The sequence below is a fragment of the Bradyrhizobium sp. CER78 genome (assembly GCF_029846235.1).
Classification (GTDB): Bacteria; Pseudomonadota; Alphaproteobacteria; order Rhizobiales; family Xanthobacteraceae; genus Bradyrhizobium.
Genome location: NZ_JARVWP010000018.1, coordinates 115,344 through 161,031, shown reverse-complemented (window position 1 = coordinate 161,031; position 45,688 = coordinate 115,344). Strand labels below are relative to the sequence as shown.

The following is a 45,688-nucleotide window of genomic DNA, read 5'->3' as shown; positions in this document are numbered from 1 at the left end:
GTGAGGAGAGATCAGGGCTTTCCGTTCAACCGCTGCAAGAACCCGGTCAGATCATCCGTGACATGGTCGACATAGGCGGCGTCGCGGCCTTCGAGCTCCCAGGTCTCGCGTACCACCTCCTGGCTGCCGTCGGGCACGACCAGCACGGTGGTCATGCCGAGCTCATGCGGCACCACCAGGTTGCGCGCGAGGTCCTCGAACATCGCGGCTTTCGTTGGATCGACGTCGTGCAGCTTGAGGAACTTCTGGTAGGTCTGCGGCGCCGGCTTCGGCTCGAGATCGGCGGCGATGATGTCGAACACGCCATCGAAATGATGGCCGATGCCGAGCCGGCCCAGCACCGCGTCGACATGATCGACCGAGCCGTTGGTCAGGATCAGCTTGCGCCCCGGCAGTTTTGCGATCGCAGCGCCCATTGCCGGGTTCGGCTGCAACGGCGAGTGGTCGATCTTGTGCACATAGGCGAGATAGTCGTCGGCCTGCACGCCGTGCTCGGTCATCATGCCGCGCATCGTGGTGCCGTAGCGCAGGTAATAGTCCTTCTGCAGCCGCCGCGCCTCCTCAGGCGAGATCTTCAGCCAATTGCCGACGAACTCGCCGATCCGCGCATCGACCTGCTGCCACAGATTGACGTGATGCGGGTACAGCGTGTTGTCGAGGTCGAACACCCAGGTCTCGACATGGCCGAAGCCGCGGGGAGTTTTAGTCATGGGTTTCTCCACCCGTCAGCGCGCTCGTCGCCGAGCCCTCCGCCGTCGTCCTGGCCTAGTGCGCAATTGCGCACGGGAGCCAGGACCCATACCGCGGAATCGATCAATAAGGCACGATGCTCGTCGTTCTTCGCCAAACGCAGTCTTGTGGTTATGGGTCCTGGCTTTCGCCAGGACGACAGTGATGTAAGTGGCGCCAGCGTCTCCATCACGGCATCGCAAAGCGCAGCGTCTTGCCACCGCTGGTCATGTCGACGGTGGTGAAGCCGAGCGCGGTGAGGCCGCGGGTGGCGCAGTCGCCTTGCTCGTTGACCTCGAACTTGCTGTCGCGGGTGCAGAGCTGCACCGCGCCGCCCCAGTTCAGCGGCTTGTCCTTGATGCGGATGGCGCGGTTGTCGCCATCGACCGCTTCCGCGAAGGAATAGATCTGCTTCGGCGTGCCGGTGACGTCCGGATGCAGGCACTTGCCGGGATCGATCCGATACCAGCCGCGGCTGGTCACGGCCTTGCCGTCGTCGGTCGCAACCGAGGCCATCACCTTGTACTGCGTGTCGTTGCACCAGGTCAGTCCCGTCGGCGACGGCTTCTGCACGGCATCGACCATGGTGGTGAAGAAGGTCGGCGACTGCACGATGTCACCGGCGAGCCCGCGGCTCTTGAGGAAGGCCGACAGCGCGCTCTGGGTCTTCGGCCCGTCGACGCCGTCGATCGGTGCCGCATCGTAGCCTGCGATCACCAGCAGGCGCTGGATGCCGGCGAGCCGCGCCTGCTCGTCGTCATACTCACTGTCCTCGGCGAGGTAGGCGACGAGGTTGCCGTCATCGGCCTGCGTCGGCGTGATCTCGGTGAATTGCGCCGGTGTCTGGCCGGAGCGGCATTGCCGCGCGGCGGCGATCACGAAATTGTCCTGCGCGACGCAGAGCGTATCAGTCCCGTTCTGCGGGATCGGCGAGGCGCCGTAGACGCCGAGCGCGCGGGCGTTGAGCAGCACGCGGTCGGCGCTCAGCGCGCCCTGCACGACGACGCGGCAGGTCGCGGGATCGATGCGGAACCAGCCGCGCGTCGCGGTCGCGGCCTTGTCGTCGATGCCGATCGCGGCCTCGATCACATAGCTCATGCGGTTGCAGAGCTTGAGATCGGCATGCACCGGCGCCGCCGAGAACAGGAATGACACCAGCGCGGCCGGCAGCGACATTGCGAGCCGCGTCGCCGGCGCACGGCGAGGGATCCTCGCCGTGAGTCCCGCGATGGTGGCCTTCATGCGCGCTGCCGCGTCTGCCATTACTTATGGATCAGCGTGCCGGTGCCCTGGTTGGTGAAGAGCTCGAGCAGCACGGCGTGCTGGGTCTTGCCGTCGATGATCACGACGCCCTGCACGCCCTGTTCGAGCGCGTAGATGCAGGTCTCGACCTTCGGGATCATGCCTCCGGAAATCGTGCCGTCGGCGATCAGCTTGCGTGCTTCCTTGATCGACAGGTCCGGAATCAGCTTCTTCGACTTGTCGAGCACGCCGGGCACGTCGGTCAGCAGCAGCAGGCGCTTGGCCTTCAGCGCGCCCGCGATCGCGCCGGCAAAGGTGTCGGCGTTGATGTTCAGGGTCTGGCCGTCCTGCGAGGTCGCCAGCGGCGCCAGCACCGGGATCAGCTCATAGCCGATCAGCTGATTGAGCAGCGTAAGGTCGACCTTTTCGGGATCGCCGACGAAGCCGAGATCGACGGCCTTCTCGATATTGGAATCGGGATCGACCATGGTGCGGGTCGTCTTCGACGCCTTCACCATGTTGCCGTCCTTGCCGGACAGGCCAACGGCCTTGCCGCCGGCCTCGTTGATGTAGCCGACGATCTGCTTGTTGACCGAGCCGGCCAGCACCATCTCGACGATCTCGATGGTGGCAGCATCGGTGATGCGCAGGCCGGCGGCGAATTCCGACTGGATGCCGAGGCGCTTCAGCATGGTCGCGATCTGCGGGCCGCCGCCATGCACGACCACCGGATTGATCGCGGTCTGTTCGAGCAGCACGATGTCGCGCGCGAACGCCTTGGCGGTGTCCTCGGCGCCCATGGCATGGCCGCCGTATTTAATGACGATGGTTTCCTCGTCATACTCCTGCATATGCGGGAGCGCCTCGGACAGGATGCGGGCCTGATCGAGCGGGCTGATGTGCTGGTCGGTCATGGGGCTGGTCTCATCGTCAGCGGAGGGACGGGCGCGGTTCTATCTGATTGCCGGGCAGGGCGCAAAGCGGGAGAGGTATTCGTCGTATCTGTAGCCCGGATGAAGCGAAGCGCAATCCGGGATCTCCGCCCGCGGCACGATTCCCGGATTTCGCGGAGCCTGTCGTCGGGCGCGCGTCCGCGCGACCCGTTGGCTCCATCCGGGCTACGGTTCAACGCCTCGGCCACATGACCGAAACCGCCAGCACCAGCCAGCTCAGGATCAGCAATGTTCCGCCGGTCGGCGCGGCCATCGGAAATAGTCCGTGGCCCGCATATTGGCGCAGCACCAGGTCGCCCGCGAACAATGACGCCGCGATGACGAAGCCGGCCGCCGCCACTAATCCGAGCCTGGCATGAACGATCGCGCGGTCCGCGACCGCGATGGTCGCGATGGCGGTAGGTGCATGGAACAGCAGCATCGAGGACGCCGCCGCCAGCCGCGTGGCGTCGGGCAGATGGGCTGCGGCCGCCGCCAGCATCACGCCGCAGGCGCCCATGACGGCGGCACAGACGATCAGAAGGCGGGATGCGCCGTTGTTCATCGTGTTCATCGGCGCCGTTCCTCGATCAGGCGCACCATGGCCGCGCGCAGCTCCGGCATGCCGTCGCCGGTGCGCGACGAGGTCACCAGCACGTCGGGGAATGCGGCGGGATGTTTTGCCAGCGTCGCGATGGTCTCGGCGATCGTGGTCTTCAGTTCGCCGGCCTTGACCTGGTCGGCCTTGGTCAGCACGACCTGATAGCTGACCGCGGACTTGTCCAGCGTCTTCAGCACGTCGAGATCGACGTCCTTGATGCCGTGGCGTGCGTCGATCAGCACATAGACCCGCGCCAGTGTCGCGCGCCCGAGCAGGAATTTGTGGATCAGCGCCGTCCATGACGCCACCTTGGTCTTCGGCGCCGAGGCGTAGCCGTAGCCCGGCATGTCGACCAGGCGGAAGTTCGCGTTCTCCGGGCCCTCGAAGAAGATCAGTTCCTGGGTGCGGCCCGGCGTATGCGAGGTACGCGCGAGTGCACTGCGGCCGGTCAGCGCGTTGATCAGGCTCGACTTGCCGACATTGGAGCGGCCGGCAAAGGCGACCTCGAGGCCGGCCATCGGCGGCAGCGTCTCGATCGAGGGCGAGGCCCAGATGAAGCGCCAGTCGCCGGCGAACAGCTTGCGTCCCTGCTCGATCAGCTCCGCATCGGGTTCGGTGGTCATGTGATGGTTCTCACGTCATTCCGGGGCGATGCGAAAGCATCGGAACCCGGAATCTCGAGATTCCGGGTTCAACGCTGCGCGTTGCCCCGGAATGACGGCGCGCGTTATGTCGGCTTCTTGGCGAACGTCGACTTCAGATTGTCGAACAGCTCCACCTTCACGCCGTTCTTGCGCATGATGAAGCTCTGCTGCAGCACCGAGAGCGTGTTGTTCCAGGCCCAGTAGATCACGAGACCCGCCGGGAAGCCGGCCAGCATAAAGGTGAAGATCAGCGGCATCCAGTCGAAGATGATCTTCTGGGTCGGATCCGGCGGTGCCGGGTTGAGCTTCATCTGCACCCACATCGTGATGCCCATGATGATCGGCCAGATGCCCATCACCAGATAGGCGCCGAAATGCGGTCCGAGCAGCGCGATCGGATCGAACGGGATCAGCCCGAACAGGTTGAACAGGTTGGTCGGATCGGGCGCAGAGAGGTCCTTGATCCAGCCGAAGAACGGCGCGTGCCGCATCTCGATGGTGATGAACAGCACCTTGTAGAGCGAGAAGAACACCGGGATCTGCAAGGCGACGGGAAGACAACCGGCGATCGGGTTGATCTTCTCCTTCTTGTAGATCTCCATCATCTCCTGCTGCTGCTTCACGCGGTCGTCAGGATAGCGTTCCTTCAGCGCCTGCAGCTGCGGCTGCACCGACTTCATCTTCGCCATCGAGGCGTAGGACTTGTTGGCGAGCGGGAAGAACAACAGCTTCACGATCACGGTCACCAACAGGATCGCGATGCCGAAATTGCCGACCAGGCGGTAGAACCAGTCGAGCGCCAGGAACATCGGCTTGGTGATGAAGTAGAAGTGGCCCCAGTCGATCAACAGATCGAAATGGTTGAGGCCGAGCTGCTTGTTGTAGCCGCCGAAACCGACCAGCGGGAAGTTGAGGCCGACGGTCGCGGCTTCCTTCGCGCCGGCGAACAGCCGCGCATTGGCAACGCCGGTGCCGCCGATCGGAATGGTCTGCGCGCCGAGCATGTAATCGGCCCGATAGCGTTTGGCGCGCGGATCGGAAGCCGAGTCGTTGGTAAGACGGGCCGTTTGCAGCGTGGCGTTGGTGTCGGGCAGAAGGGCTGTCGCCCAGTATTTGTCGGTAATGCCCAGCCAGGCGTTGGTCACGTTGTCAAACTTGACGCCACGCGAGTCCTCGCCGGTCGGGATCTTGCTGTCGTCGATGTTCTTGTAGGTGTATTCCTGCAAGCCATGTTCGCCGAGATAGCCGATCAGGCCTTCGTGCAGGATCGCGTAGCCCGAGACCGGCGGCTTGCCGCCGCGCGAGATCAGCCCGAACGGATACAGCGTCACCGGCGCGCTGCCTTGATTGATGACCTCGTCCTTGATGCTGAAGAGGTAGCGATCGTCAATCGAGATGGTGCGGCGGAAGGTCAGGCCCTGGCCGTTCTCATACTTCAGAACCACCGGGGTGCTCGGCGACAGGTCGTTCGACCCCTCCTGCTGCCAGACAGTTTCGGCGTCCGGCGTCTTCACCGACGCGCCGTTGGCGGTCAGCCACAGGAACTCGGCATAATATGGCTCGGCCGTGCCCGACGGCGACAGCAGCACGATGGCCGGTGATTTCGGGTCGACCGTCTCGCGGAACTGGACCAGTGACAGATCGTCGATCCGGGCGCCCTTCAGGGCGATGCTGCCGATCACGCGCGGGGTGTCGATCTTGATGCGCGGGCCGGCTGCAAGCACGGTCTCGCGGCTTGCCACCGGGGCGTCAGCAGCAGGCTTGCCCGGTGCCGGGGAGGGCGTGGTCGAAGCACCCGGAGCTGCGCCGGGAGCGGCACCCGGGGTCGCCTGCGGCGACGGCTTCAGCAATTCGGCCTGCTTCTGCGCCTCGCGCTGCTTCTCCATCTGCGGCACGTTGTAGAAATATTGCCAGGCGATCAGGACGAGGCCGGACAGAATGACGGCAAGGATCGTGTTGCGGTTGTCGGACATCTCTTAGGGTCTCGTCATTCCATTCGGATTGGGCGCGCGTTTGTTGCCTGCCTTGTCGTTACCCGTCTTGTGCGCAGCAGGCCGGTCGAGGCGGCGCAGCGCCGACCGCAGGTCGTCAATCATGGTCGCAAAGTCGCGGGTCAGCGCGTCACGACGGCCGACTAGCACATAATCATGGTGCGGCCGCATGAATACGGCATCGACCCGTCTCATCACTTCGCGAAGCCGGCGGCGAATGCGGTTGCGCTCGGTCGCGGTGCCATTCTTCTTGGTGACGGTATAGCCGACGCGGATCGGGCCCTGATCGTCGCGCCGGCGGCCCTGCAGCACAAAAGCTGCGGTATTCGCCCGTGCGCCATTGGCAACGGCGAGGAAATCCGCCCGCTGCCTCAGCCGATCCATAATGGGTATCTCCGGGGAGGAGACGTCCGGGCTCAGGCGCTCAGGCGCTTGCGGCCACGTGCGCGACGCGCGGCGAGGACCTTGCGGCCGCCGGCCGTGGCGAGACGGGCGCGGAAGCCGTGACGGCGCTTGCGCACCAGTTTGCTGGGTTGATAAGTCCGCTTCACGGGTAATTCTCCGCTGACCGGGCAATTTGCCGTTGTATTGAGATGGAGTCCGGTGATGCTGGCAGGCCCAAACGAGCCGGTTACGGCCCCAAAGAGCCGCCCCCGGTCGAGACCGGGCCATCGCGGACAGTTGGCGCGGCTTATAAGGGAGCGCCCTGTTTTCGTCAATGTCGCAGGGCGTCGCAAAAAGGCTTCTTTGAAACGTCGCAATTTGGGCGAATATAACTGTTTTCGCGGGGTTTTTGACGGCAAGGGAGCGCAATGGGGCGTCCGGGGAACCGCCGACATTAGCGATCCGTAATTTGACCGGCTTGGGGGCCGGCCGCATCTTCCGACCCCTAAGCCCAACAAGGCCTTATCTTGTGGCTCTAACTGACGATCAGGCGACCGCGCAGACGCAGCGGCCCAAGCCGTCCCTTCGGCTCGGGCTGTCGGGCAAGCTGTTACTGCTGACGATTCCCCTGGTGATGATCGCCGGGCTCCTGATCTACGTGCCTGCGATCGCCAACTTCCGGATGAACCGGCTCAACGACCGCCTCGCCGCCGCCAATACCGCGGCGCTGGTGCTCGATGCCGCCCCCTCCGGCCTGGTGCCGGATTCGCTGGCCCGGCAGATCCTGACCAGCATCGGCGCCCGCGCGGTTGCCATCAAGCTCGGCCAGCAGCGCCGCCTGCTCGCCAGCGCCGACCTGCCGGCCTCGATCGATCATGATGTCGACATGCGGGCCGTGACGGTGTGGTCGGCAATCGTCGATGCCTTCGAGATCATGCTGGAGCACGGCGACCAGACCATCCGCGTGGTCGGACCGGCGCCGGGCCAGGCGCAATTCATTGAAGTCGTGATCGACGAGAAACCGCTGCGGCAGGCGATGTACCGCTTCTCGCGCAACGTCCTGGTGGTCGCACTCCTCATTGCCGGCCTGACTGCGGGCCTGGTCTACCTGGCGCTGCATTATCTGTTCGTGCGGCCGATGCGGCGGCTGACCGCGAGCCTGGTCGGCTTCCACGAGAATCCCGAGAGTTCGGCGCGAATCATTGTGCCCAGCCAGCGCGGCGACGAGATCGGCGTGGCCGAGCGCGAGCTGTCGGACATGCAGCGCGATCTCGTCTCGATGCTGCATCAGAAGAGCCGGCTGGCCGCGCTCGGGCTCGCCGTCTCCAAGATCAATCACGATTTGCGCAACCTCCTGGCATCCTCGCAATTGCTGTCGGACCAGCTTGCCAGCGTGCCCGACCCGCGGGTGCAGCGCTTTGCGCCGAAGCTGCTGCGCTCGCTGGAGCGTGCGATCGCGTTCTGCCAGTCGACATTGTCCTATGGCCGCGCGCAGGAAGCGGCGCCCGACCGCCGCGTGATCATGGTGGAGCCTGCGGTTGCCGAGGTGCGGGAATCGGCCGGGCTCGCGACCGATGTCTCGATCACCTGGATCAGCGCGATCGAGCGCGGCCTCACCATCGACGCCGATCCGGACCAGCTGTTCCGGGTGCTGCTCAACCTGGTGCGCAACGCGACGCAGGCGCTGGAAAGCCGGCAGGACAGCGATGGCGGCGCCCAGCAGATCCGCATCACCGGCCGCCGCGAGGGGACGGTTGCGATCATCGAGGTCTCCGACACCGGCCCCGGCGTGCCGGCCAAGGCGCGCGAGCACCTGTTCGAGGCGTTCCAGACCTCCGGCCGCCCCGGCGGCAGCGGGCTCGGCCTTGCGATCGCCGCCGAGCTGATTCGTGCCCATGGCGGCCATATCCACCTGGTCGAGGGCACCATCGGCGCCACCTTCCGGATCTCGATCCCGGATCGCCCGGTGGAACTGCTGTCGGTCCGCAGCGAGCGGGCGAGGGCCTGAGATCGCCCCGGTATTCCAGGGCGGCGAAAACGGCGGCCGAAATTGGCGTTTCCAGACCTTGCCAACCGGACCGGGAGCCTGTAGCTAGAGCGCTCTTTCGCGACGTTCCGGGGCTCCCGGAGTCATCCGGGCTTCAAGCCTGACCCGCGAAAATGCGCCCGTAGCTCAGCTGGATAGAGCATCAGACTACGAATCTGAGGGTCGGACGTTCGAATCGTTCCGGGCGCGCCATTCATCTTTTTTGTTTTCATCGGCTTTTTAAGGCATGTGCCCAGGGGCGAGACCGCTGTGCTCTGACCCCTTGTGCGGGGGCGCGGTCAAATACTTGTGCAGTGCAGTATATGTTATTGCATTGCAACAAAATTGGCCTATGTCGGCTTCCCAAGTTCGATTGAGGAGCCTTCACGTGACCAAGATTTCCCTCTCCATCATTGCCGCCGCCCTCGCGATCGCGAGTGCAACGGCCGCATCCGCCGCAGAGCTTCCGACTTACGAAGCCGCGGGCCTGCCGATCTCGCCGGTACAGGCTGGCGCGCTTGGCGCCGCCAACGTCCACGAGCAGGCGCCGGTCGCCGCGACGTCGGCGACGCCGCATCAACTCAGCGTTCTGACACCGCGAAACAAGATCACGACCGCGCGGGCTTCCGCCCGGACCGACCACTCGCTGCACTGACTGGCATAGCCGGTCCATCCACGAGACCCGCGACGCCGCGGGTCTCTTCGTCCCACCGGATCGCGGTGGTCTGGAAGAAAACGTGCCGCTTGTTTGCGGGCCGCCGCGTCCGGTGAGGGTCCCGACTGGGTGGACGAAGCACTCTCAGGCCTTGACCAGGTCCCCCAGTAGGTTCGCTGCCACCGCAAGCTTGGCGAGCGTCAAGCCGCTGGCCGCAATTTCCTCGACCGACCGGCGAATCCGCGTCGCTTCGGGATGCGCGGCGAGCCAGGTCTCGACGGCCTCCTGGCCCGACTGGCCGGTCGCCAGCATATCCGCGGTCAGCCTTCTTTCAGCGGCTGCGATCTGGTCGATCGCGCGGTCGATGGCGAGACGTTCGAAATAATCGTTTGCCGGCACGCCACGTGCAGCAGCGATGATGAGGTCGAGACGGAAATTGGCTTCCGCAGCAAAGAAGGTCGCAGCCGCATCGCCGATGGCGCGCGTGGTGCGCTCCGCAACCGTCACGATATCCGGGGCCGAGACCAGAGCATCGAGATCAGCGAGTTCGCCGGCTATGCCGGCCGGGACGCCGGCATCGGTTAGGTCCTGCCGTCGCTTGCTGCGCGCGGCTTGCAAGTCCGGCGGAAGGGTATTGTCGAGCCCTGCAACAATCTCGCGGATAGCCGGGCCGAAGCGCGCGATGACCGCCTCCAGGCCGTCCTTGAAATCAACGTTGCGCACGTACCAGACCATACGGGAGAGCAAGAGATCCTGGATCGAAGCATAAAGGGAAAGCTGCAACTGTCCGTCGATGCAGGTGTCGAGTGCGTCGATCGCATCATTGAGCCACTTCAGTCCGTAGGATTCATCCACCGCCACATAGGCCATGACGATGGTTGCGACATCGGCATCGGTCTCATCGGTCAGGCGCACAACACAGGCCGGGCCGCCGCGGTTGATCACGGCATTGACGAGACTGGTCGCGATGATCTCCCGTCGCAGCCGATGGGACTCGACCGCCGCCGGGAATCTGTCTTGAACCTCGCGCGGGAAATACTGCGATAGTTCGCGAGCAAGATAGGGGTCGTCAGGCACGTGGGTGCCGAGCAGGTCATCGTAGAGCGTCAGCTTGGCGTAGGCGAGCAACACGGCAAGTTCAGGCCGTGTCAGGGACTGACCGCGCCTCGTGCGTTCGGTGAGCGCCGCGTCATCGGGCAGGAATTCCACGGCGCGGCTGAGCAGACCCCGCTGCTCCAGCGACTGCATCAGGCGGGTGAGGAAGCCGGTCTCGGCCATGCCCTTGCGTTCGGAGAGCGATAGCGAGAGCGTCTGCAGGTAGTTGTTGCGGAGCACCAGCGTGCCGACCTCGTCGGTCATGACGGCGAGCAGGCTGTTGCGGTCAGCGAGGCTGAGGTGTCCCTCGCGCTCGGGACGCGCCAGCGCGATCTTGATGTTGACCTCGACGTCGGAGGTGTTCACGCCGGCCGAATTGTCGATCGCGTCGGTGTTGAGCTTGACGCCCTTCTGCGCCGCTTCGATGCGGCCGCGCTGGGTGACGCCGAGATTGGCACCTTCGCCGATCACGCGTGCGCGCACGTCGCCGCCGGTGATGCGGATCGGATCGTTGGCGCGGTCGCCGACCTGATCGTCGCTTTCTCCCGAGGCGCGGACATAGGTGCCGATGCCGCCGAACCACAGGAGGTCGGCGCGCGATTTCAGGATCGCTGTCATCACCTCCGAGGGCGTGGCTTGCGGCTTGTCGAGATCGAGCAGGGTGCGCACTTCCGGTGCGAGCGGGATCGCCTTGAGCAGGCGCGAGAATACGCCGCCGCCTTGCGAGATCAGTGACTTGTTGTAGTCCTGCCAACTCGATCGCGGCAGGTCGAACAGGCGCTTGCGCTCGGCAAAACTGATCGCCTGATCCGGCGACGGATCGATGAAGATGTCGCGATGATCGAAGGCAGCCACGAGGTTCGTCGCCGGTGACAGCAGCATGCCGTTGCCGAAGACGTCGCCTGACATGTCGCCGACGCCGACCGCGGTGAACGGCATGGTCTGAATGTCGGTGCCGAGTTCGCGGAAGTGGCGCTTGACCGCCTCCCAGGCGCCGCGCGCCGTGATCCCCATCTTCTTGTGGTCGTAGCCCTGGCTGCCGCCGGAGGCGAAAGCGTCGCCGAGCCAGTGGTTCTTCTCGGCCGAGATCGAGTTGGCAACGTCGGAGAAGGTGGCCGTGCCCTTGTCGGCGGCGACGACGAGGTAGGGGTCATCGCCGTCATGGCGCACGGTCGAGTCGGGCTGCACGACGGTGTCGCCGTCGAGATTGTCGGTAAGCTCGAGCAGCGAACGCACGAAAATGCGATAGGCTTCGGTGCCTTCCGCGAGCCAGGCGTCGCGATTCGAAGGCGGCGGCAGGCGTTTGGGCACGAAGCCGCCCTTGGCGCCGACCGGCACGATCACGGCATTCTTGACCTGCTGCGCCTTCACGAGGCCGAGGATCTCGGTACGGAAATCCTGCGGTCGGTCGGACCAGCGCAAGCCACCGCGCGCAACCTTTCCGAACCGCAGATGAATGCCTTCGACACGGGGCGAGTAGACGAAGATTTCGTAGAGAGGTCGCGGCGCGGGCAGGTCGTCGATCCGGTGCGCGTCGAACTTGAAGGAGATCACCGGACGCGGATGTCCGTCCTCGCCGACCTGCCACAAATTGGTGCGGATGGTGGCCTGCACCAGATTGGTGAAGCGGCGCAGGATGCGGTCCTCATCGAGCGAGGCGACGGATTGAAGCTGCTCCTCGATTTCGGCGAGCAGCGCCGTCTCGCGTGCCGAACGCTCGGCATCGGTGCAGGCGAGGCGTGGATCGAGGCGGGTCTGGAACAGCGTGACAAGGCTGGCGGTGATCGCGGCGTTCTTGCGCAGGGTCGCCCACATATAGTCTTGGGTGAACGGCGCGCGAATCTGGTGCAGGTAGCGGGACAGGGCGCGGATGGTCGAAATTTCCCGCCAGCCCAGGGCCGTTCGCAGGATCAGGGCGTTGTAGCCGTCGGATTCGGCGCGATCGCCGACCACTGCCATGATCGAGGCTTCCAGGCGGCGGTTGAATTCCGGGCCGATCCTGATCGGCTGGCCGTCGCTGGTCTCGATCGTCATGTCGTGCAGCCAGACCGGTGGCGGGGCCGGCATGGCGTGCGGTGCGATCTGATAGGTGCGTTCGTTGACCACGCGCAAGCCGTGATTCTCGATCACCGGCACGCGATAGGACAGCGACAGCGGGGCGCCGTGCGAGAACACCTTCAAGCCGAAATGCGTCGGATCGTTCTCACCCTCGGTGCGGTGAACCGTGATCGCCACGGGGCGCGCGGGCGTGAGTTTTTCGATCGTGGCGATATCGGCGATCGCCTGGTCGGCGCCGAACACCTCGGTGTAGCCGCCGCTAAAGGCCCGGGCGTAACGGCTGGCGAGCATGCGCGCACGCATGCCGTCAGTCGACGCTGTGAGCGCGGCCTTCAGCTTGTCGGCCCAGGTCGCGGCGATGGCGGCGATTCCGGCTTCGAGCGTGCCACGCTCGATGACGGGCGTTTTGGCTTCATAGCGCCCGATGATGTAGTGGACGCGCGCAAGCGCCCCTTCGGGGAAAGACACGTAGGAGGCCGACAACGTCCCCTTGTAGACCTGCGCCAGGAAGGCACCGACGCGCGTGCGCACGTCGGTGTCGTATTTATCGCGCGGAATGAAGGCGAGGATGGAGACGAAGCGATCGAACTTGTCGATCCGTGCCAGCGCCCGGACGCGGGGACGCTCATAGAGGATCAGGATCTCCATGACGAAATTGTACAGGGTGTCCACGTCGATCTGGAACAGTTCGTCACGCGGATAGTCTTCAAGAATGTGCGTCAGCGCTTTGCCCGAATGACTGTTCGGGTCGAAGCCGGCGCGCTGCAGCACCTGTGAAACCTTGTGGCGGACATAGGGGATCTGTCGCGCAGAGCGGGTGTAGGCGCCCGAGGTGAACAGGCCGACGAGGCGCAATTCGCCCTCGAGCCGGCCGTCGGGCGTATAGAGCTTGATGCCGACATAATCCATCCGGATACGGCGATGCACGCGGCTACTGACATTGGCCTTGATCACGATCAGCAGGGTCGGCTCGCGCATGAACTCGCGGATTTCCGACGTCATCACCACCATTTCGTTTCCGCGGCGCAGGACCTTCACGTCGGGATCGCGCAGGATGCCGAGACCATCGCCGGTCGTGATGTCGTCCGACACATCGTTGTCGGGCGAGAAGCGATATTCGCGCACGCCGAGAAAGGTGAAATTGTCCGCACACAGCCATTGCAGGAACTGGTTGGCCTCGGCGACCTCGTCGATCGGCAACGGCGGCGGATTGGAGGAGAACGTCTTGATTGCTTCCTCCACGCGCTCGCGCATGACTCGCCAGTCAGCGACGCAAGCGCGCACCTCGCTCAATGTCCTGGTGAGGCCGTCGATCAGCTTTTGGCGGTCGGCGTCGGCGTCAAGGCGAGCGATGTGAAAATGAATCAGGCTCTCGCGTGCACCCTTTGCGCCTTCCGGCAGTGCTTCGCCATAGAAGCGCAGCAGCTTGCCCTGGTGATCGCGCTCCACCGCGATGATCGGATGCGCAACCAGGGTGACCTCGATGCCTTGCTCGGCAAGCTCGGCCATGGTGGAATCGAACAGGAAGGGCATGTTGTCGTTCAGAATCTCGAGCACCGAAATCTCGCGCCCGTCCGGCATCACCGGATTGACAACGCGGATATCTGCGCTGCCCGCTGTGCGGCGCTGCACATGCTCCCAGGTCTGCTCGGCCAGAAGGGCAAGCGATGAGGCATCGTGGTTGGCGAGGTCCTCGATGTTGGTGTGGCCGAACAGAAGTTCGGCAAAGGTCCGGGGTGTCTTGCCCGGCTGCACGATTCCCGCGGCATCACGAATCAGGGTTGCGCGGGCCTTGTCGTCACGCCACGCTTCCATAACGTCCTCCCTTTCTCGCAACATCCAACCGCAGTCGCGATCATCAGGTCGATCCTGGAGCGCACTTCTTCGAGTGCCATTATCCAGGTTGCGCGAAATCTCTGGTCCCGCAGCTTTGACATTATCACCCCGGAGCGGCAAAGGCGCGCGGAGCCGTGGGGCGCGAACCGAAATACCCTACATTAGAGCGTCCGGGCCAAAGCCGGCGACGACGGGCTGGCGGCGCCGCAGGAATCTCGCACAATTTCAATTACATAGAAGTTCGTGATGGTGTTCAGCATAGCGCGCCATTTCGGCGCCAATCTGAAAAAGCGCAGCCAGTTTCCAAGCCCGGCCGGATCTGAATTCCAGCCGTCTTACTTGCCCATCCGCAGGCCCTTGGTGGTGAAGCGCTGTGCCCGGCCGCCCTCGCGCAGAGGTCGCCGCGTGCCGGCAGCCTTGCCGGTGCCGGGCGGTTGGTGCGCGGGCACCAGCTGGTCGGGACGAGAGCCGATCAGATCGGCACGGCCCATCTGCTTCAGCGCCTCGCGCAGCAGCGGCCAGTTGTCCGGGTCGTGATAGCGCAAGAACGCCTTGTGCAGCCGGCGCTGCCGGAGGCCCTTGATCGCCGCGACCTTGTCGCTCGCCCCGCGGCGCACGCCGCGCAGCGGATTGACGCCGGTGTGATACATCGCCGTCGCGGTCGCCATCGGCGAGGGCAGGAACGTCTGCACCTGATCGGCGCGGTAGCGGTTCTTCTTGAGCCAGAGCGCGAGGTTCATCATGTCCTCGTCGGTCGTTCCCGGATGCGCGGCGATGAAATACGGGATCAGGTAATATTTCTTGCCGGCCTGCTCGGCCGCGGCATCGAACATTTTCTTGAAGCGATTGTACGCGCCGATGCCCGGCTTCATCATCTTGTCGAGCGGGCCGCGCTCGGTGTGCTCGGGCGCGATCTTCAAGTAGCCGCCGACGTGATGGGTGACGAGCTCCTTGATGTATTCGGGGCTCTCCACCGCGAGGTCGTAGCGCACGCCTGAGGCCACCATCACCCGCTTGACGCCCTTCACCTCGCGCACCTTGCGATAGAGCCGGATCAGGTCGTCATGCGACGTATTGAGGTTCGGGCAGATCTCGGGGAAGACACAGGACGGCCGCCGGCATGCGGCCTCGATCTTCGGATCCTTGCACGCCATCCGGTACATGTTGGCGGTCGGCCCGCCAATGTCTGATATCACGCCGGTGAAGCCCGGCGTCTTGTCGCGGATGCGCTCGATCTCGCGCAGGATCGAGCCCTCCGAGCGGTTCTGGATGATGCGGCCCTCGTGCTCGGTGATGGAGCAGAAGGTGCAGCCGCCGAAGCAGCCGCGCATGATCGTGACCGAGAAGCGGATCATCTCCCAGGCCGGAATCTTGGCGTCCTTGTAGGAGGGATGCGGCGCACGCGCGTAGGGCAGGTCGTAGACGGAGTCCATCTCGGCCGTCGACAGCGGGATCGGCGGCGGATTCAGCCACAAATCGCGGTCACCATGACGCTGCACCAGCGGCCGCGCATTGCCGGGATTGCTCTCCCGGTGCAGCACACGCGAGGCGCGGGCGTAGGCGTCACGGTCCTGCTCGACCTGCTCGCAGGCGGGCAGGCGGATCACGACATTGCCCGCCTGGCGCGCGGCGCCCTCGTCGGCGGAGTCGAGATCGTCGGCATGCAACTCGGCGTAATCTTGCGGCACGCGGCGGAACAGCGCGACGCCCCTGATGGAGTCGAGATCGCGCGGCGTCTCGCCATTGGCGAGCCGGTGCGCCACCTCGACGACGGCACGTTCCGCGTTGCCGTAGAGCAGAAGGTCCGCCTTGGCGTCCGCCAGCACCGAGCGTCGCACCTTGTCGGACCAATAGTCGTAATGCGCGATGCGCCGCAGCGATGCCTCGATGCCGCCGAGCACGATCGGCACGTCCTTGAACGCTTCGCGGCAGCGCTGGGCATAGACGATGGTGCAGCGGTCCGGCCGGCGGCCGCCTTCGCCGTCCGGCGTGTAGGCATCATCGTGGCGCAGCCGCCGGTCAGCCGTGTAGCGGTTGACCATCGAATCCATGTTGCCGCCGGTGACGCCGAAGAACACGCGCGGCTTTCCCAGCGCCTTGAACGGCTCGGCCGATTGCCAGTCGGGCTGCGCGATGATGCCGACCCTGAAGCCCTGAGCCTCCAGCAACCGGCCGATGATCGCCATGCCGAAGCTCGGATGGTCGACATAGGCATCGCCCGTCACCAGCACGATATCGCATTGGTCCCAGCCGAGCGCCGTCATCTCGGCACGGTTCATCGGCAGGAACGGCGCCGGCTTGTCGGCGCGCGCCCGGTGGCGCGGCCACGACGACAGGGACATTTCGGCGTTGGCAAGGGTGCTCATAGCCGACACGCATAGGACTCCGGCGTCGCGATTTCAACCGATCAACATGCCGCCCGGCCTGATCGCGCATCGCCATGGCCGAGGAGTTCCGGATCGCCCGGAATGACGGTTAGAAAATCGTGCTGATATCTCAATGGCATAAGAGATCAGCGTCGCGCCGCGTCGATATCGTGTCCAACCGGGCATCTGTTTCAACCGCGCATCTGTGCTCGTGAGTTCTCGATCTATCCCGCGTGCCGAAGCGCATGAGCGCGCTGAAGATTTGCGGCGGCCGGCTGCGCGCGTCCGTGGGCTGCGGTGAAGTCGAGGACGGGACCGAGCGGAACGATCCCGGTTGGATTGATCGAGCGATGGCTCTCGTAATAGTGCCGCCGGATGTGCTCGAAATTCACCGTCGCGGCGATGCCGGGCCACTGATAGACGTCGCGCGTATAGGCGAACAGATTTGGGTAATCGACCAGCCGCCGGATGTTGCACTTGAAGTGTCCGACATAGACCGCGTCGAAGCGGATCAGTGTCGTGAACAGGCGGATATCGGCTTCGGTCAGGCTGTCGCCCAGCAGGAAGCGCCGGCCGGCAAGCCGTTGGTCGAGCCAGTCCAGCGTGTCGAACAGCGGCACGACGGCTTCCTCGTAGGCTTCCTGCGTGGTGGCGAAGCCCGCCTTGTAAACGCCGTTGTTGACAGTGTGGTAGACGCGCGCGTTGATCGCGTCGATCTCTTCGCGGAGCGCGGCCGGATAATAGTCGCCGGGTTCGGCGCCGATTCCGTCGAAGGCCGAATTCAGCATCCGGATGATCTCGGACGATTCGTTGCTGACGATGCTGCCGGTGTGCTTGTCCCACAGCACGGGAACGGTGACGCGGCCGGTGTAGTATGGATCGGCCGCGGTATAGACCTGATGCAGGAACCGGGCGTGGTAGACGGTGTCCGGGACCACGCCCGGGCCGTCGGCAAAGGTCCAGCCGTGCTCGAGCATCAGCCAGTGCACCACCGACACCGAGATCTTGTCCTCGAGCCCCTTCAGCGCGCGCATGATCAGCGTGCGGTGGGCCCAGGGGCAGGCGAGGCTGACATAGAGATGATAGCGGCCGGCCTGGGCCTGGTAGCCGCCGATTCCGGTCGGGCCGGCGCTGCCGCCGGCCGTGACCCAATTGCGGAAGGAGCTGTCCTTGCGAATGAAGCGGCCGCCGCTTGGCTTCGTCGCATACCAGGCGTCTTGCCATTTACCGTCGACCAGCAATCCCATGTCAGCCTCCTTGAATGATGCCGTGGTTGGTCGGCCGCCTCAGGTGCGGGTGATCGAGAGGCCGCCGTCGACCAGCAACGCGGTCCCGGTGACGAAGCTGGCATCGTCCGATGCGAGGTAAAGCACCGAGCGTGCGACTTCCTCGGGGCGACCCACCCGCTTGAGCGCATGCAGGTTGGTGACGAAGGTCGCCTTGTCGGGGGTGTCGTTCATCTCGCGATACATCTCGGTCTCGATCGCGCCGGGCAGCACCGCGTTGACCCTGACGTTCTGCGGGCCGAACTCGGCGGCGAGCGTCTGCGTCAAGCCGATCAGGCCGGACTTGCTCGCGGCATAGGCGGCAACGCCGGGGAATGACGAGCTGTAGCCGACGAAGGTCGAGGTGAAGATCACCGACCCGCCGCCATGCTTGGTCATCTCGGCGATCTGGTGCTTCGCGCCCAGGAACGAGCCGGTGAGGTTGATCGCAACGGCATCGCTCCAACCGGCTTCGGAGACGCCGGTCGAGGCACCGCCTTCACCGAGCGTGCCGGCGTTGTTGAAGGCAATGTCCAATCGGCCGAATGCCTTGACCGCCAGCGCGACGAGGGCCTTGGCATAATCTTCCGAGCGCACGTCGCCGGCGAGCGCGACGGCCGTCCCGCCGCTGGCCTTGATCTCATCGACCAGGCTCGCCAGCTCGCTTTCCCGCCGTGCGCCAACCACCACCTTCGCGCCTTCGGCCGCGAACAGCTTGGCCGTGACCCGGCCGATGCCCGAGCTCGCGCCGGTCACGATTGCAACCTTGTTTGAAAGACGTCCCGTACCCTGTGCCATGTCCGTTCTCCGTTTCGGCCGCGCCAACCGCGGCGTCGTGGGAACGTAATTAGATGCTCACAGAACTGGAAAGAAGGCACGGAAACTGGTTACATCATTCAGTTTTACTGCATAATCGAGGATGCGATGGACCGTCTGCGCGCGTTCGAGGTGTTTGCCACCGTGGTTGGCCAAGGCTCTTTCACCCGCGCCGCGGACAAGCTGGAGACCTCGCCGGCCAATGTCACTCGCTACGTCAACGAACTGGAGGAGATGCTCGGGGCGCGCCTGCTCAACCGGACCTCGCGGCGCCTGTCGCTGACCGAAACCGGCAAGACGCTGTATGACCGCGCGCTCTCGATTCTGGAGGACGTTGCAGAGGCGGAGGCGATCGCATCTTCCGCTGCGATGCAGCCGCGCGGACGTCTGCGGATCAACGCGCCGCTGAGCTTCGGCATACTTCATCTCGCGCCGTTATGGCCACGTTTCATGGCGCGCTATCCCGACATCGAACTCGACATCAGCCTGGTCGATCGGCTCGTCGACCTCGTCGACGAGGGCTTCGATCTGGCTGTGCGCATTTCGCGCGGAGGATCACCGAGCTTGATCAGCCGCAAGCTCGCGGCGATTCATCACTTCGTCTGCGCGTCGCCGGACTACGTCGCGCGACATGGCGCGCCGCAGACCCCGGATGACATCAGGAACCACGCCTGCATCGCCTACGCCTATTCCGCTTCGGCCGAGGAATGGCGGTTGCTCGACGGAGACGGCAAGCCTCACACCGTGCCGGTATCCAACATCTTCCACACCAACAACGGCGAGACGGCCTGTGCGGCAGCGGCGGCCGGCTTCGGATTGATTCTGCAGCCGACGTTCCTGATCGGGGAGCTGCTGCGGCAGGGCCGCCTGGTCCGCCTGCTGCCCGACTATCACACACCCGAGATCGATGTGCTGGCCGTCTATCCGAGCCGCCGCCACGTCAGCGCAAAGGTGCGGGTGATGGTGGACTTCCTGGTCGAGGCATTCCGCGGCAAGCCGCCGTGGGATTGAAGGTCAAGCGGGACATCACGACAGGCCAACCCTTGGTTGGCGGCCGCTTCCAACCAGACGCAATGCCTACGTTTGCCGCCCGGCCGAACCGTCACGATCGGGCTGAAGGCGGGGCGACCCGTAAAAACCCTGCTTGCGCCCGCCGGGGCGTTGGGAAAAAGTAAGGTTTTTAGCCTATAGGCGGCAGAATGTTTTGTTCATTTTGTCCGGCCTTTGAACCGGCGGGTCGTTTCTCATGTCGAGTGAGATTTCAAACGCCGTCTTTTGCGCGGCGGTCATTCTGGGGGTCGTCTACGGCAGTCGTATTCTGGAAAAGACGTGGCCCATTGCGCCTGTTTCCAGCGACGAGTTTCGTGCCGATTGGCTGGCGGTCATCGTGAGCGTCGGGTTGGAGCACCTGTTCGCTCCGCTTGCTGCGATCAGCGCGGGTGCGATTGCGAGCTATGCCGGACTTGGCTGGATCAAGCTGCCGACCGAAGGTTACTGGTGGTTCGTCTCGTTCGCGATCGTCGTGGTGGCGCTCGATCTCTACAAATACACATTCCATCGGCTGCAGCATGCGGTCCCCTTCCTTTGGGCGATGCACTCGTTCCACCACAGTGCGAACGGCATTACGTTCATCACCGGCGGCCGCCATTTCTGGTTGGAAAGGGTGCTGTCCGACGCCTTTCTTCCGATCCTGGCGATCCTGTTTCGGATCCCGCCGGACATGGCGATCGCTGCGGCATTCATCTTCTTCGTGCCCGATGCCTGCGCGCATCTCAACGTCCGCATCCCGCTCGGCCGCTTCGTGACATGGATCAACAATCCGCAATGGCATCGGATCCATCATTCGGTGCAGATCGAGCACCGTGACAAGAACTTTGCCGCCTTCTTCCCGCTCCTGGACATTCTGTTCGGCACGGCGTGGGTGCCGAAGCCGGGTGAGTATCCGGCAACAGGACTTGTGCCTCCTGAGCGGGCGGACATCATCAACAGCATAATCTGGCCGATCCGGCATCTTCGGCGTGGGGAGTCTAAGAATGAACTGGGTTAAGGGTCTCTTGCTGCTGTTCACCTTGTTGCTGGGATACGCCGATCTCGAGTCGACGAATGTGATCTTGAATCTCGGGCTGGGCGAGTTGAACCCGTTCATGCAAATGGCACAGACATGGTTCGGCGTATGGTGGCTGGTGCCCAAGCTGGGACTTACGTTCGTCCTGACGTGGCTGCTTTGGCGCAGCAACAATGTCTACAACATCGCGCTCGTCGTCGCCTTCTGTTCAACGCCTGTCTTGAACAACCTCGTCATCATCGCCGGGAACTGAACCGGACACGCCTTTCGTTGCCGGAACAGGCGAAGCGCTCGCTCTGCCGGGCGCTTCTTGCTGCGAGCACGATGAAAGCTGCGCGGCGCCGACCATCGGCTCGCTCAAGCACCAGCTCTTCGACGGCACGATCGATGTGCGGCGCGCGCGCTCCGGGCTGCGGGCGCGCAAACTTTCGTTTGAGCTCGCAGAACCTGCCCGTCCTGTCCGGCGACAAACGCTGGAATGACCTGTGATCGCGTGGCTCGATCGGGAGAATGAATGATGTCGGACAGGTTTGCTCTCGCCTGCATTGCCGCCGGCGCCCTGATGCTGGGGGCCCTGGGTGCAACCGTGCACGCACAGACGCCGTCGAGCTGCAAGGAGCCGCGGTCGGGCACCAGCCGCGTCCCGATACTGTCGCCGCCGCTCGCCAATGTGGTGACGGGCAAGGGACGGCTGCAATTCTACTCCGCGCCTAATCTTCACTGCCCGATCAGCGGGGTGTTCGTGATTCCGAACGACGAGCTCGTCGCCTATGCGCAAACCGATGATGGCTGGTCGTCGGTGATGTACTTCCATCCCGGGACGGGCAACGACGTCTCGGGTTGGGTGCGGTCGGCGAGATTGAAGGCGACCGGGACCGTTGGTCCAAAGCAGTAGCGGCGAATCGGGCGCGCGATCGCGCTCCGGCATGGCGTGGCGAGCCGGCCGTGATGCTGCGGCATCAATGGATCGCCGCATACATGATCTTCTCCTCGGTGGCTTCGAGCGCGGAGAATTCCTCGACCACCTTGCCTTGGCGCGAGACCAGGATGCGGTCCGAGAGGGCCATGATCTCGGGCAGATAGGATGAGATCACCACCACCGCCTTGCCCTCGTCGGCGAGCTGGTTGATCAGCTCGTGGATCTCGACGATGGCGCCGACGTCGACGCCGCGTGTCGGCTCGTCGAAGATGATCAGCTCGGGCTCCTGCACCAGCGATTTCGCGATCACCACCTTCTGCTGGTTGCCGCCTGAGAGCTCGACCACCTTGGCCTCGTCGCCGATGGCGCGGACCTTGAGCCGCTGGATCCAGCTCTTGCCGACTGAGTTGGTCTCGCGCCGCGACAGCATCATCCGCCCGCCGGGAAACTTCGAGAGCAGGCCGAGATAGATGTTGCGGGCGATCGAGGCAGTCTCGAAGAAGCCCTCGACCTTGCGATCCTCGGTGACATAGGCAATGCCGGCCTTCACCGCCGGCGCCGGAACCCGGTAGCGCACAGGCTTGTCATGCAGCAGGATCTCGCCGCCGTGGAAGAAATCGCGCTTCAGCACGCCGGATACGATCTTGAAGGTCTCGGTGCGGCCCGCGCCGACCAGGCCGAACACGCCGGTGATCTGCCCGGCAAACACCGACAGCGAATTGTTCTTCACCATCGGCGCCATCTTGAGATTCTGCACCGTCAGCACGCGCGCGCCGGCCGGCCGGACGCTGGCCTTCCGCGCGCCGTACAGCGTGTTCGAGAGGTCGCGGCCGACCATCGCCTGCACGATCGCCGCCCGGTCGAATTTCGCCGCGTCATCGGTGATGACGTGCTTGCCGTCACGCAGCACGGTGATGCGGTCCGCGAGCAAGAGGGCCTCTTCCAGCGCATGCGAGATGAAGACGATTGAGACACCGCGCTTCTTGAGATCGCGAACCAGGTCGAAGAAGTACTTCTTCTCCTCCGGCGTCAGCGATGCGGTCGGCTCGTCGAAGATGATGACCTTGGCCTTGTGCAGGACCGCGCGCGCGATCTCGACCATCTGCTTCTTGGCGGCGCCGAGCCCGCTCACCGTCGCGGTCGGTGTCACGTCGAAATTGAGCGATTGCAGGAATTGCTGGGCGGCGATGTAGATGCCGCGCAGCCGGTTGTAGAATTTCTCCTGCCCGAGGAAGAGATTTTGCGCCACCGTCATGGTCGGCACCAGGCTGTTCTCCTGGAACACCATGGCGATGCCGAGATTGCGTGCTTCGAGCGGCGTGCGCGGCGCGACGTCGGAGCCGTCGACCGTCATGCTGCCCGAGGTCAATGTCACGACGCCGGCCATCACCTTGGTCAGCGTCGATTTGCCGGCGCCGTTCTCGCCGACCAGCGCGTGAATCTCGCCGCGGCGGAGGTCGAAGTCGACGCCTTCGATGGCGGGCACGCCGGCATAGAGCTTGGTGGCCTTGCGCAGGGACAGCACGGTGTCGCTCATGGGCCTATCTCCTCGGCAAGCCCGGCGAGGGGCAGTTTCAGCACGCGGCCCGGTCCCTTGGCGATCAGCACGAGGTCGCTGCCGAGCTCGAGCGCCGCGACGACACCGTGGTTGATGCCGTCGACCCGGCTGTGCAGCGAATAGAGCGGCTTGCCGTCTTCACCGAGCCGGATGACGAGGCCGTAGGAGCGCGGCGGCGCCCATGGCTTGATGACGCCCATCGTCTTGATGTGCGCGCCCTGCATCGGTTCCTTGAACGAGAAGCCCGAGCGCAGCCGCGGCGCCACCCAATAGGCCGGGTCGATCTCGGCCATCATGCGGCGCCGGTAGGCCGGCTCGCGCAGCACGAATTCGATCAGCTGGGTGCGGGCGGTGAACGCCGTGAGCCAATAGCCGCCGCTCGCAGCCTTCGACAGCCGCGACGGGTAGACCGGCAGGTGACCGAGCACGATCTGCGGTGTCTTGCCGTCCGCGACGAGGACGAGACGATGCCGCCAGCTCTCGCTGACTAGCACGCCATCGCCGCGCGCGCAGGCGCCGAACGCGTAGCCGAGCTTTGCGGCCAGCGGCTTCACCGATCCGGTCTTGGGATCGAGCCGGAATACGCGGCCGCTTCGATTCAGCTCCATCAGGTCGCGCGCCCAGTCATCGACGCCGCAGGTCGTCGAGCCGTCGGTCGCGATCAGGGGGCCGTCGCTTGCCAAGGTCAGCGCGTTGATCGCGTTGAAGGCGGCGTCGCGGAACGTCACGCTCGGCTCACCCGATGAGGGATCGGCGTAGAGCCGCACCTCGCGGCCGCCGAGCGCGACTGCGATGCCGCCGTCCGCAAGTGCGCAAAGCGCCGAGATCGGCTGCTCGAAGTTGCGCAGCTCGGTCGCGGTGTTGCCGTCGAGCTGCAGCAGGCGCCGGCCATCGGCGACATAGAGGTTGCGGCCGTCGGTCGCGAGGTCCTCGGGCGCCTCGCATTCCAGCAAGGTGGTCGCGGCCTCCAATTTCTGGTTCGGCTTGAGCGCGCCGTCGAACGACGGCACGGTGATGGTGGCCTCGCCACGGCCGAGAAAGCGGTTGGCGAATTCCCTGACGGCCGCGATCACGACAGCTTCCCCCAGCGCTTGTCATACTGCACGAAGTTCGGGTCGGCGTTCTCCAGCTTGTAGCGGCCGATCCGGTTATTCATGATGCCGCCGAGATAGAGATAGCCGCGATGCTCGCGCATCGAGGTGATCATCGGATGGTTCTCGCCGCGCAGGTCCCAGAACGATTCGAGGATCTTGCCCTGCTCGTTGAACTTGACGACACAGCCGGTGTTGATGTTCGGGAACAGCCATTCGTCGACCGGGACGCGCTTGGCCATGCGGCGGCGGAAACCCGGCATCTTCCAGGCGAGGTCGAGCGAGGGGCTGCGCATGCCGACCAGCGCCAGCCAGTAATTGCCGTCGGAGGCGAGATTGATGTTGTCGGGGTAGCCCGGCAGATTGTCCATCACCACCTCGACCTGGCCCTTCTTCGGTCCAGCGAACCACAGCCGCTTGATCGAGCAGCCGAAGGTCTCGGCGAACAGGATCGACTGGCCGTCGCTGGCGACGCAGATACCGTTGGGGAATTTGAGGCCGCGCAGTGCGGTATGGGTGGCGCCGGTCTTGGTGTCGTAGCAGATGATGCGGCCATTGCCGCGCGCCTCGAGGCCGTCGATCGGCCATTCGTCCATCTCGTAGCGCACGGTCGCTTCCGAGAAGAAGATCAGGCCGTCATCGGTGATGTCGAGGTCGTCGGCGAGCCGCAGCCGGCTGTCGTCATTCACCGAATGCATGCTGCGGTTGGTCTCGTCGGTCGCCTTCTCCACGGTGCCGTCGGGCTTGATGCGGTAGAGCCCCATGCCGCCGATGCAGACATAGAGATTGTCCTGCCGGTCGAAGGCCATGCCGAGCGGCTGGCCGCCGATATGGGCGAACACCTCCATCCGCTGATAGTCGGGCGCAAAGAAGCGCATGATGTCGCCGTGGCGTGAGCCGGCGTAGAGATTGTTGTTGCGATCGAGGATCACGTCCTCCGGCGCCTCGATGCGGCCGAGGCCGATCAATTCGACGTCGCGCAGCTTGTCGTTCTGCTCGAACGGGCCGCCCTGGCCGATCTCGGTGGCCGGCGGCGGCGGCAGCGCGTGATACGTCGGCGCGACATAGACCTTGCTGATGATGCGGGTGCGGTTCTTCTGCCAGCGGATGTCTACCATCGCGGCGACCAGCAGGATGCCCGCGAGCGCCATCCGGTTGATGCCGCCGCGCGCATTGAGCGTGGTCAGGCCGTTGGTGATCAGCAGCACGATCAGCACGCCGACCAGCGACTTGGCGACCGAGCCCTTGCCGCCGCCGAGCGTGATGCCGCCGAGCACGGTCGCGGTCAGCACGATCACCTCGAGGCCGACGCCGATATCGCCGCCGACGGTGCCGAGCCTTGCCGCAAAGAACAGCGCAGCAATGCTGGTGAGCACGCCGCTCGCGACATAGCAGAGGGCGATAGTGCGGCGAACCGGAATGCCGGAATTGTAGGCCGAGCGGCGGGAGCCGCCGATCGCGGTGATGTGCCAGCCCGGGCGCAGCCGCGTCATGAAGATATGGCCGAAGATCGCGATCGCGACATAGACGAGCGCGACGCTCGGAATGCCGAACACGTCGCCGCCGCCGATGAAATTCCAGGACGGGATGTCGGGGAACGCCGCGGCGATCGAGTTGGAGTAGCGCTGGATCAACAGATCGAACGCCGAACGGTAGATGATCAGGGTGATCAGCGTGGTGATGAAGGCGCGCAGCCGTAAGTATCCGATCAGGACGCCGTTCACGGCGCCGAGCAGCGCGCCGCAGGCGAGGGTGGCTACGACAACCGCAGGCACCGGCCAGTTCAGCACGTCGAGCAGATAGAGCGCGCAGAAATCCGTCAGCGCGAAGATCGAGCCGACCGACAGATCGATGCCGCCGACGATGACGACCAGCGCCATGCCGAGCCCGATGAAGCCGATCTCGCCGGCCTGCCGTGCGGTGTCGGCAAGGCTCGACGGCGACAGGAAATGATCGATAGAGCGGCTGAGCGCGAAGCCGACGATCAGGAGCAGGATCACCGGAATTGCGGTCTCGGTCCAACGCTTGGACAGGATCTCGCCGAGGAGATGATCCGGCCAGTAGCGGTAACGCAGGCTCGTCAAGGTGTCGCGCATCGGCATTCCAGCAAGGCGTTCGATTTTTCGGAGATTGGCGTCCCGGGGCGGGGCGCGCCCGGGACGTCAAGCGGAGTGGCCGGGTTATTTCTTCAGGTCACTGAGATTCCAGCACGCGGTCTGGCTGTCCGCGTTCTCCTTGGTGATCGGAATCAGCGTGGTGTATTCCGAACCCTTGATCGAGCCGGCCTTGGCGCCCGACGACAGCAGCCATTTGATGGTGCCGGCCATCTGCGCGGCCTGGGTCGGCACGTCGTAGCTGAGGTTGAGATCGAAGGCGCCGGACTTGACGAGCTCGCAGGCGCCCTTGCGCTCGCCGCCGCCGGAGGTCGCGACGAACACCTTGCCGGTCAGGCCGGCTTCCTTCACCGCGGCCGCGGTACCGATGTCCATGCCGTCCCAGAAGCCGACGATGCCGCAGAGATCGGGATTCTGCTTCAGCACCGTCTGGGTGATCGCCTTGGCCTTTGCTGCATCCCAATCAGCCGCCTGGCTCGAGACCACCTTGATCTCCGGATGCTTGGCGAGCACGTTCTCGACGCCCTTGAGCGTGTAGGCGCTGGCGGCCGCCGAGAGCGCGCCCTGCACGACGGCGATCTTGTTCGACTTGCCCTGGCAGGCCTTGACCACGGCTTCGGTGTCCTTCTCGCCGATCTCGATCCAGTTGGCGCCGACGAAGGCCGAGGAGCGATAGGCCGATCCCATGTTGATCTGGATCACGTAGATGCCTTCGTTCTCGGCGCGCTGCAGCAGCTTGGCGTAGGTCTGCACGTCCGGATTGTGGATCACCATCACGGCCGGCTTCTCCGAGATCAGCGAGGTCACCGCCTGCGCGCCGGCATTGGTGTTCCAGTTGGGATCGCGGATCTCGAACTTGACGCCGAACGGCTCGAGCTCCTTCTTCATGCCGGCGTACCAGCCTTCGGTGAGGTCGAAATTCATGGCGACCGGAACGTAGGCCACCGTCTTGCCGGCGAGCGACTCCTTGAACGGCTTCTGGAACGGCTCGTCCAGGCCCTGCTGGGCCAGAGCCGGTGCGGCGATGGCCGCGAGGCCGAGCGCTGCGGCGATCACCTTTGCAGTCCTGACAGCGTATTTCATTGCTTCCTCCTTGGTCGTGATTGATCGTTCTTCGACTTGGTTCAGATGTCGCCCTGCTGTGCCGTTTCTTCGTTGCGCGGATTCAGGAATGAATCCGTGATGACGGCGAGCAGCAGGACAACGCCCTTGACGAGGTTCTGGCCGGCGTAGGAGATGTCCATGATGGTCATTCCGTTCAGCATGGTGCCGATCAGCAGCGTGCCGATGATGACGTTGAGCACGCCGCCGCGGCCGCCCGACAGGCCGATGCCGCCGAGCACCACGACGAGGATGACGTCGTAGATCAGGGTCGAATTGAAGACGCGGGTCGGCATCGAGTTGACCGACGCCGCCATCACCAGGCCGGCAAAGCAGCCGATCAGCGCCGCGACGACATATTGCAGCACGATGATCGGACGTGACGGGATGCCGGTGACGCGGGCCGCATAGGGATTGTCGCCGATCGCGTAGATATAGGCGCCCCAGCGCGTCTGGCGCAGCAGGAAGGCGACCACCACGCAGGCGATCGCGAACATCACGATCGAGGTCGGGATGCCGAGGATGGTGCCTTGCCCGAGCCGCTCGAAGCCTTTCATGCCGTCGCTCCACTGCACGACGTCGAGCTGAAACAGCGCGGCCTGTCCGAGGCCGGCGAGCAGCAGGCCGGTCGCCAGCGTCGCAAACAGCGAAGGCACCTCGGCATAGGCAATCAGCCAGCCATTGACCAAACCGAAGGCGATCGTGAGCAGCACGGCGGTCAGCAGCGAGGCCGGCAGCGAGTGGCCGTTCTGCACCATCTGCAGCACCAGCCCCGGAGGGACCGCGAGGGCTGCGATCAGCGAGATATCGATGCCGCGGCCGATCACGACGATCGCCATGGCGAGCCCGAGGATGCCGAGCACCGCGACGTTCTGCAGCAGCGTCAGCATGTTCTCCGGCGTCAGGAAGCCGCGCAGGAAAATCGAGAACGCCAGGAACAGCACGGCAAAGACGGCGAAGACGATCTCCTGTTGATTGAATCGCAATCGCTTCATTGCCTCGTCCTTCCCTGCGCCTATGGGTGCGCCGTCTGCCTGGGTTTGCCGCGGGAGCCGGTCGCGATGCGGCCGGGCCGTGTCTTGCGGGCGACCGCGGCGTCGGCGAACGTGCTGACAGCGTTGATGTAGGTTTCGATCGAGGTGCCGCGCCGGCGGTATTTCGCGCGTTTGACGTACCAGTCCTGCAGCAGCGGCTTGATCAGCGAGGCCGTCAGCGTGACCTGATCGATCGCAAACGCGCCGCTGGCGACGCCCTGCTTGAGGACGCCGGCGATGATCTTCTCGGTCATCACCTCCATCTCGATGGCGCGCTGGCGTTCCGCGGGCGGAAACGACTTCGCTTCCATGAAGCAGAACACGAACCAGGGCTGCATCGCCTCGCTCATGCGAACATGGGTGGCAATGATCCAGTGCAGATGCTTGCGCGCATCCTGCTTGACGTCGGCGGGCGGTGCGGTCAGCACCTCCGCCACCGTCTCGGCGACCTCGCCGAGGATCATCGACAGCAGCGTCGGCTTGCTGTCGAAGTAGGTGTAGAGGCCGCCCATGCTGAGGCCGGAGGCTTCCGCGAGCTGGCGCAGCGTGGTGGCGTGAAAGCCGTGCTTGTTGGAAAGCGTCAGCGTGGCGCCGATGATGCGCGTGAGGTTCGGAACGGCGAGATGCGGTTTCTGGACTCGAACGGAATCGCGATGCCGTTCGAGGATGCGTGCGCAAAGCACGTCCATAGCGAACGCATTCGTCCCCGGCCGCTGACGCGCGAGACCCACGTTGCCTCCCTGGCTATGTCCCGGACCGTTTCATTTTGTTGCCGGTCCAGGCGGGGCCTTTACGCCCTTGCCTAATTCCTAGCCCACGAACCGGCGTTCGGAAAAGGGGGATCAGCAAATTTTCTGAGAGAGCGCTCGCTCGTTTTTCTGGTCGCGCCGTGCCGCTGGCCCGGAGCTCGGCGCCGCTCCGGCGATGCTCGGGAACTTTTTACGCTGAAAGGTCAGCACAAATTCCGGGCAGCGTGCCGGCCGGACTTGCCGGTTAGACGGCCGTCACATTCCAGATATAAAGAACGCAGGTTCGCTGGCCGGAAGGCTAACCCGCACAGATATGCTGGCCGAATTTCACCCGCGGTCACTTTGGGCCGAAGCAAGGTTATGACGGCAGTTGGATCACATGGTGCACGCGCGGGCGCTGCGATCGGCGCCGACGCTCCAGGGGCCTCCGCAACGCCGCGGTATCTGTTCGGGATTTGTGCCGCGCTGCTGATCGGCGGCATCTGCGCGGTTGCCGCGCAGCAGCACGTGGCGGTTGCGACATCGGCGCCGATCGAGTTCAACATCCCGGCCCAGCAGCTTGCCGGCGCGCTGCAGGCCTATGGCGAGCGGACCGGCGTGCAGGTGCTCTATGAGAGCAATTCTGCAACCGGCCGGAAGTCGACGTCGGTCGAAGGCAGCCTCACGCCGGAGGATGCGCTGAACCTGCTGCTGACGGGAACCGACCTCAAGGTCCAATACATTCGTCCGGACGCCATCACCCTGGCGTCGCGCAGCGTGCGCGCCGACCATCCGCCGGCGAGCCCGCTTGCGACCGCGGATCTGTCGCTCGGCACGCTGCAGGTGCGGCCGAGCAGTGACGGCAACGACGCCGGCGCGCTGCGCGACTACCGCGAAAGCCTGCAGTTCGACATTCAAAAGGCGTTGCAGAAGAATATCGGCTCGCGCGGCGGCAGCTATCAGCTCGTTGTCGATCTGTGGATCGATCCCTCGCGCACGATCCAGCGAACCCAGCTGTTGCGCTCGACCGGCGATCAGAACCGCGATGCAGCCGTGACCGCGGCGCTGCAAGGACTGACGGTCAGCCGAACGACGCCCGCGAACGCCTCGCAGCCGGTGCGGATCGCGATCCGGGTGAAATCGTTCCAATGAGCGCCAACGACACCAGCGGACCCGGCGGCGCGCGCGGCATGAGGCCGATGACGCTGCTGTTCCATCCCGAGGATCCGAGCGCATGGACTTCGGGCGAGATCCTGCGCCTGCTGCTGGTGCCGGCCATCGCGACGCTGTTGTTCGTCGGGGGAATCTACTGGATCCGGTTGCAACCGCCGGCCGGACCGGCAAGCCGGGAGCAGAGCTCGATCGTCCAGGTCCGGCTGCTGCCGAGCCCGTCGCCTGCGCCGATCCCGGTTGCGCCGGTGTCGCAGCCGCAAACCGCGACGCTCGCAAGCCGGACCGAGGTGTCGCTGGAGAGCTCCGATCCGCCGATCGACAACCTGACCGCGGCCCCGGCGCGGGAGCCGATGCCGGCGGAGCCGGCCGTGCCGAGCCTGCGTCCGACGCCGTCGCCTGCCGATGCGCCGCCCAACAGTGTTGCGGTGAAGTTTCAGCAGACGCTGCTTCGTCACGTGGCGCGCTACCAGCGCTATCCGAATGCGGCGCGGCTCGGGCGGCTGCACGGGGCGGTCGAGACGCTGTTCTCCATGCAGCGGGACGGCACCCTGCTTGAAGTCTGGGTCAAGACCAGTTCGGGACAGGCCGTGCTCGACAAGGCGGCCGTCGACGCGATCCGGCGGGCGCAGCCGCTGCCGTCGATCCCGTCGGCGCTGCCCGACCGGCTGAATATCCAGATCACCCTGGTGTTCGACCCGGCCTGATCGGATCGCGCGGCACCGTCGGCCTGCCGATCAAAGAGCGCCGGTTCATTGTTTGGATGTGACCGCGGTGCACCAGCTTGCGTGTCGTTCGGTGTCGACTTGTTGCCGTCATAAATGTGTTGTGCCCGGCCGTTACGAGATTGGCAGCTTCAAGAACAATGCAATCTGGATATCAGGCTGGTGTCTGGGAGGCCGCGAAACGTGGCTGAAATCAATCGAGTGCGGCTGCGGGGCCAGCTGGCAGACAATTACGACGGCCTCGTCAAGAGATTGACCCGCCGTTTAGGATCGTCGGACTTCGCATACGAGGCCCTGCACGAGACATTCCTGCGGCTGGAGCGGGTCACGGACGCCGTGCCGATCCGCAGCCCCGCCGACTATATATTCCGCATCGCGATCAACATCGCGCGGGATCGCCAGAAGGCGCAGAATCTCCGCGTCAGCGCGGCCGAAATCGATTCATTGCTTGATGTGAGTGACGACGGACCAAGCCCGGCGAGAATCGTCGAGGCGCGATCCGATATTGATGCCTTCAAGCGGGCGTTGGCCGAATTGCCGGAGCGGCCGCGCGATGTACTTTATAGTATTACGATCGAGGGACGGACGCCGCACGATGTGGCGACCCGCCTCGGTGTCAGCGTGCGAACGGTGGAAAGCGATTTGAAGTTGGCGCTGAGCCATTGCGCCCATTGCCTCGACTATACTTTGATCCGTCGTCTCGGCGGTCCTCGTCCCCGTTCGTGATCGAAATCGCCGCGGCCGTGACGCGCGCAGTCAACGCGCAGCGCGCCGTCGAAATTTGTTGCGCGGAACTATTTCCAACGACCGCAATCGCTTGACCTGAAATCAGGGGTCACAAGCTGCAGGATTTCCAACCTTTGTTCTGCGGGATAGCAGGCTTTCCGTCGTCTATAGAGTAGAGTGCGATCGCATAAGGACCGTTTGGGTGCCTGGGAAAGGTTCGCTGGAAGTGTTGAGCCGCTTGAAAACAGGTTCAGGCCCAATCGGTCCGTCAGGCAGTCGCCGCGCTGCCATGTCGTGCGCGATGCCGCGCGAACTGCGATTGCCGGATGTTTCTGCCTGCGTTGTGCGCAACGGCCGATTGCGGTGCCCTGCTGCCGTCGGAATCGTCTATATAGCGACCTTCGCTATGTGCTCGACGCGTGGAGGTTGAGGTTTGGCGAGCAGGGTGATGAGCGATCCGTCGTGACCGAGCCGACCCGCACTTCCGGGCCCCATCCGTTGCTGGATGAGGCGCTTGACTGGGTTGTTCGGCTGAAAGCCGGTGCGCCGACCCGCGCCGACCTCGACGCGTTGCAACGCTGGCGCGCGCAAAGCCCTGACCATGAGGATGCGTTCAGGACGGCGGTCCGGCTGTTTCGCACCGCCGGCGTCGCGGCAAAGGAGCTTGCCGAAGATCAGGCAGCAACCGCCTCGGTCACGGCGTTGCCGCCCCGGTCGTCACGTCTGTTGACGCGCCGCATCGTGCTCGGTGGCGCGATTGCCGCTGCGGCCGGCTACATGATGATCCGTCCGCCACTCGACATGTGGCCGTCGATCGACGAACTCTCGGCCGATTACCGGACCGGAAAGGGCGAGCAGCGCAAGGTGATGCTGGCGCCCGACATTTCGGTTGAATTGAACACCCAGACCAGCCTGGCGCTGCGAACCGCGCCGAACGAGACGCGGGTCGAGCTGATTTCGGGCGAGGCCTCGGTGGTCGCGCGAAGGTCGTCGTCGACGCCGCTGGTGATGCTGGCGCGGGACGGACGCATCAGCGCGCTGCAGGCCGATTTCAACGCGCGCTGCCTCGATGGCGTCGTTTCGGTGACGTGCCTCGACGGCATCGTCACCGTCGAGCAGGACGGCCACTCCGTGCAGCTCCGCAAGGCCGAACAGGTCAGCTACTCGCGCGCGGGCTTGCAGGCATCGCTTCCGGTCGATGCCAAGCAGGTGGCGGCCTGGCAGGCCGGATTGTTGATCTTCCGCGACCGGCCGCTGGCGAGCGTCGTCGACGAGGTGAATCGGTACCGCGCCGGAAAGATCATCATCACCAATGCGGAACTGAAGCGCCGGCTCGTCAACGGCACATTCCAGGTCGACAAGCTCGACAATTTCGTCGCCCAGGTCGAGCAGCTGTTCGGCGCGCGGATCACATCGCTGCCTGGCGGTGTGGTGCTGATGAGCTGACCAAAGAGCGTTTTCGAACCAAGCCTGTCCGCACTTGATGCGGGATGGGTGCCGGTTCGCATGAAGAAAACGCGACAAGAAAAGACCGGCACGCCGTTCGCTGCAATCGGAACGGGGCTCCAATCGAACGAATCGACGCCGCGCCGCCCGACTTCCTAACAAACCAAAAATTTATTCCGCGATGCCGCAGATTCTTTTGCGGGTTTGCATTCGCCCAGACGTCTTCTGAGTAAGGCGTCGTCATCGCGGCCTTCCCGTCGCGATGGCGCGCGTCTGCGCGAACTAAGTGGGACGTCTGTGCGTAGTCGAAGACATCATTGGGTTTCTGGGCATCGTCCGCGGTGTCGGGTCGGGTTGCTTGTGTCGGCTGCGGCACTCACCGTAGCTGGCTCCGTAACAGCCGTCGCTCCGGCGCATGCGGCAAAGGCAGCAGCGAAGGATTCTGCAGCGAAGGATTCTGCGGCTGCCGCGCCGGCAGCGGGCAAGCAGCCGGCTCAGGCGAACGCGCCGGCGCAAAAGCCGTCGGCGCCGCCGCAGCGCTTCGACATCGATGACTTCGCCGTACAGGGCGCCGAAAAGCTGCCGCAGGTCGAGATCGAGGAGGCGATCTACCCGTTCCTCGGTCCGGGCAAGACTTCGGAAGACGTCGAGAAGGCGCGGGCCGCGCTGGAGAAGGCGTATCACGACAAGGGTTTCCAGACCGTCAGCGTCGCGGTCCCGCAGCAGAACGTGACTGGCGGCGTGGTCACCCTCAAGGTGACCGAACTGAAGGTCGGGCGGCTGCGGGTGAAGAACTCGCGCTATTTCGATCTCGACCGGATCAAGGACAGTGCGCCTTCGTTGAAGGAAGGCAGCGTTCCGAATTTCACCGATGTCACCAAGGACATCGTGTCGCTCAACCAGTGGCCGGATCGCCGCGTCACCCCGGCGCTGCGTGCCGGCGTGGCGCCGGGCACCGTCGACGTCGACCTCAATGTCGAGGACAAGGCGCCGTTCCACGCCAGCCTCGAGGCCAACAACCGGCAATCGCCGTCGACCACGGCGAGCCGCGTCTCCGCCACCGTACATTACGACAATCTGTGGCAGCTCAGCCATTCCCTGAGCTTCACCTATCAGGTCGCGCCGGAACGTCCGAGCGATGCCGAGGTGTTCTCCGGCTCCTATATGGCGCGGATCCCGAACGCCGACTGGCTCAATCTGCTGTTCTATAGCGTGAAGTCGAACAGCAATGTCGCGACGATCGGCGGCACCAACGTGGTCGGTCCCGGCATGATCATCGGCGAGCGGGCCGTGATCACCCTGCCGACGCGCGAAGGCCTGTTCCATACGTTGTCGGTCGGCATGGACTACAAGCATTTCGACCAGACCGTGAAGCTCGGCACCGACGGCTTCTCGTCGCCGGTCACTTATTATCCTGTCGTCGCGAGCTATGGGGCGACGTTCCAGGACGAGAAGTTCACGACCCAGTTCAATGCCGGCATCACCTACAACATCCGGACACTGAGCAGCCCGTGGGACGAGTTCGACGCGAAGCGCTTCAAGGCTTCGCCGAGCTTCACCCATTTCAACATGGACGTCTCGCATACCCAGGAGCTGCCGGAAGGTTTCCAGCTCTACGGCAAGGTGCAGGGGCAGATCGCCGACGGTCCGCTGGTCTCGAGCGAGCAGTTCAGCCTCGGCGGTCTCGATACCGTTCGCGGCTACCTCGAGTCCGAGGTGCTCGGCGACAACGGTGCGGTCGCCAATTTCGAGCTGCGCACGCCCAATGTCGGCAGCATGCTGCAAGGCGAGCTCAAGAGCGAAACCGGCGACGGCAAGCCGCGCTTCGTCACGTTCAACGACTGGCGCTTCTTCACGTTCATGGACGGCGGGTACGCGTCGATCCAGCAGCCGCTTCCGGGACAGGAGTCGTCATTCGTCGCATGGAGCTACGGCGTCGGCACGCGATTCAAGACGCTCGAATATTTCAACGGCATGGTCGCGTTTTCGGTGCCGGGCGTTACTCAAGCATACACGCACGCCAACAGTCCGCGCGTGAACTTCCGAATCTGGGGTGAATTCTGATGGGGATGGGTCTCTCTCTCGAGCGACGCACGCGCCGGCCGGCGCTGTGCCGAGGTATTGCGAACGTCGCGACGGCATTGTTGTTTGGGCTCGTCGCCCTGCTGACGACGCTCGCACCGGCAAATGCCTGGTGGAACGACGAATGGTCGCTGCGCAAGAAGATCACGGTCGACGTCAGCGCATCGGGCGCCAACGTCACCGATCCGATCGGGGCGACGCCGGTGCTGGTGCGGCTGCATGTCGGCAATTTCCGCTTCAGCGCGGCAAAGGACGACGGCAGCGATCTGCGCTTCGTCGCCGGTGACGACAAGACGCCGCTGAAGCATCACATCGAGAAGTTCGACTCCTTGCTTGGCGAAGGTCTGGTCTGGGTTGCGGTGCCGAACATCGCGCCGGGCGCACGGACCGACATCTGGCTCTATTACGGCAACAAGAAAGCGCTCGCGACCAGCGACCCCAAGGGAACCTACGATCCGGACACCCTGACGGTCTATCACTTCAACGAGCGCGGCACGCCGGCGATCGATTCCTCGGTTTGGGCCAACAACGCGCAGAGCGTCGGCCAGCCGGCGGATGGCTCGCTGATCGGAACCGGACTGCGGCTCGACGGCCGCGCGCCGGTGACCGTGCCGGCCTCGCCGTCGCTCGCATCGCCCGATGGCGCCGCGCTGACCTGGTCGGCCTGGATCAAGCCGGCCGCGCTGCAGCCGAACGCTGCGCTGTTCAGCCGGCGTGATGGTGCCAACGCGCTGGTGATCGGTGTCGATAATGGCAGCCCGTTCGTTGAAGTCACCAAAGCGGGCGCCGTGCAGCGCTCGACTGCTGGCGCACCGGTCGCGGCCGGCGGCTGGCATCATGTCGCCGTCGTTGCGGCAAACGGCCAGGTCACGCTCTATCTCGACGGCGCATCCTATGCCGCGCTCAGCGCGAGCCTGCCGGCTCTCAATACTGTTGGCCTGATCGGAGGGGATTCGTCGACCTCCGCTTCTCCGATCGCGCCTGCGACGGCCCCGTCCGCAGCAACACCGTCAGTGCCCCCTGATGCGTCGGCTGCGGACGGTGGCGCCGCGCCCGCGGCGACGCCGGATGCGGGGGCAACGCCGGCACCGGCGCCCGCTGCTGCCATGGCCGGCTTTGTCGGCGACATCGACGAGGTGCAGATCAGCAAGGTCGCGCGTCCCGCCGGGCTCATCAAGGTGATGGCGATCGGGCAGGGCCCCGACCAGGCCAAGCTGATGGCCTTCAGCGTCGATGAAGAGACGGCAAGCTGGCTGTCCGGCTACTTCGCGGTGATCCTGAAGTCGGTGACGCTCGACGGCTGGGTGGTGATCGGCATTCTCTTGATCATGGCCGCGATCAGCTGGGTGGTGATGATCGACAAGGCCTCGTATCTCAACAAGCAGGCCAGGGCGAACGCCCAGTTCATGAAGGGCTTCCGCGAGATCGCCGCCGATCTCACCATGCTGGATCGCGGCGATGCCGACGACGTCTCGACGCTGGGCGGACGCCTCACCGAGGCCGACGCCAAGATGATGCGTTCGTCCTCGCTCTACCGCATCTACCACATCGGCGCAGCGGAGATCCGTCATCGCTTCAGCAACTCGCAGCGTGCTCCGGTGCTGTCGGCAGTCTCGATCGCGGCGATCCGCGCGGCGCTCGATAGCGGCGTCGTCAAGGAGATGCAGCGGCTCAACCGCCTGATGGTGGTGCTGACCATCGCGATCTCCGGCGGACCGTTCCTCGGTCTGCTCGGCACCGTGGTCGGCGTCATGATCACCTTCGCGGCGATCGCGGCGAGCGGTGACGTCAACGTCAACGCGATCGCGCCCGGCATCGCCGCGGCGCTGGTGGCGACCGTCGCCGGTCTCGGCGTCGCGATCCCGGCGCTGTTCGGCTACAACTACCTGATCTCCCGGATCAAGGACCTGACCAACGACATTCAGGTCTTCGTCGACGAGTTCGTGACCAAGATGGCGGAATTCTATTCCGCCGACCGGCCGGACCCGGTCGAACACCGCATCGCCGCGGAGTAACGGCGATGCAGATCCAGGCCGATTCCAAACCCTATGACGACATCAACATCACGCCGATGTTGGACCTCGCCTACGTGCTGCTGGTGATCTTCATCATCATGACGACCGCGACCGTGCAGGGGCAGAAGGTCAATCTGCCGAAGGCCTCGGCGGCGCCGAGCCTTGCGACCCAGACCACCAAGGCGATCACGGTCGCCAATGACGGCAAGATCTTCCTCGACACGATCCCGGTCACGCTGCCCGAGCTCGAGCAGCGGCTGGTCCAGCAGAAGGCGCTGACGCCGGAATTTCCCGTGGTGCTGCGCGGCGATGCGCAGGCGCAGTACCAGAGCGTGATGGATGTGTTCGACCTGCTCAGCCGCATCGGCCTGAGCCAGGTCGGTCTCGCCACCAAGCCGCTCGTGAAGTGAGCGGATCGGGAAGCGACGCCATGATCACCCAGCCAGCACCCTTCCCACTGACCGAGCGCAGGACGCTGCGGTCGTGGCTGAGCAGCATGATGCGATCGTCCGATCAAGGTTGCGATCACGGCGGCGATGCCGCGGATGTCACGCGCGCCGAGCCGGTGTCGCAGGCGTCGATCCGCGCCGGTATGGGCGCGGAGCTTCCGCTGGCGCCGGTCGCGGCGGACATGCGCGAGGAGCCGCGCGGCGAGGTGGTGGCATTTCCGCTTCACGGCGAGGCCCTGCTGGTCAAGCTCGCCGATGCGTTGCGCAGGTACGTCGCCGGCCGCGAGCCCGCTGGCGATCCGTTGTGGCTGACGATTTCGCGCTGCCCGTGGGCCCGCCTCTCGATCGATGCGTCGGCCTATGTGGACTATTTGAGCGAGATCGAGACCTTTCACGCCGCGATCGAAGCGAGCCCCGACACCAAGGTCATCCTGAAGACCACGGACTTCGGCGCGCTCGCCAGCTTCGTCACGCAGTACGTCAATGACAGGTTGCGCGATCGCGCCTCGGTGGAGGCCGCGCCATGAACGCGCCGATGCGGGATCAGAACGCACAGGCCGCGCGCGCCACGCCGCCGGCCGACGATCACGAGGCGGCCGCCGCGCCCGCACCTGCCGCGGCGCCGGCGCCCGCCCGCAACAGCACGGCTGCCCGCAAGGGCGAGCGCAGTGCGCTACTGCGTTACGGCGCTGTGGTGGCGGTGGTCGCGCTGTTCCTTTGCGGCATCGTCTATTTCTTTCTCGGCCACGACGACATGCCGCCGCCGCGCCAGGTGCGCGATCTCACTATCGTCAATGTGACACTGCCGCCGCCACCTCCGCCTCCGCCGCCACAGCCGCAGCCCGAGCAGAAGATGATCGAGCAGCCCAAGATGGCGGAGCCCGAGTTCAAGGAAGAGAAGCCGGTCGACAAGAAGGACGAGCCGGCCAAGGACGCCAAGAACGACGAGCCGCCCGGTCCGCTGTCGCTCGATGCGAAGCCGACTGGACCCGGCGATCTGTTCAATCTCGGCGGCAAGCCCGGCGGCAGCCCCTATGGCGGTGGCGGCGGAGGCGGCAGCCGCTTTGGCTGGTACGCCACCATCATCACCTCGCAGATCGAGGCCGCGATCCGCGCCAACCCGAAGACGCGCAACATGGCGACGCAGATCCAGGTGCGGCTGTGGGTGGACGGCTCAGGTCACATCACCCGCGTCGTCCTGACGCCGTCGTCCGGCAATCCGGAGGTTGATGCCGCGCTGCGCAACGAGGTGATCGGCCAGCTGACGCTGCGCGAACCACCGCCCAAGGACATGCCAATGCCGGTCGTCACGCGCGTCACCGCGCGACGGCCGAGCTGACGATACCAACCGACAAACGACCAACCTACGAACTTCAATGTTGCGAGTGAGAAACTGGGGGACTGATGTTTAGGAAACGAGCTCACGCAGAATGGCGCGCATTGCCGCTTGCGGTGTCGCTGGGCGCGCTCGCCTGCGCAACGCCGGCCGTGGGCCAGACCGCGGACCAGGCTGCCGACCAGGCTCCCGCCGCCGCGGCGAAGCGTACCGATGCCAAGAAGCCGAAGGTGTCGAGCACCAAGCCGACATCGTCGAACGCCACCGTCAACCTCGTCAATCTGCTGGTGCAGCAGGGCGTCCTCAAGGAGGAGCAGGCCCAGGCGCTGATCAAGCAGGCCGAGGACGAAGCCTATGTCTCCCGCCAAGCCGCAAAGGATGCCACGGCCAAGGCCGACGATGCCACCAAGGCCGCAACCGCCGCCGCCGCGGCGGCGCAGCCGCCCGGCACCCGCCACGTCACCTACGTTCCCGAAGTCGTCAAAAGACAGTTACGGGAAGGGATTAAGCAGGAGGTGATGGCCAAGGCACAGAAGGAAAACTGGGCGTCGCCCGGAACCTATCCGGAATGGGCGCAACGCATCCGCTTCTACGGCGACGCGCGCGTGCGCTATCAGGGCAGCTATTTCCCGACCGGCAACGACCAGGCCGGTGCCGCCAACTACAACGCGATCAATTCCGGCTCGCCCTACGACATCTCGAGCAATACGTTCGGGCCGACCTACGACGCCACGCAGGATCGCAACCAGTTTCGGTTCCGAGGCCGGCTCGGCATGGAAGCCGATCTGCTTTACGGGTTCTCGGCCGGCCTGCGCATTGCGACCGGCGAGAACAATTCGCCGGTGTCGACCAACCAGACCCTTGGTGGCGGCGCGGGCAACTTCTCGAAGTATGGCGTCTGGCTCGACCGCGGCTATATCAACTGGCAGACGTGGGGCGATGATCTCAGGATCTCCGCAGGCCGTATCGACAATCCATTCTGGTCGCCGACCGATCTCGTCTGGTACAAGGAGCTTGGCTTCGACGGCTTTGCCGTTCAGGCCAAGCACGAGGTGTGGGAAGGCTTCACGCCGTTCGTGGTGGGCGGTGCGTTCCCGATCTACAACACCGATTTCAACGCCGGCAACAATCTGCCGGTCGATCCGAGCAATCTGAATTCACCGCCGAGCAAGTTTCCGAGCCACGACAAATGGCTGTTCGGGGGCCAGGCCGGTTTCAATGCCCGCTTCAGCCCGGAATACGCATTCCGCTTCGGCGTTGCGTTTTACGATTTCGACAACGTTCAGGGCCAGTTCTCGAGTCCTTGCCGGATCACCTCGGCGTCTGACGTCTGCAATACCGACCTGACGCGGCCGGGCTTTGCGCAGAAGGGCAACACCTACTTCCCGCTGCGCCAGATCATCGCCGATCCGATCGGGACGGGTAACAATGGCGGCCAGATCAATCAGTTCGAATATTTCGGACTGGTCAGCCAGTATCGCCCGGTGGTCGTCAGCGGGCAGCTCGATCTCGGACATTTCCATCCGGCTCACATCGTGCTCGACGGCGAGTATGTCTACAACACCGCGTTCAGCCGCTCTGCCATGAACGCGGCTGCGGCGACCTACGGTGTGCTGATGAACAATCGCGGGCCGAGCCCGGATGGCGGCACCACGCCCGGCGCATTCAACGGCGGCAATCAGGGCTGGCTCGGCCGCGTCACCGTCGGCAACCGGGAGATCAAGCATCTCTGGGATTGGAACGTCCACGCCGGCTACAAATACCTGGAATCCGACGCCACCATCGATGCCTTCGCCGACTCCGACTTCGGTCTCGGCGGCACCAACCTCAAGGGCTATTTCGTCGGCGGCAATATCGGTCTCGGCGAGAATGTCTGGGCCACCTTGCGCTGGATGAGCGCCAACAGCATCGCCGGCAGCCCCTATGCCGTCGACGTCCTGCAAGTCGACCTCAACGCGAAGTTCTGACCATGCGCATTACACTCTTTGTCCTGATGATGGTTGTCGGAGCCTTGAGCTCCGGCACCGCATTCGCTCAGTCCGAGACCGATCGCCTGCGCGAGGCCCTGCGCAGCGCGACGGCGCAGACCCGTGCGCTGGAAGACCAGCGCACGGCGATGCAAGCGAAGATCGCCGACGCCGATCGCGAGAAGGCCGCGGCCAAGAAGGAGGTCGACGACCTCAAGGCGCAGCTGAAGAAGGCCGACAAGGAACATCGCGAGGCGGTCGACGAGTTCAATCAGCGGCTCGCCGAACGTGACGAGACGCTGGAGAAGTGGAAGTCGGCCTATGAGGAGGCCGCCACCGTCGCTCGCAGCAAGGATGCCGAGCGCGCCAAGTTCGAAGGTGAGGCCACCGCCTACAAGGCCAGCACCAAGAGCTGCATCGCCAAGAACACCCAGCTGGTCAAGGCCGGCAAGGAGATGGTGCAGCGCTACAAGGACCTGACCATCGGCGAGATCGTGGTGTCGCGCGAGCCGATGATTCAGCAGCGCCGGGTCGAAATCCAGAACCAGCTGCAGGAAAGCCAGGACAAGTTCCTCGATCAGAAGGTGAACCCATGACGACCGCCACTATCGCGAAGCCGCTTCGCTCGATCGGCCTCGCGGCCGTCGTCGCGACCTTCGTTGCGCCGATCGATGCACCGGCGCAGACCCAGGCTCCCGCGCCACGCACAGTGCAGGCTCCGGTCAGGAAACCGCAGCCGCAGCCCGCGGCGCAGGCGCAAGCCGCCGCCACGCCGGCTCCGGTCGCGGCCGCGCCGAAGCCCGCCACCGCTCCGGAGAATGTCATCGCGCGCGTCGGCGAGACCAATATCTCCGCCGATGATCTGCGCAGCTATGTCGCAGCACTTGCGCCGCGCGAGCAGGCTGCGCTCGCCAAGGACCCGGCCATGCTCAGCCAGGCGGTCCGGCTGCTGCTTGCCAACCGCCTCGTGCTGCAAGAGGCGGTGGCGAAGAAGTGGGATCAGCAACCGGCCATCGCGGCGCAGCTCGAGCGCGCCCGCGAGGGCGCGGTGGTCGAGCTCTACCTGCAATCGGTGTCGACGCCGCCGGCGAATTTCCCGAGCGAGGACGATCTGCAAAAGGTCTATGAGGCCAATCGCGCCGCATTCCTGATGCCGCGACAGTTCCAGCTCTCGCAAATCTTCATCGCCGCTCCGAAGGAGGGCGACAAGGCCGCCGAGGACAAGGCGCGGCAGGAACTCGACGACGTGCAGCGCAAGCTGAAGGCGCCGGGGGCGGATTTCGCCGCGATCGCGCGCGGCGACAACAACGCCGCCAAGGATGCCGGCGACCTCGGATGGGTTGCGGAGACCCAGATACGTCCGGAGATCCGCGGCCAGGTGATGGGGCTCGCCAAGAACAGCGTGTCCGAGCCGATCAAGCTCGACGATGGCTGGCACATCATCAAGCTGATCGACACCAAGGCGTCCTACACCCGCACCCTGCCGGAAGTGCGCGACCAGCTGGTGCTGCAGATCCGCTCCGAGCGGTCGAACATGATGCGGCGGAGCTATCTCGCCGAGTTGCTGAAGCAGCATCCGCCCGTCCTCAACGAACTTGCGCTGTCGAGCCTGCTCGACGCATCGAAGAAGTAATACGGAGACCACAATGTCCGAGACCATCACCAGGCTGACCATCGAAGTATTGCGCGACAGCTTCCAGAGCGTCGGCTATCGCGTCGAAACGCTGACCGATCCGGTCGCCAACACGACCTATCTGCGCTCGGCGACGGCGGGGCTTGGCTTCGAGATCCGGCCGGGAAACCAGCTGGTCGGCGAGGAACAGAGCTTTGTCGACGCCACGCTGGTCACCACGCTTCAAGTGCAGGGCGAGCTGCCGCTCGACCTCGTCAATCGCTGGAATACGACGCGGCGGTTCGGACGGTTGCAGTTTAGCCAGCCGTTCCTGATGTTCTGCCTCGATGTCACCGTCGCCGGCGGCGTGACGCCGAACTTCGTCCGCGCGCAGATCGAGATCTGGGACCGGCTGGTTCAGGAGCTGATCGCCTATCTGCGCGAGGAGCTGCCGAAGCTCGCCGTGCGCAACGGCGCGGCCGCGGCCGCCCCGCAGCCCGCTGCGCCGGTCCAGCGGCCGACGCATGAGCGCACCGCGGAAGCCGAGGCAGTTCCTACCATCCAGTAGTCGCGCGCCGACGCGCCACCATCAGGACCGCAAGCGACCGATGAACGACGACGTTCCCACGATGAAGGCGATCAGCTTCCGCCGAACGCGGAAGCTGATCGATCCTGCGCGTCGTCGGGGCAGCTGCATCGCTGGCGCACTTGCATTCGTGCTTTGTCTTGCGCAGCCCGTTCATGCCGAGGGAGAGACGCCGGCGTCGTCGTTCAGCACGCGGTTTGCCGCCGTCGACCAGGCCGAGCCTTCCGCCGACGCCATGGCAAGGCCGCCGGCCGAGCCGGCCGCGCCGGCCAAGGACACGGCAAAGCTGAAAGATTCGCCGAAGGACGCCGGCGGGAAGACGTTCCCGCCTCCGTCGGCAAGCCAGCCCGCGCTGTCGGACGCGCGCATGCGCTATCGCGCGCTGATCGAGAAGGAGGCGGCGGGAAGCGGACTCGCGCCGGAGATCGCCGAGGCGGTGATGGGCGTGGAGAGCGGCTACAATCCCGACGTGATCGGCGGTGTCGGCGAAATCGGGCTGATGCAGCTGCTGCCGTCGACTGCGCGCATGCTCGGCTTTTCCGGCTCGCTTGCCGAACTCGCCATTCCCGAAAACAATATTCACTTCGGTGTCATGTACCTTGCCCAGGCGTGGCGCCTTGCCGGCGGCGACCTGTGCACCGCGGTCATGAAGTACCGCGCCGGCCATGGCGAGACCCGCTTCTCCTATCTGTCGGTGAATTATTGCGTAGCGGTGCGCGCCCGGCTGTTTGCCCGCGGGTTTCGGGTGACGGGAACCGTACCGGTCGCAACGTTCGGTGAGCCCGGGCGCGGCGGGGGTGGTGGTGGCGGCGGATGCGGCCGCAAGTGCCTCGGCGGCGGCGGACGCATCGGGCGCGTCGACCTCGTCGCGCTCAACACGCGGCTCAACGCACTCGTGGTCCAGGCCCGGGGAGGGAAATAGCAAGGCTGCGCCTTTCATGCTCGTAGCGTTGCCGATCCTCGCTTGATATCTGCCCCTGGCTTCCTATCGTTTGAAACAGCCCTGGTTCTGCAAGGAGCAGCACCGATGAAAGTGATCATGTTGGCGGTCGCCGTTGCCGCATTGTCGGCGATGCAGGCGGAAGCGCAGACGCAGCAGCACACGCCGCTGCCGGAAATTGTCGTCGGCACACCGCCGCCGGCTCTCAACCTCAACCGCGACACCAATGGCGGTGCCGGCCGGCCTGCGGCACGAGGTGGCGGCGGCGCTCCGGCCGAGCGCTGCGGCGATGCGGCTTCGCTTGGTTGCATCAACGAGCGCTTGAAGAAGCAGGTCGATCAGGTCAATCCGCCCGTGACCAACACGCCGCCGATCGACGCGAAATCGCAGGATCTCAAGGTGGGCGTGGTCAACGTCCCGGCGGTGCAGCAACAATATGGCCGCAACTTCGGGGTCTCGGCGTTTCCCTATCGCCCGGCGGCACCGGTTTACAGTCATCGATAATCCGCGCGAAAGCGCTTCTGTCTCTCACAGATCGTGACGCCGTCACATTTCTGACGATGGGTATATGGAAAATAGAGAGAGCAACGGTTTGCTGATTCCATGCGAAAATCTGACGTGACGTGCCCCCATTGCCAGGCCGGCTATCGCCGGATCGAATTGACGTCGAAGGGCGGCGTCGCCGGTGAGTTTCGCTGCCTGGTGTGCGACCACATGATCGAGCTGATGGACGGGTCGACCGATGTTGCGTTTCGGCTGACCGTGCAGCCGGGCAAGACGTCTTACGCCTACTAGAGCGTTTTCGAGCGAAGCGGACCCCGGTTCGCGTGAAGAAAACGCGTCCAAACAAGAATCCGGAGCTTCGGTTCTGATTCAATCAGAACCGAAGATGCGTCGGGTCCTCGCAAGCAGGACCGTGAGCGATCGTAGCCGGCAGTTATTCGCCGCGGATATCGCTCGGTGCCTTGTTGGTCCACCGGTGGAAAGCGCGCCTGAAGTTCGCCGCGTCGCTGAACCCGAGCGCCAATGCGATGTCTTCGTTGGCCAGTGTCGTGTTGCGGAGATATTTCAGCGCAAGCTGGGTCCGCAACTCGTCGTGCAGTCCGCGGAAGGAAAAGCCCTGCTGACGAAGCTGGCGCCGCAGCGACCGGTCGTTCATGCCGAGCAGCTTTGCGATCGCCTCGAAGGTCGGGGGATTTGCGATGTCGCGAAGCAGGATGGCGCGGATTTTTCCGGCAACGCCGGTCCGCAGTTTCAAATCCCCGAGCAAGTCGTCGCAGAGGGCCACGATGGTCGGATAGGTCGTCTTGTTGCCGAGATCGGCGCTCCGATCCAGCCACTGCGCCTTGAACACGATCTGGTTGGCCGGCTGATCGTAGCGCAC

Annotated in this window: 41 protein-coding genes and 1 tRNA gene (1 of these 42 running past the window's edge); 23 read left to right on the top strand and 19 right to left on the bottom strand. The window is 64.6% G+C overall.

Annotated elements, in window-relative coordinates; all coding sequences use genetic code 11:
* Window positions 1-11: 11 nt before the first annotated feature.
* The 8 genes from QDT69_RS30385 to rpmH all read right to left on the bottom strand — a co-directional run bounded on the left by QDT69_RS30385 (window position 12) and on the right by rpmH (window position 6,690).
* Window positions 12-710 carry a pyrimidine 5'-nucleotidase gene (locus QDT69_RS30385; protein ID WP_279710145.1) on the bottom strand — a complete coding sequence of 233 codons (699 nt, stop codon included), beginning with the start codon at window positions 708-710 and terminating at the stop codon, window positions 12-14.
* Window positions 711-918: 208 nt separating this feature from the next.
* Window positions 919-1,905 carry a DUF1036 domain-containing protein gene (locus QDT69_RS30380; RefSeq protein WP_347952112.1) on the bottom strand — a complete coding sequence of 329 codons (987 nt, stop codon included), beginning with the start codon at window positions 1,903-1,905 and terminating at the stop codon, window positions 919-921.
* Between the two features lie 86 nt (window positions 1,906-1,991).
* The gene (gene argB / locus QDT69_RS30375) at window positions 1,992-2,885 is read right to left on the bottom strand and encodes an acetylglutamate kinase (RefSeq protein WP_029083632.1); all 894 of its coding nucleotides are present in this window, start codon (window positions 2,883-2,885) and stop codon (window positions 1,992-1,994) included.
* A 211-nt stretch (window positions 2,886-3,096) separates the two neighbouring features.
* Window positions 3,097-3,477: a DUF423 domain-containing protein gene (locus QDT69_RS30370; protein ID WP_279710143.1), complete on the bottom strand. Its 381-nt coding sequence runs from the start codon at window positions 3,475-3,477 to the stop codon at window positions 3,097-3,099.
* Window positions 3,474-4,127 (bottom strand): ribosome biogenesis GTP-binding protein YihA/YsxC, encoded by a 654-nt coding sequence (gene yihA / locus QDT69_RS30365; RefSeq protein WP_279710142.1) that lies wholly within the window; start codon window positions 4,125-4,127, stop codon window positions 3,474-3,476. The genes QDT69_RS30370 and yihA overlap by 4 nt, the downstream gene beginning before the upstream one ends.
* 104 nt (window positions 4,128-4,231) lie before the next feature.
* Complete coding sequence (gene yidC / locus QDT69_RS30360; protein WP_279710141.1) at window positions 4,232-6,121, bottom strand: membrane protein insertase YidC; 1,890 nt, start codon at window positions 6,119-6,121, stop codon at window positions 4,232-4,234.
* A gap of 3 nt (window positions 6,122-6,124) precedes the next feature.
* Window positions 6,125-6,523: a ribonuclease P protein component gene (rnpA, locus tag QDT69_RS30355; RefSeq protein ID WP_279710140.1), complete on the bottom strand. Its 399-nt coding sequence runs from the start codon at window positions 6,521-6,523 to the stop codon at window positions 6,125-6,127.
* Between the two features lie 32 nt (window positions 6,524-6,555).
* Window positions 6,556-6,690, bottom strand: coding sequence for a 50S ribosomal protein L34 (gene rpmH, locus QDT69_RS30350; RefSeq protein ID WP_008542748.1), 135 nt, complete (start codon window positions 6,688-6,690; stop codon window positions 6,556-6,558).
* Between the two features lie 362 nt (window positions 6,691-7,052).
* On the opposite strand from rpmH, the gene QDT69_RS30345 reads away from it, so the two are divergent.
* From QDT69_RS30345 to QDT69_RS30335, 3 genes are all read left to right on the top strand, one after another.
* Window positions 7,053-8,531: a HAMP domain-containing sensor histidine kinase gene (locus QDT69_RS30345; protein WP_279710139.1), complete on the top strand. Its 1,479-nt coding sequence runs from the start codon at window positions 7,053-7,055 to the stop codon at window positions 8,529-8,531.
* A gap of 154 nt (window positions 8,532-8,685) precedes the next feature.
* A tRNA-Arg gene (locus tag QDT69_RS30340) sits at window positions 8,686-8,762 on the top strand.
* Window positions 8,763-8,937: 175 nt separating this feature from the next.
* Window positions 8,938-9,204 (top strand): hypothetical protein, encoded by a 267-nt coding sequence (locus tag QDT69_RS30335; RefSeq protein ID WP_279710138.1) that lies wholly within the window; start codon window positions 8,938-8,940, stop codon window positions 9,202-9,204.
* 144 nt (window positions 9,205-9,348) lie between these two features.
* Here the strand turns inward: QDT69_RS30335 and QDT69_RS30330 are convergent, their stop codons facing one another.
* The 4 genes from QDT69_RS30330 to QDT69_RS30315 form a co-directional block, all read right to left on the bottom strand.
* Window positions 9,349-14,172: an NAD-glutamate dehydrogenase gene (locus tag QDT69_RS30330; protein WP_279710137.1), complete on the bottom strand. Its 4,824-nt coding sequence runs from the start codon at window positions 14,170-14,172 to the stop codon at window positions 9,349-9,351.
* Between the two features lie 356 nt (window positions 14,173-14,528).
* Window positions 14,529-16,535 (bottom strand): YgiQ family radical SAM protein, encoded by a 2,007-nt coding sequence (locus QDT69_RS30325; protein WP_347952110.1) that lies wholly within the window; start codon window positions 16,533-16,535, stop codon window positions 14,529-14,531.
* A gap of 248 nt (window positions 16,536-16,783) precedes the next feature.
* Window positions 16,784-17,806: a glutathione S-transferase family protein gene (locus QDT69_RS30320; RefSeq protein WP_279710135.1), complete on the bottom strand. Its 1,023-nt coding sequence runs from the start codon at window positions 17,804-17,806 to the stop codon at window positions 16,784-16,786.
* Between the two features lie 39 nt (window positions 17,807-17,845).
* Window positions 17,846-18,622 carry an SDR family oxidoreductase gene (locus QDT69_RS30315; protein WP_279710134.1) on the bottom strand — a complete coding sequence of 259 codons (777 nt, stop codon included), beginning with the start codon at window positions 18,620-18,622 and terminating at the stop codon, window positions 17,846-17,848.
* 126 nt (window positions 18,623-18,748) lie between these two features.
* Here QDT69_RS30315 and QDT69_RS30310 point away from each other — a divergent pair, with 126 nt between their 5' ends.
* The 4 genes from QDT69_RS30310 to QDT69_RS30295 all read left to right on the top strand — a co-directional run bounded on the left by QDT69_RS30310 (window position 18,749) and on the right by QDT69_RS30295 (window position 21,600).
* A complete protein-coding gene (locus tag QDT69_RS30310; RefSeq protein WP_279710133.1) occupies window positions 18,749-19,651 on the top strand; it encodes a LysR family transcriptional regulator in 903 nt (300 codons plus the stop codon).
* Between the two features lie 235 nt (window positions 19,652-19,886).
* Entirely contained in the window at window positions 19,887-20,687 is an 801-nt protein-coding gene (locus QDT69_RS30305; RefSeq protein WP_279710132.1) for a sterol desaturase family protein, read from the top strand.
* Entirely contained in the window at window positions 20,674-20,958 is a 285-nt protein-coding gene (locus QDT69_RS30300; protein WP_279710131.1) for a DUF5658 family protein, read from the top strand. Before QDT69_RS30305 ends, QDT69_RS30300 begins: the two co-directional genes overlap by 14 nt.
* A gap of 264 nt (window positions 20,959-21,222) precedes the next feature.
* Window positions 21,223-21,600, top strand: coding sequence for a hypothetical protein (locus QDT69_RS30295; RefSeq protein WP_279710130.1), 378 nt, complete (start codon window positions 21,223-21,225; stop codon window positions 21,598-21,600).
* 64 nt (window positions 21,601-21,664) lie between these two features.
* Here the strand turns inward: QDT69_RS30295 and QDT69_RS30290 are convergent, their stop codons facing one another.
* The 6 genes from QDT69_RS30290 to QDT69_RS30265 all read right to left on the bottom strand — a co-directional run bounded on the left by QDT69_RS30290 (window position 21,665) and on the right by QDT69_RS30265 (window position 29,211).
* Window positions 21,665-23,161 (bottom strand): sugar ABC transporter ATP-binding protein, encoded by a 1,497-nt coding sequence (locus QDT69_RS30290; protein WP_279710129.1) that lies wholly within the window; start codon window positions 23,159-23,161, stop codon window positions 21,665-21,667.
* Window positions 23,158-24,255: a hypothetical protein gene (locus tag QDT69_RS30285; protein WP_279710128.1), complete on the bottom strand. Its 1,098-nt coding sequence runs from the start codon at window positions 24,253-24,255 to the stop codon at window positions 23,158-23,160. Before QDT69_RS30285 ends, QDT69_RS30290 begins: the two co-directional genes overlap by 4 nt.
* Entirely contained in the window at window positions 24,252-26,375 is a 2,124-nt protein-coding gene (locus QDT69_RS30280; protein WP_279710127.1) for an SMP-30/gluconolactonase/LRE family protein, read from the bottom strand. Before QDT69_RS30280 ends, QDT69_RS30285 begins: the two co-directional genes overlap by 4 nt.
* 78 nt (window positions 26,376-26,453) lie before the next feature.
* The gene (locus QDT69_RS30275; protein ID WP_074126795.1) at window positions 26,454-27,470 is read right to left on the bottom strand and encodes a sugar ABC transporter substrate-binding protein; all 1,017 of its coding nucleotides are present in this window, start codon (window positions 27,468-27,470) and stop codon (window positions 26,454-26,456) included.
* 41 nt (window positions 27,471-27,511) lie between these two features.
* Window positions 27,512-28,483 carry an ABC transporter permease gene (locus QDT69_RS30270; RefSeq protein WP_074126794.1) on the bottom strand — a complete coding sequence of 324 codons (972 nt, stop codon included), beginning with the start codon at window positions 28,481-28,483 and terminating at the stop codon, window positions 27,512-27,514.
* Window positions 28,484-28,503: 20 nt separating this feature from the next.
* Entirely contained in the window at window positions 28,504-29,211 is a 708-nt protein-coding gene (locus QDT69_RS30265; protein WP_279710126.1) for a TetR/AcrR family transcriptional regulator, read from the bottom strand.
* Between the two features lie 420 nt (window positions 29,212-29,631).
* Here QDT69_RS30265 and QDT69_RS30260 point away from each other — a divergent pair, with 420 nt between their 5' ends.
* The 16 genes from QDT69_RS30260 to QDT69_RS30185 all read left to right on the top strand — a co-directional run bounded on the left by QDT69_RS30260 (window position 29,632) and on the right by QDT69_RS30185 (window position 45,099).
* On the top strand, window positions 29,632-30,402 hold the full coding sequence (locus QDT69_RS30260) for a secretin and TonB N-terminal domain-containing protein (RefSeq protein WP_279710124.1): 771 nt from the start codon (window positions 29,632-29,634) through the stop codon (window positions 30,400-30,402).
* On the top strand, window positions 30,399-31,127 hold the full coding sequence (locus tag QDT69_RS30255) for an energy transducer TonB (RefSeq protein WP_279710123.1): 729 nt from the start codon (window positions 30,399-30,401) through the stop codon (window positions 31,125-31,127). Before QDT69_RS30260 ends, QDT69_RS30255 begins: the two co-directional genes overlap by 4 nt.
* Before the next feature lie 201 nt (window positions 31,128-31,328).
* Entirely contained in the window at window positions 31,329-31,871 is a 543-nt protein-coding gene (locus QDT69_RS30250; RefSeq protein ID WP_279710122.1) for an RNA polymerase sigma factor, read from the top strand.
* A gap of 462 nt (window positions 31,872-32,333) precedes the next feature.
* Complete coding sequence (locus tag QDT69_RS30245; RefSeq protein WP_279710121.1) at window positions 32,334-33,317, top strand: FecR domain-containing protein; 984 nt, start codon at window positions 32,334-32,336, stop codon at window positions 33,315-33,317.
* Window positions 33,318-33,677: 360 nt separating this feature from the next.
* Window positions 33,678-35,381 carry a ShlB/FhaC/HecB family hemolysin secretion/activation protein gene (locus QDT69_RS30240; protein ID WP_279710120.1) on the top strand — a complete coding sequence of 568 codons (1,704 nt, stop codon included), beginning with the start codon at window positions 33,678-33,680 and terminating at the stop codon, window positions 35,379-35,381.
* 5 nt (window positions 35,382-35,386) lie between these two features.
* Window positions 35,387-37,414, top strand: a complete 2,028-nt coding sequence (locus tag QDT69_RS30235) for a DUF2341 domain-containing protein (RefSeq protein WP_279710148.1) — start codon at window positions 35,387-35,389, stop codon at window positions 37,412-37,414.
* Between the two features lie 5 nt (window positions 37,415-37,419).
* Window positions 37,420-37,824, top strand: a complete 405-nt coding sequence (locus QDT69_RS30230; protein ID WP_024578845.1) for a biopolymer transporter ExbD — start codon at window positions 37,420-37,422, stop codon at window positions 37,822-37,824.
* 20 nt (window positions 37,825-37,844) lie between these two features.
* On the top strand, window positions 37,845-38,390 hold the full coding sequence (locus QDT69_RS30225) for a hypothetical protein (RefSeq protein WP_279710119.1): 546 nt from the start codon (window positions 37,845-37,847) through the stop codon (window positions 38,388-38,390).
* Window positions 38,387-39,202: a TonB C-terminal domain-containing protein gene (locus tag QDT69_RS30220; protein ID WP_279710118.1), complete on the top strand. Its 816-nt coding sequence runs from the start codon at window positions 38,387-38,389 to the stop codon at window positions 39,200-39,202. Before QDT69_RS30225 ends, QDT69_RS30220 begins: the two co-directional genes overlap by 4 nt.
* 65 nt (window positions 39,203-39,267) lie before the next feature.
* Window positions 39,268-41,166, top strand: a complete 1,899-nt coding sequence (locus QDT69_RS30215) for a putative porin (protein WP_279710117.1) — start codon at window positions 39,268-39,270, stop codon at window positions 41,164-41,166.
* Window positions 41,167-41,168: 2 nt separating this feature from the next.
* Complete coding sequence (locus tag QDT69_RS30210) at window positions 41,169-41,762, top strand: hypothetical protein (RefSeq protein ID WP_279710116.1); 594 nt, start codon at window positions 41,169-41,171, stop codon at window positions 41,760-41,762.
* On the top strand, window positions 41,759-42,799 hold the full coding sequence (locus QDT69_RS30205; RefSeq protein ID WP_279710115.1) for a peptidylprolyl isomerase: 1,041 nt from the start codon (window positions 41,759-41,761) through the stop codon (window positions 42,797-42,799). The genes QDT69_RS30210 and QDT69_RS30205 overlap by 4 nt, the downstream gene beginning before the upstream one ends.
* A 13-nt stretch (window positions 42,800-42,812) precedes the next feature.
* Window positions 42,813-43,346: a YbjN domain-containing protein gene (locus tag QDT69_RS30200; protein ID WP_279710114.1), complete on the top strand. Its 534-nt coding sequence runs from the start codon at window positions 42,813-42,815 to the stop codon at window positions 43,344-43,346.
* 40 nt (window positions 43,347-43,386) lie between these two features.
* Window positions 43,387-44,286: a transglycosylase SLT domain-containing protein gene (locus QDT69_RS30195; RefSeq protein WP_279710113.1), complete on the top strand. Its 900-nt coding sequence runs from the start codon at window positions 43,387-43,389 to the stop codon at window positions 44,284-44,286.
* Window positions 44,287-44,391: 105 nt separating this feature from the next.
* A complete protein-coding gene (locus QDT69_RS30190; protein WP_279710112.1) occupies window positions 44,392-44,808 on the top strand; it encodes a hypothetical protein in 417 nt (138 codons plus the stop codon).
* A gap of 114 nt (window positions 44,809-44,922) precedes the next feature.
* On the top strand, window positions 44,923-45,099 hold the full coding sequence (locus QDT69_RS30185; protein ID WP_307756240.1) for an MJ0042-type zinc finger domain-containing protein: 177 nt from the start codon (window positions 44,923-44,925) through the stop codon (window positions 45,097-45,099).
* A gap of 142 nt (window positions 45,100-45,241) precedes the next feature.
* Here the strand turns inward: QDT69_RS30185 and QDT69_RS30180 are convergent, their stop codons facing one another.
* Window positions 45,242-45,688 carry the final stretch of an AraC family transcriptional regulator gene (locus QDT69_RS30180; RefSeq protein ID WP_279710111.1) on the bottom strand. Its footprint extends 624 nt past the window's final position, so only the last 447 of its 1,071 coding nucleotides appear in the window; the start codon falls outside the window, past its right edge; it ends in the stop codon at window positions 45,242-45,244.

Excerpts from the sequence above, each read along its gene's own strand:
- QDT69_RS30330 (WP_279710137.1), bottom strand. The coding sequence starts at position 14,172 with ATGGAAGCGTGGCGTGACGACAAGGCCCGCGCAACCCTGATTCGTGAT.
- QDT69_RS30295 (WP_279710130.1), top strand. The coding sequence starts at position 21,223 with ATGTCGGACAGGTTTGCTCTCGCCTGCATTGCCGCCGGCGCCCTGATG.
- QDT69_RS30280 (WP_279710127.1), bottom strand. The coding sequence starts at position 26,375 with ATGCCGATGCGCGACACCTTGACGAGCCTGCGTTACCGCTACTGGCCG.
- argB (WP_029083632.1), bottom strand. The coding sequence starts at position 2,885 with ATGACCGACCAGCACATCAGCCCGCTCGATCAGGCCCGCATCCTGTCC.
- QDT69_RS30300 (WP_279710131.1), top strand. The coding sequence starts at position 20,674 with ATGAACTGGGTTAAGGGTCTCTTGCTGCTGTTCACCTTGTTGCTGGGA.
- QDT69_RS30205 (WP_279710115.1), top strand. The coding sequence starts at position 41,759 with ATGACGACCGCCACTATCGCGAAGCCGCTTCGCTCGATCGGCCTCGCG.
- QDT69_RS30320 (WP_279710135.1), bottom strand. The coding sequence starts at position 17,806 with ATGGGATTGCTGGTCGACGGTAAATGGCAAGACGCCTGGTATGCGACG.
- QDT69_RS30325 (WP_347952110.1), bottom strand. The coding sequence starts at position 16,535 with ATGTCCCTGTCGTCGTGGCCGCGCCACCGGGCGCGCGCCGACAAGCCG.
- QDT69_RS30225 (WP_279710119.1), top strand. The coding sequence starts at position 37,845 with ATGATCACCCAGCCAGCACCCTTCCCACTGACCGAGCGCAGGACGCTG.
- QDT69_RS30370 (WP_279710143.1), bottom strand. The coding sequence starts at position 3,477 with ATGAACACGATGAACAACGGCGCATCCCGCCTTCTGATCGTCTGTGCC.
- QDT69_RS30385 (WP_279710145.1), bottom strand. The coding sequence starts at position 710 with ATGACTAAAACTCCCCGCGGCTTCGGCCATGTCGAGACCTGGGTGTTC.
- QDT69_RS30260 (WP_279710124.1), top strand. The coding sequence starts at position 29,632 with ATGACGGCAGTTGGATCACATGGTGCACGCGCGGGCGCTGCGATCGGC.
- QDT69_RS30270 (WP_074126794.1), bottom strand. The coding sequence starts at position 28,483 with ATGAAGCGATTGCGATTCAATCAACAGGAGATCGTCTTCGCCGTCTTT.
- QDT69_RS30220 (WP_279710118.1), top strand. The coding sequence starts at position 38,387 with ATGAACGCGCCGATGCGGGATCAGAACGCACAGGCCGCGCGCGCCACG.
- QDT69_RS30290 (WP_279710129.1), bottom strand. The coding sequence starts at position 23,161 with ATGAGCGACACCGTGCTGTCCCTGCGCAAGGCCACCAAGCTCTATGCC.
- QDT69_RS30265 (WP_279710126.1), bottom strand. The coding sequence starts at position 29,211 with ATGGACGTGCTTTGCGCACGCATCCTCGAACGGCATCGCGATTCCGTT.
- yihA (WP_279710142.1), bottom strand. The coding sequence starts at position 4,127 with ATGACCACCGAACCCGATGCGGAGCTGATCGAGCAGGGACGCAAGCTG.
- QDT69_RS30315 (WP_279710134.1), bottom strand. The coding sequence starts at position 18,622 with ATGGCACAGGGTACGGGACGTCTTTCAAACAAGGTTGCAATCGTGACC.
- yidC (WP_279710141.1), bottom strand. The coding sequence starts at position 6,121 with ATGTCCGACAACCGCAACACGATCCTTGCCGTCATTCTGTCCGGCCTC.
- QDT69_RS30195 (WP_279710113.1), top strand. The coding sequence starts at position 43,387 with ATGAACGACGACGTTCCCACGATGAAGGCGATCAGCTTCCGCCGAACG.
- QDT69_RS30190 (WP_279710112.1), top strand. The coding sequence starts at position 44,392 with ATGAAAGTGATCATGTTGGCGGTCGCCGTTGCCGCATTGTCGGCGATG.
- QDT69_RS30305 (WP_279710132.1), top strand. The coding sequence starts at position 19,887 with ATGTCGAGTGAGATTTCAAACGCCGTCTTTTGCGCGGCGGTCATTCTG.
- QDT69_RS30380 (WP_347952112.1), bottom strand. The coding sequence starts at position 1,905 with ATGTCGCTGCCGGCCGCGCTGGTGTCATTCCTGTTCTCGGCGGCGCCG.
- QDT69_RS30310 (WP_279710133.1), top strand. The coding sequence starts at position 18,749 with ATGGACCGTCTGCGCGCGTTCGAGGTGTTTGCCACCGTGGTTGGCCAA.
- QDT69_RS30200 (WP_279710114.1), top strand. The coding sequence starts at position 42,813 with ATGTCCGAGACCATCACCAGGCTGACCATCGAAGTATTGCGCGACAGC.
- QDT69_RS30230 (WP_024578845.1), top strand. The coding sequence starts at position 37,420 with ATGCAGATCCAGGCCGATTCCAAACCCTATGACGACATCAACATCACG.
- QDT69_RS30235 (WP_279710148.1), top strand. The coding sequence starts at position 35,387 with ATGGGTCTCTCTCTCGAGCGACGCACGCGCCGGCCGGCGCTGTGCCGA.
- QDT69_RS30215 (WP_279710117.1), top strand. The coding sequence starts at position 39,268 with ATGTTTAGGAAACGAGCTCACGCAGAATGGCGCGCATTGCCGCTTGCG.
- QDT69_RS30275 (WP_074126795.1), bottom strand. The coding sequence starts at position 27,470 with ATGAAATACGCTGTCAGGACTGCAAAGGTGATCGCCGCAGCGCTCGGC.
- QDT69_RS30255 (WP_279710123.1), top strand. The coding sequence starts at position 30,399 with ATGAGCGCCAACGACACCAGCGGACCCGGCGGCGCGCGCGGCATGAGG.
- QDT69_RS30210 (WP_279710116.1), top strand. The coding sequence starts at position 41,169 with ATGCGCATTACACTCTTTGTCCTGATGATGGTTGTCGGAGCCTTGAGC.
- rnpA (WP_279710140.1), bottom strand. The coding sequence starts at position 6,523 with ATGGATCGGCTGAGGCAGCGGGCGGATTTCCTCGCCGTTGCCAATGGC.